The sequence below is a fragment of the Xenorhabdus griffiniae genome, from assembly GCF_001028135.1.
In the GTDB taxonomy this organism is placed as follows: Bacteria; Pseudomonadota; Gammaproteobacteria; order Enterobacterales; family Enterobacteriaceae; genus Xenorhabdus; species Xenorhabdus bakwenae.
This window is the reverse complement of the sequence record NZ_LDNM01000031.1, coordinates 57672-102486: the sequence shown is the minus strand read 5'-3', so window position 1 is coordinate 102486 and position 44815 is coordinate 57672. Positions and strand designations below refer to the sequence as shown.

Annotated in this window: 40 protein-coding genes, 1 other RNA gene, 5 pseudogenes and 1 CRISPR repeat array (1 of these 47 running past the window's edge); of the genes and pseudogenes, 32 read left to right on the top strand and 14 right to left on the bottom strand. The window is 43.8% G+C overall.

From position 1 onward, the window contains the following. Window positions 1-42: 42 nt before the first annotated feature. The gene (locus tag AAY47_RS08650; RefSeq protein WP_047768879.1) at window positions 43-432 is read right to left on the bottom strand and encodes a cysteine peptidase family C39 domain-containing protein; all 390 of its coding nucleotides are present in this window, start codon (window positions 430-432) and stop codon (window positions 43-45) included. Window positions 433-757: 325 nt separating this feature from the next. On the opposite strand from AAY47_RS08650, the pseudogene AAY47_RS20575 reads away from it, so the two are divergent. The 3 genes and pseudogenes from AAY47_RS20575 to AAY47_RS08635 all read left to right on the top strand — a co-directional run. Beyond that, window positions 758-1024: pseudogene (locus tag AAY47_RS20575) on the top strand (phenylacetic acid degradation operon negative regulatory protein PaaX); the annotation flags it as partial. 133 nt (window positions 1025-1157) lie between these two features. Continuing rightward, window positions 1158-2164 (top strand): annotated as a pseudogene (locus tag AAY47_RS08640) (IS110 family transposase). 1003 nt (window positions 2165-3167) lie between these two features. Then, window positions 3168-3518: a SymE family type I addiction module toxin gene (locus tag AAY47_RS08635; protein ID WP_047768868.1), complete on the top strand. Its 351-nt coding sequence runs from the start codon at window positions 3168-3170 to the stop codon at window positions 3516-3518. Window positions 3519-3646: 128 nt separating this feature from the next. Here the strand turns inward: AAY47_RS08635 and AAY47_RS08630 are convergent, their stop codons facing one another. Further along, complete coding sequence (locus AAY47_RS08630; protein WP_047768866.1) at window positions 3647-4393, bottom strand: SDR family oxidoreductase; 747 nt, start codon at window positions 4391-4393, stop codon at window positions 3647-3649. A 134-nt stretch (window positions 4394-4527) separates the two neighbouring features. Here AAY47_RS08630 and AAY47_RS08625 point away from each other — a divergent pair, with 134 nt between their 5' ends. From AAY47_RS08625 to AAY47_RS08600, 5 genes are all read left to right on the top strand, one after another. After that, window positions 4528-4860 (top strand): DUF3761 domain-containing protein, encoded by a 333-nt coding sequence (locus tag AAY47_RS08625; RefSeq protein WP_047768861.1) that lies wholly within the window; start codon window positions 4528-4530, stop codon window positions 4858-4860. 637 nt (window positions 4861-5497) lie between these two features. Continuing rightward, window positions 5498-6271, top strand: a complete 774-nt coding sequence (locus tag AAY47_RS08615; RefSeq protein WP_047768857.1) for a protein bax — start codon at window positions 5498-5500, stop codon at window positions 6269-6271. 263 nt (window positions 6272-6534) lie between these two features. Then, window positions 6535-7956 carry an MBOAT family O-acyltransferase gene (locus AAY47_RS08610; protein WP_047768855.1) on the top strand — a complete coding sequence of 474 codons (1422 nt, stop codon included), beginning with the start codon at window positions 6535-6537 and terminating at the stop codon, window positions 7954-7956. Further along, window positions 7943-9079, top strand: a complete 1137-nt coding sequence (locus AAY47_RS08605) for a DUF459 domain-containing protein (RefSeq protein WP_047768853.1) — start codon at window positions 7943-7945, stop codon at window positions 9077-9079. Before AAY47_RS08610 ends, AAY47_RS08605 begins: the two co-directional genes overlap by 14 nt. Next, window positions 9066-10277, top strand: a complete 1212-nt coding sequence (locus AAY47_RS08600) for an SGNH/GDSL hydrolase family protein (protein WP_047768851.1) — start codon at window positions 9066-9068, stop codon at window positions 10275-10277. The genes AAY47_RS08605 and AAY47_RS08600 overlap by 14 nt, the downstream gene beginning before the upstream one ends. 136 nt (window positions 10278-10413) lie before the next feature. Here the strand turns inward: AAY47_RS08600 and gntU are convergent, their stop codons facing one another. The 4 genes from gntU to AAY47_RS21680 form a co-directional block, all read right to left on the bottom strand. Continuing rightward, window positions 10414-11751 carry a gluconate transporter gene (gntU, locus tag AAY47_RS08595; RefSeq protein WP_047768849.1) on the bottom strand — a complete coding sequence of 446 codons (1338 nt, stop codon included), beginning with the start codon at window positions 11749-11751 and terminating at the stop codon, window positions 10414-10416. Further along, window positions 11748-12305: a gluconokinase gene (gene gntK, locus AAY47_RS08590; RefSeq protein ID WP_047768847.1), complete on the bottom strand. Its 558-nt coding sequence runs from the start codon at window positions 12303-12305 to the stop codon at window positions 11748-11750. Before gntK ends, gntU begins: the two co-directional genes overlap by 4 nt. Before the next feature lie 220 nt (window positions 12306-12525). After that, window positions 12526-13521, bottom strand: coding sequence for a gluconate operon transcriptional repressor GntR (gene gntR / locus AAY47_RS08585; RefSeq protein WP_047768845.1), 996 nt, complete (start codon window positions 13519-13521; stop codon window positions 12526-12528). Between the two features lie 452 nt (window positions 13522-13973). Continuing rightward, a CRISPR array of direct repeats spans window positions 13974-14369; the repeat unit is 29 nt; unit sequence GTGTTCCCCGTGAGTACGGGGATAAACCG. A gap of 18 nt (window positions 14370-14387) precedes the next feature. Continuing rightward, the gene (locus AAY47_RS21680) at window positions 14388-14495 is read right to left on the bottom strand and encodes a hypothetical protein (protein ID WP_152669789.1); all 108 of its coding nucleotides are present in this window, start codon (window positions 14493-14495) and stop codon (window positions 14388-14390) included. Window positions 14496-15156: 661 nt separating this feature from the next. Here AAY47_RS21680 and AAY47_RS08575 point away from each other — a divergent pair. The 13 genes and pseudogenes from AAY47_RS08575 to AAY47_RS08515 all read left to right on the top strand — a co-directional run bounded on the left by AAY47_RS08575 (window position 15157) and on the right by AAY47_RS08515 (window position 29099). Then, a complete protein-coding gene (locus AAY47_RS08575) occupies window positions 15157-15417 on the top strand; it encodes a transposase (protein ID WP_047768843.1) in 261 nt (86 codons plus the stop codon). 242 nt (window positions 15418-15659) lie between these two features. After that, a complete protein-coding gene (locus tag AAY47_RS08570) occupies window positions 15660-16058 on the top strand; it encodes a bleomycin resistance protein (RefSeq protein ID WP_047768890.1) in 399 nt (132 codons plus the stop codon). 52 nt (window positions 16059-16110) lie between these two features. After that, window positions 16111-18861: a CRISPR-associated helicase/endonuclease Cas3 gene (locus AAY47_RS08565; protein WP_047768841.1), complete on the top strand. Its 2751-nt coding sequence runs from the start codon at window positions 16111-16113 to the stop codon at window positions 18859-18861. Then, window positions 18861-20480: a type I-E CRISPR-associated protein Cse1/CasA gene (gene casA, locus AAY47_RS08560; RefSeq protein ID WP_047768839.1), complete on the top strand. Its 1620-nt coding sequence runs from the start codon at window positions 18861-18863 to the stop codon at window positions 20478-20480. Before AAY47_RS08565 ends, casA begins: the two co-directional genes overlap by 1 nt. Beyond that, window positions 20473-21024 (top strand): type I-E CRISPR-associated protein Cse2/CasB, encoded by a 552-nt coding sequence (gene casB, locus AAY47_RS08555; protein ID WP_047768837.1) that lies wholly within the window; start codon window positions 20473-20475, stop codon window positions 21022-21024. The genes casA and casB overlap by 8 nt, the downstream gene beginning before the upstream one ends. 41 nt (window positions 21025-21065) lie before the next feature. Beyond that, entirely contained in the window at window positions 21066-22103 is a 1038-nt protein-coding gene (gene cas7e / locus AAY47_RS08550) for a type I-E CRISPR-associated protein Cas7/Cse4/CasC (protein ID WP_047768835.1), read from the top strand. A gap of 11 nt (window positions 22104-22114) precedes the next feature. Next, complete coding sequence (gene cas5e / locus AAY47_RS08545; RefSeq protein ID WP_047768832.1) at window positions 22115-22888, top strand: type I-E CRISPR-associated protein Cas5/CasD; 774 nt, start codon at window positions 22115-22117, stop codon at window positions 22886-22888. After that, on the top strand, window positions 22875-23549 hold the full coding sequence (gene cas6e, locus AAY47_RS08540; RefSeq protein ID WP_047768830.1) for a type I-E CRISPR-associated protein Cas6/Cse3/CasE: 675 nt from the start codon (window positions 22875-22877) through the stop codon (window positions 23547-23549). The genes cas5e and cas6e overlap by 14 nt, the downstream gene beginning before the upstream one ends. Before the next feature lie 182 nt (window positions 23550-23731). Next, window positions 23732-23842, top strand: a pseudogene (locus AAY47_RS23275) (subtype I-E CRISPR-associated endonuclease Cas1); the annotation flags it as partial. A gap of 430 nt (window positions 23843-24272) precedes the next feature. Then, window positions 24273-25265, top strand: a complete 993-nt coding sequence (locus tag AAY47_RS08530) for a hypothetical protein (protein WP_047768826.1) — start codon at window positions 24273-24275, stop codon at window positions 25263-25265. Then, the gene (locus AAY47_RS08525) at window positions 25265-26416 is read left to right on the top strand and encodes a BamA/TamA family outer membrane protein (RefSeq protein ID WP_047768824.1); all 1152 of its coding nucleotides are present in this window, start codon (window positions 25265-25267) and stop codon (window positions 26414-26416) included. The genes AAY47_RS08530 and AAY47_RS08525 overlap by 1 nt, the downstream gene beginning before the upstream one ends. Continuing rightward, window positions 26413-27549 carry a DUF4056 domain-containing protein gene (locus tag AAY47_RS08520; RefSeq protein ID WP_053014232.1) on the top strand — a complete coding sequence of 379 codons (1137 nt, stop codon included), beginning with the start codon at window positions 26413-26415 and terminating at the stop codon, window positions 27547-27549. The genes AAY47_RS08525 and AAY47_RS08520 overlap by 4 nt, the downstream gene beginning before the upstream one ends. A 449-nt stretch (window positions 27550-27998) precedes the next feature. After that, the gene (locus AAY47_RS08515; protein ID WP_235428321.1) at window positions 27999-29099 is read left to right on the top strand and encodes an AraC family transcriptional regulator; all 1101 of its coding nucleotides are present in this window, start codon (window positions 27999-28001) and stop codon (window positions 29097-29099) included. 33 nt (window positions 29100-29132) lie between these two features. Here the strand turns inward: AAY47_RS08515 and AAY47_RS08510 are convergent, their stop codons facing one another. Next, window positions 29133-30863, bottom strand: a complete 1731-nt coding sequence (locus tag AAY47_RS08510; RefSeq protein ID WP_047768823.1) for an ABC-F family ATP-binding cassette domain-containing protein — start codon at window positions 30861-30863, stop codon at window positions 29133-29135. Between the two features lie 146 nt (window positions 30864-31009). Next, the gene (locus AAY47_RS08505) at window positions 31010-32254 is read right to left on the bottom strand and encodes a styrene monooxygenase/indole monooxygenase family protein (RefSeq protein WP_047768821.1); all 1245 of its coding nucleotides are present in this window, start codon (window positions 32252-32254) and stop codon (window positions 31010-31012) included. 230 nt (window positions 32255-32484) lie between these two features. Between AAY47_RS08505 and AAY47_RS21260 the strand changes: the two are divergent. The 6 genes and pseudogenes from AAY47_RS21260 to AAY47_RS08480 form a co-directional block, all read left to right on the top strand. Continuing rightward, window positions 32485-32621 (top strand): annotated as a pseudogene (locus AAY47_RS21260) (IS1-like element transposase); the annotation flags it as partial. A gap of 248 nt (window positions 32622-32869) precedes the next feature. Next, window positions 32870-33538: a DedA family protein gene (locus AAY47_RS08500; RefSeq protein ID WP_047768819.1), complete on the top strand. Its 669-nt coding sequence runs from the start codon at window positions 32870-32872 to the stop codon at window positions 33536-33538. 220 nt (window positions 33539-33758) lie between these two features. Further along, window positions 33759-34064, top strand: a complete 306-nt coding sequence (locus tag AAY47_RS08495; RefSeq protein WP_047768817.1) for a DUF883 family protein — start codon at window positions 33759-33761, stop codon at window positions 34062-34064. Window position 34065: 1 nt separating this feature from the next. Continuing rightward, the gene (locus AAY47_RS08490) at window positions 34066-34467 is read left to right on the top strand and encodes a phage holin family protein (protein ID WP_047768814.1); all 402 of its coding nucleotides are present in this window, start codon (window positions 34066-34068) and stop codon (window positions 34465-34467) included. Further along, entirely contained in the window at window positions 34460-34753 is a 294-nt protein-coding gene (locus AAY47_RS08485) for a YqjK-like family protein (protein ID WP_047768812.1), read from the top strand. The genes AAY47_RS08490 and AAY47_RS08485 overlap by 8 nt, the downstream gene beginning before the upstream one ends. Window positions 34754-34945: 192 nt before the next feature. Next, the gene (locus AAY47_RS08480; protein WP_047768810.1) at window positions 34946-35341 is read left to right on the top strand and encodes a DoxX family protein; all 396 of its coding nucleotides are present in this window, start codon (window positions 34946-34948) and stop codon (window positions 35339-35341) included. A 121-nt stretch (window positions 35342-35462) separates the two neighbouring features. Here the strand turns inward: AAY47_RS08480 and AAY47_RS08475 are convergent, their stop codons facing one another. After that, window positions 35463-36368 carry a LysR family transcriptional regulator gene (locus AAY47_RS08475; RefSeq protein WP_047768808.1) on the bottom strand — a complete coding sequence of 302 codons (906 nt, stop codon included), beginning with the start codon at window positions 36366-36368 and terminating at the stop codon, window positions 35463-35465. Between the two features lie 92 nt (window positions 36369-36460). Between AAY47_RS08475 and AAY47_RS22640 the strand changes: the two are divergent. After that, a pseudogene (locus AAY47_RS22640) lies at window positions 36461-36598 on the top strand (pirin family protein); the annotation flags it as partial. Window positions 36599-36721: 123 nt separating this feature from the next. Here AAY47_RS22640 and rnpB read toward each other — a convergent pair. Further along, window positions 36722-37108, bottom strand: an RNA gene (gene rnpB, locus AAY47_RS19950) — RNase P RNA component class A. 42 nt (window positions 37109-37150) lie between these two features. Then, the gene (rsmI, locus tag AAY47_RS08470) at window positions 37151-38041 is read right to left on the bottom strand and encodes a 16S rRNA (cytidine(1402)-2'-O)-methyltransferase (RefSeq protein ID WP_047768806.1); all 891 of its coding nucleotides are present in this window, start codon (window positions 38039-38041) and stop codon (window positions 37151-37153) included. Between the two features lie 63 nt (window positions 38042-38104). Between rsmI and AAY47_RS08465 the strand changes: the two genes are divergently transcribed. From AAY47_RS08465 to dolP, 4 genes are read left to right on the top strand one after another with little or no spacing between them, the layout of a single operon-like run. Next, on the top strand, window positions 38105-39841 hold the full coding sequence (locus AAY47_RS08465) for a penicillin-binding protein activator (protein ID WP_047768804.1): 1737 nt from the start codon (window positions 38105-38107) through the stop codon (window positions 39839-39841). A gap of 25 nt (window positions 39842-39866) precedes the next feature. Further along, window positions 39867-40247: a YraN family protein gene (locus AAY47_RS08460; protein WP_047768802.1), complete on the top strand. Its 381-nt coding sequence runs from the start codon at window positions 39867-39869 to the stop codon at window positions 40245-40247. Between the two features lie 54 nt (window positions 40248-40301). Beyond that, window positions 40302-40892, top strand: coding sequence for a DnaA initiator-associating protein DiaA (gene diaA, locus AAY47_RS08455; protein ID WP_047768800.1), 591 nt, complete (start codon window positions 40302-40304; stop codon window positions 40890-40892). 10 nt (window positions 40893-40902) lie between these two features. Further along, entirely contained in the window at window positions 40903-41478 is a 576-nt protein-coding gene (dolP, locus tag AAY47_RS08450; protein WP_047768798.1) for a division/outer membrane stress-associated lipid-binding lipoprotein, read from the top strand. A 21-nt stretch (window positions 41479-41499) separates the two neighbouring features. On the opposite strand, the gene mtgA is transcribed toward dolP, so the two are convergent. From mtgA to arcB, 3 genes are all read right to left on the bottom strand, one after another. After that, on the bottom strand, window positions 41500-42249 hold the full coding sequence (gene mtgA, locus AAY47_RS08445; RefSeq protein WP_047768796.1) for a monofunctional biosynthetic peptidoglycan transglycosylase: 750 nt from the start codon (window positions 42247-42249) through the stop codon (window positions 41500-41502). A gap of 4 nt (window positions 42250-42253) precedes the next feature. Next, entirely contained in the window at window positions 42254-42907 is a 654-nt protein-coding gene (gene elbB, locus AAY47_RS08440) for an isoprenoid biosynthesis glyoxalase ElbB (RefSeq protein ID WP_047768794.1), read from the bottom strand. Window positions 42908-43143: 236 nt separating this feature from the next. Beyond that, on the bottom strand, window positions 43144-44815 hold the 3' portion of the coding sequence (gene arcB / locus AAY47_RS08435; protein WP_047768793.1) for an aerobic respiration two-component sensor histidine kinase ArcB. Its footprint extends 671 nt past the window's final position; 1672 of the gene's 2343 nt are visible here — the last part of the coding sequence; its start codon lies beyond the right edge, outside the window — the gene reads right to left on this strand; the stop codon is at window positions 43144-43146.

Genomic DNA, 44815 nt, shown 5'->3' with positions numbered 1-44815 from the left:
GTGATGATTATAGGGCAAGAGTTTTCTTTGGTTGAATATTCATCAAAGCATGCTCGCGCCCTGTGATTTAGGTGAAGAGACCATAAGTAGTTCTTCCGTATAAATATTACAGAATTTTTCTTTATCAATAACTTTCGTATTTTTATTTTCTATATCGTAGATTAAAAATTTATCTTCTTCTGCCCTTAATAAAATGAAAAAAGATTTATCTTTATTTAAAATGAGGGCAGGAAGTTGAATATATTTCAATCGTTCTATTTTCTTTTTTACTACTCTTGCATAAAGGGCGTTTTTTTTAGCAGCCAGCAAACACTGAGTCACACCAACGTTGCCATTTTCATCACAAAACCTCTGTTTTATCATCTGACTATCTAAATTTACACCATGGTACCCCGCAATAAGTACTAATCCAGCAAGTAAGTTGTCTGACACTTAAAAAATCCATAATTATTAATAATATAAACACAAGTTGTAATCACTTTCAATTGTATTATTTCTTTTATTAAGCATTAAAAATGTCGGATCTTATAGAGAGCTTATGCTCTCCTATCAGAACTACAGCTCGACGATTGGCTATACAACTCCAGCAATCCAGTGCAGCCAAGTTCTGACAGAATGTGCAGTCGTCTTTTGAAAATGACAATTAGGGGCAGGTGAAATTAATGAGTACTGTCAATAAAGCGGCAACCTGAAAGATGATAGGTATATACAGTTATGTTAATGTCATGACACACTTTTGTGCAGAGTACGAAAAAATATGACACATAAACTTGACGACTTTATTCGGCATGCTCTTGATGCTCAACCTATCAGTGGAACGTCTCTGATCATCTCGCTGTATGGTGATGCTCTCAGCCACCGTGGAGGTGAAGTCTGTCTTGGCAGCCTGAATTTTCTGCTGTAGCCGATGGGATTCAATGACCATTTCTTGCGGACATCCGTATTTCGCATGCAAAAAGAGGGATGGCTTACGATAGAAAAACTGGGGCGACGCAGTTATTATCGCATCACCGAGAATGTAATGAACACATCCCAACCACTTAGCCTTTGGCATTGTGCTGGAATTGAGAGATGAGGTGTGGATCCTCACAGATTTCCGGCCTTATAGTGCCTAAAAGTGGGAGCCTGTTGCTCCCTGATGACTGGAGGATCCACCCATGAAATATACTCCTTTTGGCGTCGATATTGCAAAACATCTGATGCAAATTCATTTTGTTGATGAATACACCGGTGAAGTCATTGATAAACAGTTGCGGCGGAATGATTTCTTAACGTTCTTCAGTAACCGGCAACCTTGTCTGATTGGTATGGAGGCTTGTGGCGGTGCCCACTATTGGGCACGGGAGCTGAGGAAGCAGGGGCATGACGTGCGTTTGCTTCAGGCTAAATTTGTTAAAGCGTTCCGGATGGGAAATAAAAACGATGTTCAGGATGCCCGGGCCATTTGGCTGGCGGTTCAGCAACCCGGCAAATCGGTCGCGATTAAAAATGAAAGCAACAGGCCATTCTGTCATTACACCGAATGCGCCACCAATTAGTCAAATTCAGAACCGCACAAATCAATGCGCTGCATGGTTTGCACTGGAATTTGGTGAAACCGTGCATAAAGGCAGAGCTTCTCTGGATAAGGCCATGCCTGAGGTACTTGAACGACTCAGAAAAAAACTGGCCCCGTTCCTGCTTGCTCTGCTTGAAGAGCAATATCATCGTTTGACCGAAATCGACGAACAAATTGAACAAGTGGAAAACCAACTAACGGCGTGGGCAAAGCAGAATGCCGATTGTCAGCGGATTATGAAAATTCCCGTTATCGGCGTGTTGATTGCGACTGCTGCCATCGCCACGATGGGCGACCCCAGTGCTTTCCGGTCGGGTAGAGAATTTTCCTCCTATTTGGGATTAGTGCCGAAACAGACGGGAACGGGAGGCCGGATCAAATTATTGGGGATCAGTAAACGGGGGGATACTTATCTGAGGACCTTGTTTATCCACGGTGCAAGGGCAGCCGCCTTAGCCACGAAAGCCCCGTTGCCGTGGGTGACGGCATTGAAAAAACGACGCCCGGTCTGCGGGCATGGCCAATAAGCTGGCTCGTACTGTTTGGGCACGGGTAGCCCATGAGCGTGAGTATCAAAAAGATTACGTCAGTGTCAGGCCGTATTAAGGTATTTCACTGGTCAAGCTTAACATTTAACAACAAGGATGAATGCAGAAAGATTGCTGAGGCAATAATAATGATGACAAAGACAGATAAGACCGTGACATGTTAAACCTGAATGATTCGGTGAGCTTAAAGCTCGTCACGAGAATGAGGAGCAAGTCAGCGGATTACATCGAGGCCCGCAGCATCGGCTGCAATAAGGCCGGATATAGAGCTGCAACCTACCGTCGATGTCAGCGTGATTTTTGTCTTGCAAACGGGATGTGTTCATATAGTCGTATCATGCATCAATTCGAGGGCTTTCTTTTGATCTGCTGTCAGATGAATTTTCATGGTCACGATCATGATCTGATAAGAATGAAAAATCAAGCATCTTAAATTACGAGGGGTATATAATTCATTAGCCTGAACCTAAGCCTGAAATTGATCACTGGAAATCTGAGGTGATCATACGGATATTTCTGCCATTTTAATACGGAAAGAGGTTGGAATACGTTTCATTTTAATATTCCTGTTTAAAACTCTTTAGCATTTTCACGACATATACTCGATAAACTGCAAGTTGCAATCCGCAAGACGACGCGAGTCCTTATATTTCCCTGCGCAGGAAAATATAACACGCATCTTGAAGTTGGATTGGTATATAATGTCAATATTTATAATAGGTACAGGATAAAAAATATAACCTGTCAAAGAAACCACAGACTAAGATCCTTTTATTCACCCCTTTTATAACACAGAAAATCACATAATTATTTACAGAGTTATTTTTTGTTCTCACTTCAAAGATGCATTTCAAAATGGATAAATATCCAGTCATTTTTTGCGAGTTGCTTCGCAAAGAGCGACATTCCCGATGGCATATTAGCCAACTAACCGCTAGGGTAGATATCGATCATTAACAATGAATACTATTTAGATGAAAAACACGTATGAATTCGTGGTGCAGTGCGGGCAAAGTGCTGATAGAGTATCGCCGTATATCCATAACACAAGGAGCGTACAAATGAACCTTCATGTTTCATTTCGCTATTCTGACATTGATACCCCAGAATTAATACTGAACGGCAGTGCACTCAGCGATGCTGGATTTACCGCAAATGAATTATTTCATATCTCACAGTTTTCCAATGGCGTTATTATTTCTCTTATTGATCCTAACGCAGATTTAGCCTGTTTAATCAACGAAATGGAAAATAACCCATACCAAGGAATCGACAATATTCGTGAAAATGGTGAACTTTATATTGCCGGAGACTGGCTAACGATCAGCAATTTAGTAGAACAACCTATTAACATTGAAATACAGCCTGACAAAATTATTCTAAAACCTAAATTGATGGAAATATTGGCTTAAAATCAAGGGTCACTACAAAAATAGTTTTCCATTGATTAGCCGGAAAGAAATATTAGGCAGAATTCCGGCTTTTATATTATCTGATATTAAATACCGCCTTATTTAAACGGCATTTCGCACTCTATGGGCTATTTACCACCAGCCAAGTCAATGAAATTGCCTGTAACATACGACGATTCATCAGATAGCAGCCATGCAATGGCCTGAGCAACTTCTTCCGGCTGTCCTCCCCGTTTCATAGGCAAGGAATCTTTGATTCTTTCAACTCGTCCAGGCTCTCCACCATCGGCATGCATTTCGGTATAAATGAACCCAGGGCGAACAACATTTACCCTGATCCCCTGTGCAGCCACCTCTTGTGCCAACCCAATTGTCAGCGTATCAATAGCCCCTTTCGATGCCGCATAATCAACGTATTCATGGGGAGAACCCAGTCGAGCGGCAGCGGATGAAACATTGACGATGACGCCACCTTGCCCACCGTGACGCAAAGCCATTCTCTTAACCGCTTCACGTGCACAGAGAAAGGCGCCAGTAATATTAGTGGCAAAAATTTCATTTAACCGCTCTGCCGTCAACTGTTCAATGGTAGCTTGAGGTTTTAAGATCCCGGCATTGTTCACTAACCCAGAAATATACCCCAACTCTTTTTCCGCTTTCTGGAACAATGCTATCACTTGCTTTTCATCCGCAATATCCACCTGAACCGCAATTGCTGACTGCCCAAGGGCACGGATCATATCCACCACTTCATAAGCGCTATCTTCACGGTTACGATAGCCAATACAGATATGGTGCCCTTGTTTTGCCAAACAAATCGCCGTGGCCTTACCGATACCACGGGAACCACCAGTAATGATCGTTACTTCTTTCATAATGCCACCCCATACTTGATTTGCGTTATTTTTTTACTCTCTATGTTAAATTTGCAATCATAACATTCAAAACTATACTCCAGACTGCAAGAGTAGATTTCGAGTTTCAGTACTCTAATCAGAGGAACTATATGATGAAAAGCTTGAAGTTATCAGTTGCAGCATTACTGGTGCTGTTTTCAAGTGCAACACTTGCAGCGCCAGCAGTGTCAACCGCCGCCGAAGCCGCCTCAAAAACAGCAACGGCAGTAGAACAAAATGTTAAATCAGCAAAAAACAAAGCTCATTCATTAGAGAAAAAAGTTACCAAAAAAGTAAAAAGCCAAAAAGTAGCAAAGAAGAAAAATAGAAATAGCTCAGTCAAAAAAGGCGCTAATACGGCTCGTTGTAAAGATGGTAGCTATAGCAAGAGTAAATCCCGTAAAGGAGCCTGCTCTCGCCACGGTGGTATTGCTAAATGGCTGTAAAGTTTCGTTGATTTTTCATCATGCACAATTAGGGAGCTTCAGCTCCCTAATTCTTTGTTAATCTTTTTCATTAAATTATTCAATTGTCATGAGAGGAATAAGAGAAAATTGACTCCCCAATCAGAAATAATTTCACCATTATGGTGTTAATGGTCATATTTTCTTGAGCAAGAAAATATTGCCTTTTATATTTCATAAAATTTAACTTATCATACTGAAATTCAGATAAAAAACTTAAAATAAGCCAGAAAAACAGATAATAAAACATAAACAATAAAATAATTTACAGTAACCACAATAAAGCAAAAACTCACCCCCAACGAGAGTTAAATGAAAATTAGAAATATTTAATGAATAACATAGCGTTAAATAAAGATAATGCATTAAATCAAGTTACATAAACGAGCAATATAGCATGATAAAATATAACATCGGTAACCCTGTTTACCAGATAAAACCATACTATTTATTACATTAATTTACTATAAAAAGTAAAAAATATAGATATTTGTCAGTAGGGTGCTAATATTCGTTACAGAAACGAAACTTATGAATGACGAATATCAGTAGCCATATATTGTTTGCTCTGCTAATATTCGTCTAATTTTTATCCAGAGTAATAAAAAGAGGAGAAGCAATGCCCTCTCTAATGATGAGGACAAGTGCGGTCTTCGCTTTCTTTATCTCATTAATCTTTACCGGTCTGAGCCATGCCTCGACCAGTACCTCAAAAGTGCAAGGGTATTCTCACAATAGCATGCTGGTAAGTTTGCCTGATTTGCGACAATACCCTTCAGGTACACCTCGGAAGAAAGCGTTTTTAAATATTATTGTCCCTGTAATTGATCAACATAATCAAAAGATTATGCAAGACCGCAAATGGCTCCTGGCACACCAAAAGAATCATCACTGGTCTGTACAGGATAGTCACCGATTGAAAAAGATCTGCGTGGATTACAAAATGACCTGTAATTCGCCAAAACAGCTTAATTGGAATAAGTTATTAAGTCGGGTTGATATTATTCCCACCCATTTTGTTGCCACTCAAGCAGCGGCTGAATCGGGTTGGGGAACGTCAGAACTTGCCAAAAAAAATAATAATCTGTTTGGAATGCGTTGCAGCTCTTGCAGCAAAACGAAAGGAAAAGTCAAGGGTTATTCAGTTTACCCTACTATCAATGCATCCGTCGTTGCCTATATGAAAAACCTGAATACGCATCGTGCTTATGAGTCACTGCGCTCTTCACGTGCAAAGCAGAGAACAACACAGGAGCCGCTGAATATCAGTAAGCTGATTGATAATCTCAATGGTTATTCTGAACTGGGATCTGACTATAATCGCTATTTACATCGCGTATTTAATGGCAACAAGGAACTGATTTCACAAGCGCAAGAATTGCCCATCCAATAACACTCTTCCAACAATCCACATTGTATTAATGACAAAGTGGATTCTTTTTTTATAATCTGTCGCTGTATTATCTACTGTAAACATCGACAAGTTCCATACTATACTCGATAAACGTCAAGTTGCGATCCGCAAGACGACACGAAGCCTTATATTTCCCCGCTGCACGGGGAAATATAACACGCTTCTTGAAGTTGGATTGGTATATAATGCATTTCAGAATTACATTCTTTCTCCCAATGATAAATGGTTAACCAGAGCCTAATATGAATTTCTTCTCTTTTGAGTTCCTTGGATCGTTTGTTATTCTGCTGGTTGTCTATTGGCTTTTACAAAAAGCGCCCAGGCTACAGAATGGCGTGTTAATTTTAGCGAGTTATTTATTTGTATTCTCTTTTGCAGCCAGGTTCGCCTACATTTTATTCGCCTATACCCTGTTTATTTACTTTTTGGCGAATATTCTTAGTCGTTATTTATCCAATAAGGCCATATTTACACTACTGACATTCGGGCTTCTTAGCTGTTTCACTGTTTTCAAATATTACTCTTTCTTTCAAGAGTCGATTCAACAAACATTGGCTAATGTCGGGATCAACGTGGAACTCCCTGTCCTTGAATGGCTGATACCGTTAGGTTTGTCATTTTATGCGTTCCATTCGGTCAGCTATGTTGTATCGGTATGCAAGAAAGAGCTGCCTGCCGCGCCATTGCCGGATGTCATTTTGTATCTTTGCTTTTTTCCCAGCATTGTCGCCGGACCGATTAACCGAGCCAAAGATTTTTTGCCACAGATTCAGGTCGCATCCAGAATGATTCTGGAACCCTTAAAGGCGCTATTATTGATTGCTCTCGCTATCGTAAAACTCTTTTTGCTCAGTTCTACGCTCTCTGAGTATCTGGTGAATCCCGTTTTTGAAGACCCGATTAGCCATCATGCCGGGCAAGTCCTCGTGGCAATTTATGCTTATGCCTGGAATATCTACTTTAACTTTTCCGGCTATACCGACCTTGTCACAGGTATCGCCCTGCTATTAGGCTACAAAGTACCACGCAATTTTGATGCCCCTTATCTGGCTGAAAACTTACAGGTATTTTGGCGACGCTGGCATATCAGCCTATCAACATTCATCCGTGATTATGTCTACATTCCATTAGGTGGTAACAAAAAAGGCGTATTCCGCAAGAACCTGAATATATTCACCGCTATGGTGATTTCTGGCCTATGGCACGGGGCTGGTCTTAGTTTTATTATCTGGGGGGCTATTCATGGATTAGGATTAATTCTGCAAAATATTAAAAATGCCCTGCTCCCTGTTTCCAGGAAACAGAGGGAGCCACAAGCCAGAAACCCAATGACATTATTTTTATCCCGTGTGGTGACATTCCATTTTGTCTGCTTCGCCTGGATATTTTTCCGTAGCCCGACATTTAATGATGCGCTGGCGGTATTAAATCAACTGTTCGCTGGCGAAACATTTATATCCCTGTTATCCAGCAGTTCTCTATTAATGGTTTTCTGGGGATTCTTTATTATCTATCCTTGGCTGGTAAATTTCAGAAACAAAATTGAAAAAAATCATGGCCTGATTTCCTGGGTTTATTACCCAATTCCCTTAGCCCTGATCCTTACTTTAGTCTTTATTTTGTCACCTTCAGGAATGCCGGGATTTATCTATGCTAACTTCTGAATTTACATCTAATCTGAAAAAAGTCGGACAAGCAATTTGTACCGTGGCATTAACCAGCTTAATGTTAATTTGGCTCAATCAAGGTTCATTAGATAATTTCTGGCAACAGAAATATCACCGTAATAGTCCCTGGACATCTCTCAAAGGGGAACTGTGGTGGGATTTGGGGAATAATGTGCAGCAAGGAGCCATTGCTGCCAGTAAAACTTTTATGGCATATGCACAGGGAAAACATCAGGATAACCCGTCATCAGCCATGAATATTGATAACAGGCAGACCGTATTTCCCCCTGATTTTCAGGTTGGCTTGCGCTTTCTGGGAGGTTACGTGTATCCTATCGAAAATCTCTCTTTCTCCTTTCCTGAGCTACTGAACAAAAATATTAAACTCGTTCAGTCTTCTTTACCGCCAAAGAGTTCAGTAGAAAATCCGGTTATTGAAATTACCCAGAAAACCCATGTTAATCTGGGCATAAAAGATAAGGTGTTATTTGCCGGTGATTCAATGATGCAGGGCGTCGCCCCACATTTAAAACGTCGGTTGTTTCAGCAATATGGCATTTCCAGCATTAACTTAAGTAAACAAAGTACAGGATTGTCTTATCCCGGTTTCTTTGATTGGCCAAAAACGATTAGCGATGCGTTGAGAACCCACCCTGATATTAAGTTGGTCGTGATATTTTTAGGCCCAAATGACCCGTGGAATATGCCCTCAGGACACGGAGGGCCTTATTTGAAATTCGCCAGTGAAAACTGGGAAGACCTTTATCGCCAACGAATTGAAACTATCTTAAATGACGTGCGCCAACATCAAGCTAATGTTATTTGGGTTGGGCCACCGAATATGCGCCAGAAAAAACTTTCCAGCGGTATGTCTTACCTCAATAAATTGTATCAAACTGAGGTAGAAAAAAAGGGCGAGATCTATGTTGCGGTTAATGACATGTTCAAATATCAGTCAGATAATTATTCAGATTATATTGGCGATGGCAGCAGCACCATCAAACTCCGCAGCGGAGACGGTATTCATTTCAGTTTGAAAGGGCAACAAACCATTGCGGATTATCTATTTTCATTGATCACATTTATTCAGGAGCCAGTTAAAGAAAATGCAACCATTTAACATGTTCCGTGGATGTTATCGGATAGTAGGCACAGTGCTGGCTATCGCGCTCTCAATCAGCCTATTATCGTGCAAGGGGGAAAAATCTCAGCCGGCATCGGAACGCCAGACAACACACATACACCGTCAACAACAATTGACGAATTTTGATGATCCCAATTTCGCGCTATTAACAGATAAATTACGTCACAGCGATACCCGCCAACTCCATTTTGTACAATTAGGTGATTCACACACGGCTGCCGATTTCTTTACCGGTAAGTTGCGCAGTTTATTACAGAATCATTATGGCGACGCAGGGCCGGGTTTTATCCCCCCAATGAGCATTCCCGGCCAGCGTAACGCCTTAATACAATTTTCTGAGGATAATAAAACCGGTTGGTGGCTTTCAAGCAGCCGCAGGGAAAATCGGGCGGATTATCCACTGGGGGGATTTATCGCTATTCCCGAAAGTACCAGTAGTACGATACAACTCAAATCTTCCTCTGCTCGTGGCAAATACTGGCTGAGTGCACTCTATCAATCCCATACAGCGACTCAAATCAGAACGCCATTTACCACCATAAAGTTACCCGCAACACAAAGTGAATGGCATTTCTCGCCAGGACAGAGCATGAGCTTCCCCATCAATCTCTATCCACAGGATACACAATTGAAAATTGGCGGTTGGCTGATAAAACGTCAAAATCCCGGCGTTATATTATCTGCATTGGGGATTAACGGCGCTACCATTAATATACTGGATAAATGGCAACCGCAATGGATTGATACGTTGGCGCAGATAAACCCGGATATGGTTATTCTCGCCTATGGCACCAATGAAGCCTTTAATGATTCACTGGATTTGGTGGCTTATCAGCAAGATTTGACCGCTAAAATCCAAGAAATCCGCAAAACCATGCCGCAAACCGTTATCCTGCTGATTGGGCCGAATGATTTGCTGAAAAACAAAACCGCAGCAAGCTGTGAAAAACAGCAACCTGCCTTACTTGATCATGTGATTCAGATTCAACAAACCGTTGCCAGACAACAGCGCACCCTGTTTTGGGATTGGCGGGAATATATGGGTGGGTCATGTTCTATCAGAGGATGGGAACAGCAAAACCTCGCTCGTCCTGATTACATTCACCTCTCCGCAACCGGTTATGAACGCAGTGCCGAAGCGCTTTATAAGCAGTTTATGGGGTTGGTTGAATAATAAAAGTTCCTATATGCAAGTCGTAAAAGTCTTTAAATAACGCTTTTAAAAGTGCCAAAATGAATAAATAACAACCGTGGATAACAGCACCTTATGATGGATAAGGTGCCATTAAAAATCGCTTAAAAAGGCTTCATCACAACATAGCGAAATAGATCATGCCAACCATCGCGCCGGTTGTGCCGAGAATCGTTTCCATTATCGTCCAGGTTTTTAGGGTTTGCGCTTCTGTCGCACCAGTAAACTTTCCAAACAACCAGAAACCAGAATCGTTCACATGGCTAAGTACCAAAGAGCCACCGGCGATACATACTGACAACGCCGCCATTTGCACACCGGAATAACCCAGTTCGCCAATCACGGGCAGAACCAGCCCTACCGTGGTCAAACACGCGACCGTTGCCGAACCCTGAATCACACGCACCGCACCTGACAAAATAAAACACGCCAGCGCGATTGGCAGGCCAGCACCGACCAACGCATCGCCCAATGCCGGCCCAACACCGGAGTCCACCAGCACTTGTTTGAATACCCCCCCTGCACCTGTCACCAGCAAAATAATTCCCGCAGGTTGGATCGCCGCAGAGCAGACCTCCATGACTTTCTCTTTACTCATACCACGACGGATCGCCAACCCGTAAATCGCCACCAGACAAGCAAGCAAAATTGCAGTGAAAGGATGGCCAAGAAATTCCAGCCAATGATATAGCGCTGATTGCTGATCAACAAAACGTGCACCAATGGTTTTCAAGCCCACCAATATTAAGGGGAACAAAACCAATGCCAGGCTGAAAGCAAAGGAAGGCATCTGGCTTTTGCCAATGCTTGGTGTGCCCAGATCTTTGGGTAAATCCAGTGTCACATATTTACTGATAAAGTTACCGTATATCGGGCCAGCCAATAACATGCCCGGAACGGCGGCGCTCAGGCCAATCAGGATCATCCAACCAAAATCGGCGCCCATCTGGGAAGCCAGCATCATCGGCGTTGGTCCCGGGACCAAAAACGCCGCCGCCGCCGCAACACCTGCAAACAATGGCAGCGCCAGTTTCACAACATTGCCATTGGTACGACGCGCAACGGCGAATGCCACACCAATCAACAACACAACCGCCACATCGAAAAACAGTGGCAACGCACAGACAAGCCCGGCCACACCCAATGCATAGTTAGCCCGCTTTTCACCAAAACTCCCCAGCAATTTCACGGCAATCTGGTCAAGGGCACCCGTTTCATGCAGGATCTTGCCAAACATTGCGCCAAGGGCGACAACAACGGCAAGAAAGCCCAAAGTACCTGCCATACCGTCTTGCATTGTCTGAGTGATTTTCTCCAGTGGCATACCAGAAAAAATCCCTGCCCCCACGGAAACCAGCATCAAGGCAATAAAAGCATGTAACCTGGCTTTCATCACCAAAAACAATAATAGGAGAACAGAGCCGACGGCTGTCAGAACCAGAGTTACAGTACTCATGAACATCCCTCACTAATACGGTTAATGGCGTGGATATGGTCAATGGCTTTAATCACATTTTTGATGACTTCATCAAGATCAGGTTTGATATCAATGTGATGGACATCCTTTTCATCACTGGTCGGCTCTTCCAGTGTCTCAAATTGCGAGATGAGCATTTGCGGTTTGAAGAAATGCCCCTTGCGGGCTTTCAGGCGGCTTTCGATTAAGCCAAGATCCCCTTTCATATAAAGAAATGACAGGTTTTTGTTGCCATCACGTAACATATCCCGATAGTTTTTTTTCAAGGCAGAACACACGAGCAGGGAGATAGGGTTGGTGCGCTGCATGGCAAAAATGGCATCATTGAGTGCCATCAACCACGGCCGACGATCATCATCATTCAAGGCATGACCCTGTGCCATTTTTGTAATATTGGCTCGGGGATGAAGAAAGTCCCCATCCAGAAACGCAGCCCCTAGTTCACGGGCAACACCACTGGCAACCGCAGATTTACCGCTGCCGGATACCCCCATCAATACAAAAACGTGGTTTGGCTGTTGGGTATCACTCATATCAAACTCCTTTACACAGATCTTACCGATCAGATATCCATTTGATTTATAATAAAAAATTAGCAGTGGAATAGTAACCATCAAATGTTACCGGTAACTAATTGCCGGTAACATTAGCAGTGGAGCTGGATGATAGGCAATCAATCAGAACCATCAAAAAAGGAAAATGTGAGGCTTATCGCAATTGAAAATGGGAAAGCATCATTTTGAGCTACAAAAATTAAACACTTTCCCCCAGTGAAAGGGTAAACCCAACATCGATCAGAGTTTGTTCCAGCGTTTCCCCACTCAGACGAGCAAGCAAGGATTCTGCTGCCTTGCGTCCCATTAAGTTACGAGGAGTCAGCACGCTGGCAAGCCTGGGTGTCATTACCTGGCCGACATCATGACCATGAAAGCCCGCTATCGCAATTTCTTCCGGTATTTTGATCCCCTGTCGCTGGCACTCAAAAATCGCCCCGATAGCGATATCATCATTCGTACAAAACAGGCCATCAATTTCAGGATATTTCTGGCAGGATTCCTGCAAAAGCTGTGCGCCTAATGAATAGGAAGAGCTGACGGGTGTCATCATTTTTCTTGGTTGAAGCCCGGCGCTGAACATCGCCATTTCAAACCCTTGCAAACGGATCAGCGTTCGTTCATCCTGCCGGGCACCGAGATAAATAATGTTTTTGCAGCCGCGTTCGATCATCGCCATCGTCATCTGACGAGCCGCTGCTAAATTATCGATCCCTACTGCAATATCAAGGCAAGGCGATACACTGTCCATCAATTCAACTACGGGTATGCCTACTGTTTGCAACACCTTTAACGTTTTGGAGGTATGTGTGCGTTCCGCCAGAATCAGGCCATCAATATTATAGGCAAGCAGGGAGAGTAAACGTTCTTCTTCTTTCTGGGCAGAATAACCATAGTGGGCAAGCATAGTCTGATATCCGTTGCGATCAGTCACATGCTCAATACCGCGAATGACTTCGGCGAAGACCTGATTGGTCAATGAAGGAAGCAAAACACCTATTGCACGACTGGTCGAATTGGAAAGAATATCGGGTACACGGTTAGGGATATAACCTAGTTGCTCCACAGCTTCCGCGATTCGTTTTCCCAACGCGTCAGAAACCTGATCGGGATTACGTAAAAAACGGCTGACCGTCATTTTTGTGACGCCAACGAGGTCGGCAACATCTTGTAAAGCTGGTCGTTTTTTCTTCATTTTCAATGTAATGCAATCAGTTATTGATAGGTACAGAGGAATAACTCGCGGTTTTAACATATTTATACAGCATCACAACACGCTTTCTAGTGAAAAATGCCAATCTACTCGCATCTTATTTATCAGTAATTGCTGAAATTGTGATGGATTACACGCGCTTGAATAAATCTTCCAACATGCTGGTAACATCCCCACCGCATAACACAATAGTTTTCACACCCTGACTCTTTTTGTTGTTGCATTAAGGCCAACAGGTTATTTTGCGATTTCTGTGATGGAAATCTTATAAATTGGTAAGTAAGAATTAAAAATATGGATGAAATGTGATCTGAATTACAGATAGTAAAACAGCAGAATGAAAGCGAAAATTTGACTGACTTTATAGACTAAAAAAATGGTAGAATTTTTCCGCCCTAAAAAGATGTTATAAAACATATGGATAAAATTAGAGTGTGTTCCCCGTAAGTACGGGGATAAATTTTTCACGCAAATCAGCCAGATCGATGTTGCCGTGTGTTCCCCGTGAGTACGGGGATAAACCGCAACCGAGCAAATCCCACTTTATGACAACCAAGTGTTCCCCGTGAGTACGGGGATAAACCGCATCGCAAAATATCATCAAACTGTTGCGGGATGTGTTCCCCGTGAGTACGGGGATAAACCGGTGACTATTGCCCGGAACATGGCTTCGCTTCTCGTGTTCCCCGTGAGTACGGGGATAAACCGATTTTAACCATTATCAGGGAAGAAAAAGACTGGTGTTCCCCGTGAGTACGGGGATAAACCGGTTGGGGGCAGAAAAAAACTGGAATTGCACCAGTGTTCCCCGTGAGTACGGGGATAAACCGGAACTTGATGGATAAGAATTACCCCTGGGTCGATAATTCTTCGGGTAAGACAACTTCTAGCATCATTCCCCTCACGGTACTGGTAGTGGGAACCACAACAGCAAATCCGGTATGCTCGTTAAACATCTTTCGAGAGATCACAAACGCAGGGCGGCGTTTCTACCGTAAAATATTCTTTAGGACTTCCGGCTAACAGTGATTCCAACGTTAACTCTTCTTCGATTGGTGTAAGCACAATTTTGTTATCTTGAATGGACAAATCAAGCTTTGAACCCGTATGCAGATTGAAGGTTTTTCACAATGGCTTTCGGTATGCTAACAATATTATCTCCACCAGATTGGCGAATAACAACAGCAGTCATGCCCATCATCATAAACACAATAGAGACGTAATGATGGTGATTTGCTACACTTCAAATCACTGCTTCCGGCAAGCATAGTGAAGATAACAATCAGGAATGTATTTGTCTTAAGAAAAGATGAAAAATAGAAATGTCCACAGTTTAGTGATATGAATACTTTTCCCCGTGAATACGGGGATAAACCGTTTTTATTTTTACTTTTATTTGATCACAACTTATGTTCCCCGTAGATACGGGGATAAATATCTATCTGGATATCTAATCTACACACTAACAGGTGTGAATAAATGATAACCCAAGCAGCCTAATTTTTAGAAGTTTTTCTTCTTTCCTTTTGTTTGAAATTGAAAAAAAATTTGCCTTTCCACAAACTCACTCTACACTTTTAAAATATTCCACATAAAAATTCTCATAGGAGACAAAATTTGAAACGATATTCACCTGAAAAAAAACGAGCCATGCAAAAAAAAATGCTACCGCCCTACAACATCAGTATTTCCTCTCTGGCCAAATCAGAGGGAATCTCTAAAAGCACCCTGATTAGATGGCGCAAAGAAGCGCTGACACAAATAAAAATTCAGCACCTACAAAATGAACAAACACTGATATATAGAGATAAAACACCATCAGAAAAAAATATTCACGAAGGATTACAATTTACTATAAAAACTATCATAAAAATCTAATTCATAGCGAGATGAGATGAAATTTTCATCATTACCTTCTCATGTGATTTTAAATGTGATCAATATTCCATATAAGATAGAATGTTAGTGATAACATAATATAGGGTAAATTCTCCAAATCCGTTGTTAACAGAGTTGATTTAGCTAATTTTTTAAGCAATTCGCTATTTTAAAATAATATAATCACCCAGGAAAACACTTTGATTGCTAACAATGTAACAGAAATAACTTACTGGAATCGTATGGTGCCAGAACTTACTGTGACCAATTTTGCGGCTTCACTTGATTTCTATCAAAAAATATTGGGTTTCGAAATATTAATTCGTCGAGAAAATCCCGATTTTGTTTATTTAGGATTAGGTGAAGCACAATTAATGCTGGAAGTATTTCATGACAATGGTTGGAATACCGGAGAACTCAATAATCCATTAGGGCGCGGTATTAATTTTCAAATTGAAGTCGATGACATTATGCCAATCATGGAAAATCTGAAAATTAACGAAATAGAACTTTATCGACCACTGGAAGATAATGATTACTGCATAGGTGATACCACAATCTGTCAGAGGGAATTTCTCGTTCAAGATCCAGATGGCTATTTACTTCGATTTAGTCAATATATAGAAAACACAGAAGATTAATGACAAACCATTAATATAGGCAGGTTATAATTTTATTTACTTATGAGAGCATATGACTAACTTAATAAATAACTTTAATTACCTCACACGATATTGGGGAAAAGCTAAAAAGAATCCCTATTCTAACGAAAATTATCATCTCCTGGCTTATCACTGCTTAGATGTCGCCGCAGTAGGCCAATTATTATTGGCGCCACATAAGAAATTAACGCAAGATCTCGCAAATTTTTTGGGATTATCATCAGAATCATTACAAAACCTGTTTTCATTTTTTTTGGTACTGCATGATATCGGCAAATTTGCTTCTGCATTTCAGCAATTATATTCCCAGGAAAATACTGATCTAATTAAACCGGAGCAATACTCCCCCTATGATCCCAAATTTTTCAGGCATGATCGGTTAGGGCTATTTTTCTGGAAAAAAATTCAGGACGATGTACTGATTGCTTTAGCAGGAGATGATGGCCTTCAATTCGGTGAAGATAAACAAAAGAAACAAGCCCTGAAAACGTTAATGGTTTTGATGCAGTGTATACTTGGTCATCATGGTAAACCCATTGATGATGATCATTGGAGCGCAATTACCGATTTTACCGAGTCCCAAAATGTTATCGATGCCACAGCATTTACCCATGATCTTCTGGCGCTTTTTCAACCTCATCTGCCACTGGCAAAACTACTTTCAAAAGAGTGGCGACGCAAACTACAACAAGTGAGTTGGCAATTTGCCGGTATTGTCGTGCTGGCAGACTGGATAGGCTCTGACTGTTACCATTTTCATTATCAAACCAAAGCCCTTCCGCTGACAGAATATTGGCTGATTACCCAAAAACAAGCCCAAATCGCCTTAGATGGTATTGATATCCATAACACTCCCGTGATATCTCCTTATACTTCTATCCAGGAGTACTACCAATTTTCACCAACTCCATTACAAAAATGGGCGGAAGAAGTCTCGATTGATGACTCCCCACAGCTTTTTATTCTGGAAGATGTTACGGGCGCAGGCAAAACAGAAGCCGCCCTTGCCCTGACTCACCGCTTAATGCAAACAGGGGCTGCGGACGGTTTCTATTTTGGCCTGCCAACAATGGCGACTTCCAACGCCATGTTTGGCCGAATCGCTAAGCATTATCATCATATGTTCGATACCAAAAACGGCAAACTGCCCAGTATCGTTCTCGCGCACGGTGCACGTGAAATGAATGATAATTTCCGTGACATCATCCTGACGTCTGAACATAACGACAGTGACTACACCAGAGACGATAGCACCGCGACAGCACAGTGCCACCGATGGTTGGCTGATTCTAATAAAAAGGCCCTATTGGCCTCGGTGGGCGTAGGTACTATCGATCAGGCATTACTTGCCGTTTTACCGAGAAAATACCAGTCACTGCGGTTGATTGGGTTAAATCGCAAGGTATTGATCTTTGACGAGGTACACGCCGCCGATGAATACATGTTTGCATTGCTGGAAAGCGTATTAAGTCTGCACTTGCATCAGGGTGGTTCCGTGATATTACTGACTGCCACACTCTCCTTGAAACAGCGGCAACGGCTGGTGGATATCTGGTTATCTGCCAGCGGCATACCACCGCAGAAATTGCAAAAAACGGCCTTTCCACTGGCAACCCATGTCACGTTAAACCCAGAAACTCCACTGATTGAAACGCCCCTGCACAGTCGCCCAGACGTCAGCCGTACCGTCACGGTAAAAACCGTGAATCATCTGGATGGCGGCGTACAAATTGCCCTCAACGCCGCTCAGAATGGGCAATGCGTGGTTTGGGTTCGCAACTCAGTGGATGATGCACTCCAGGCTTTCCGGCTTATTCAATCGCAAATGGCGCAACCGGAAAATTGCCTGTTATTCCACAGCCGTTTTATTTTGCATGACCGAAAAGCGATCGAAAATCGTGTGCTGGCAATATTTGGTAAAGAAAGCAAGCAGAAGGATCGGCAAGGAAAGATCCTGATTACAACGCAAGTCTTTCAGGAAAGCCTTGATGCAGATACGGATGTCATGATCTCCGATATCTGCCCGATCGATGACTTGATTCAACGGGTTGGTCGTTTGCACCGCCATACTCGCAATGCAAATGGCGAATACAAGCAAGGCATTACCGATAGCCGATCTGCACCTGAATTATATCTCCACGCCCCAGAATGGGATGATCAACCCAAAACTGATTGGTTGAGCAAAGATTTTCGCAATACCCAATATGTATATCGTTCAGCCGGGCGTTTATGGCTTGGCTTACGCGAATTACTGCGCTTAGGTGCCATTCGTATGCCTGCTGAGGCGCGAACCTTAATCGAAGCTGTTTATGGTGAAGACGCCGATGAACACATCCCTGAAGCACTCAAACACAAGGATAATGATGAGATAGGAGAAGGGCGGAGCAAAGACGCCGCAGCACGCTCACAAGCCCTGCAATGGCAACGCTATGAATATAGCAAACGCAGTGCCCACGGCTGGTATGACGATGACTGCAATATCAGTACCCGATTTAGCGATATCGAAACGGTGAGTGTGCTGCTCGTCAAACTGACCGAAAGCGGGGAATTAATACCGTGGGTAGAGGATGAAAAATTCCCTGTCCAATTAAGTATTGTCAAAATTTCAAAAAACAAATTTGCCGATAAGCTGCAACCCGTACCAGAGTCCCTTTCTCAAGCCGTGGCGCGGCTACAGGATAAATTCAAGTCCGTCAAATACCTGCAAATCTGGCTGCCAGAGAGTGACCCCCAGTTTACTTATGATCCCAACATCGGTTTTTATCCTAAGCAGGAGGCGTAATGAACCTCGTCAAAGACGCATGGCTGACTTTTAGAATGAGAAATGGTAGTGAGAAAAAGTTACCGCTGACGGCAATCGGCGATCCTGCCGTTGTCGATTTTTCCCTGCCACGGGCTGATTTTCAGGGCGCCGCTTACCAGTTAGCCATTGGTTTGCTGCAAACGGTTTTTGCTCCTGAAGATGAAGACGAATGGTATGAATTTTATCAACAAGCCCCTACCCAAGCTGACTTACAGACTGCATTTCATCGCGCAGAACATGCTTTTAATCTGACGGGGAATGGCCCTCTGTTTATGCAGGATTTTGATTCGTTAGCGGAAAGAAAACCCTCCAACATTTCAGGATTATTGATTGAATCACCCGGTGAAAAAACATTGAAGGATAATACTGATCACTTTATTAAACGCAACCAATGTGACGTGATCTCCCCTGAAATGGCCGCCATTGCACTATTCACATTACAGATTAATGCTCCTGCCGGCGGTGTTGGACATCGTGTCGGGTTACGGGGAGGTGGCCCACTAACGACCTTGATTCAGCCACAAGAACCGGATGCTTCGCTATGGCAAAAACTTTGGCTTAATGTCATTAATCGGGAACGTTGGTCTTATCCAGATCCTGATCTCAATAGCTCAGACGTTTTTCCCTGGTTGGGTAAAACGCATATCAGCCAAACCGCAGGGACAGAAATTTACGCACATAATGTCCATGAATTGCATATGTACTGGGCCATGCCACGGCGAATCCGGCTGGAGATAGAGGATAAACCCGCCATCTGCCAATTAACGGGGCGGGCAACTCACCTATCCGTTGCCAGTTATCGTAGCCAAAACTATGGCAACAACTATTCTGGCACCTGGCAACATCCTCTAACCCCCTATCGATGGAATCCGAAAAAACCGGATGAAGAGCACCTTTCTGTCAAAGGGCAACCTAGTGGTGTTACCTACAAGATCTGGGATAGCCTGATTTTTTCCGATGATAAACAGGGTCAACAGGCAGCCCAGGTTGTCGACCATTTTCACCAGATCAATGATTATTTTGCCGATGAACAGAGTTCCACGCCACGGTTATGGGTTTTTGGCTATGATATGGACAACATGAAAGCCCGCGGTTGGTACTCCACCACCCTGCCTCTGTTTTCCATGCCGATTGAAAAGAAAGATGCTGTTTTCCGGCGCGTCAAAACACTACAAAACCTCTCTGCCAATGCATTAACTCAGTGTCGTACCCAGATCAAAAGCGCGTGGTTCCGTCGCCCGAATGAGATAAAAGGCGATATGTCATTTATTGATGCGACTTTCTATCAACGCACTCAGGCCGCCTTTTTTAAGGCTGTACGACAGATTGTCAGCAGCCAGCATAAAGCCTCTTCCCTATCCACCGAAGACGCTAAAACCTGGCTCTACCAACTCAGAAATACCTGCTTTGATCTCTTTGATGAGTTCGTGCTGTCAGAAGATACCGATCCCCAAAAACTCATCGAAAAAATCGAGGCACGACAAATTCTTACCAAGTGGTTAATGGGTTCTAAAGATATCAAGTCATTTATGACAGAGCACAATATAGAAACTAAGCCATCCAAGACCCAAAAGAAGGAAAAGATTATCAATGAATAACCTAAATGAAGGTCGTTTACTGCGCTGGTGGGAAAGCATGTTTTTATCCTCCGAAGAATTGAAGAAAAAAGATATCCCCCCTGCACCCACGCTCTTTAAAGCTGAATTAAAGCGTTGCCAGGATATTGAGGCAGTAACTTTCACCGAAGGTTTTCGCGCATTATGGTTCAGTTTGCCTGAAGATATCATCAAAGAAGCTCAGCAACAGACTGTTATGCGATGGGCGATGATTGCCGTCACGCTGGTGTATGTCAAAACCAACACCACCACTAATCTGGCAACTGCCGCTGGCACCAAAACCGAAAATGACAAGCCGATTGTCAGTACACATCGCTTTGCCCAATTGCAGGCGGCCAAAACACCTGATGAATTTATTATGCGTTTGCGGCGCATCCTGCAACAACTGAAAGGCCAGGTTTCCGTGTTATCTCTCGCCAAAGATATTGAACAATGGTTGAGAGAGTACCACCAGCCAAGAGCCTATCGAGCCAATAAACGCCTCTGTGTGCAATGGGCGATGGATTACTACAAGGCCGCTAAATAACGCCAATAATTAACCACTTTTAATCTAATAAGGAATTTTAAATGAGCCAATTTATTCAGCTACATCTGTTAACTTCCTACCCTCCAGCCAACCTGAACCGCGACGATCTCGGACGCCCTAAAACCGCCAGAATGGGCGGAGCAGAGAGATTAAGAATGAGTTCTCAAAGTTTGAAACGCCACTGGCGCATCTCTGATCTGTTTCAGGATACCCTCGCAGAGCACCTTGGTTTTCGTACCAAGCGCTTTGGATTTCAGGTTTATCAACGCTTGCTTAATGGGGGAGTCAAAGAGAAACACGCTACTGAATGGGCTTCTGCCATTGCGGAAGTTTTTGGCAAAAAGAAAAAAGATGAACCCCTGGAAATTGAACAACTGGCACATATCAGCCCGGCAGAAAAAGAGGCTACCTTTGCTTTGGCCGATAAACTTATCGACGAAAATCGCGCACCAACCAAAGAAGAGCTGAATCTGCTGAGCAGAGAAAAAACAGCCGTAGATATTGCCCTGTTTGGCCGTATGCTGGCATCCAGCCCTGCCTATAATGTGGAAGCCGCCTGTCAGGTTGCCCATGCGATCAGCGTTCACCGTGTTACCGTAGAAGATGACTATTTTACCGCTGTAGACGATCTCAATGCGGGCAAAAGTGATTCCGGTTCGGCTCATATTGGCGAAACCGGCTTTGCCGCCGCACTGTTCTACAGCTATATCTGCATTAATAAATCTTTGTTAATCGAAAATCTGTCCGGCAATGAAGCATTGGCGAACCAAGCCATCGCCGCCCTGACAGAAGCCGCGATTAAAATCGCCCCGTCCGGCAAACAAAACAGTTTCGGCTCCCGCGCCTATGCCAGCTATGTGTTGGCGGAAAAGGGAGAATATCAGCCTCGCTCCCTGTCTGTTGCGTTCTTAAAACCCATTGATAGCGAAGATCAGGCAACCGATGCCATCAAAGCGTTAGAAGATCAGAGAGAAAACTTCGATAACGTTTATGGCGCTTGTGCTGACACGCGCTATAGCATCAACGCCGTCACGGGTAACGGTTGTTTTGCTGATCTACTTCAATTCGTTACTGAATAAAAGAGGCCAATATGAAGACTTACTTGGTCTTTCGTTTATATGGAGCACTAGCCAGTTGGGGGGTGGAGGCGGTTGGTGAAAACCGGCCAACCAGCACTTACCCAACCCGTTCGGCTATTCTGGGATTATTAGGTGCAGCACTGGGCATCCGGCGCGATGATGAAACACAACTCATGGCATTGCAGCAGAGTGTCAAAATTGCCATCAAACAGATCGTTTCCGGTTTATTGATGCGGGATTACCATACCTCTCAGGTTCCTTCGCAAGAGAAAAAACAGTCTCACCCAACCCGTAAAAGTGAGTTACGTGATAAATCTAAATTAAACACCGTACTGTCTTCACGCGATTACCTTGCTGATGGCGTGTGGGTTATCGCAATTTCATTGACCGAACAGGCCAGTTTTCCCCTTTCTGCCCTGCGTGATGCGCTGCTAAAACCCGTTTTTACGCTGAGTCTTGGGCGAAAATCCTGCCCTCTTGCACTGCCGATGATGCCGCAACTGACAGAATATCCGTCATTAAAAGCAGCCCTTGATACGCCTTTTCCTCTCTTGCCTTATCAATCAGAAAAGGCCAATCACTATTATTGGCAGCGTAATCATGATGTCGTGAGTTATTTCTGGGAAGGAAATAAAGACGAGATCACGATCCCTGATACGACAATACTGACTCATCAACTTTGGGATGAGCCAGTATCACGCAGCCGCTGGCAGTTTACACAACGCACGATGCACCAACTATCGTTCCAGTTATCCGGCGTGGAGGGAACACATGTATCTGTCTAAAGTCACCTTGCACCCTTTTGCTTACCCTATACAAGCACCATCACGAAAACAGACGAAAAATGATGTCTATGCTTCCCACCAACTCTTGTGGCAATTGTTTACGGGGCAGGAAGCGCGCAATTTCCTTTTCAGGCAAGAGATGAGCTTAAGTGGCAGACCTGAATTTCTTGTGTTGTCCACGACCACACCGATAGCCAATTCCCCGCGGTTCCAGATTCAGACCAGATCTTTTGCCCCTCAATTACATAATGGACAAAAACTGGCGTTTAAACTCCGCACGAACCCCACTGTCTGCCTCACAGATAAAAATTCAGGCAAACAACTTCGCCATGATGTATTGATGCATGCCAAGCGTCAGGCAAGACATTCTGGTTGCTCAGGAGACATTGAATCAGTAATGATGCAAGCCGCCCAAACCTGGATACAAGATGAAAAACGGCTGGCTAATTGGGGTATTCGCTTTGATTTTCCCCCGGATGTTGAACGCTATACTCAACATCGCAGCTTTAAAGCCTCTGGCCAGAAAGTGGTATTTTCCAGTGTCGATTTTCAGGGTGTGCTCACTTTGTCAGATAGCGAACTTTTCCTTGAGCAATACCAGAAAGGATTTGGCAGGGCAAAATCCTTTGGTTGTGGGTTAATGCTGATAAGGGCACTGTAATGGCATTTATTCCATTAAAACCCATTCCCATCAAGGACAGGAATTCAATGATCTTTATTGGCATGGGACGTATTGATGTCAAAGATAATGCGTTTGTTGTGATTGATGAAGTCAACGGTGAACGTATGCATATTCCCGTCGGCTCCCTTGCGCGTTTAAAGTTGCTGTCACCAATAGCTGCTCCTGACAGGCAAGTCAGAATTGCTTGTCGTGAAAAATTCAGGACAGACAAAATTTTGAAACGCCTTATTCCCTTGATTGAAGAAGTCCTTGCAGTGGGCGAAATTTCCCCGCGTAGCGGGGAAATATAACACGCATCTTGAAGTTGGATTGGTATAACTACTAATTAAATAAGGTAATAGCAGATCAAAAATAAAATTATCAATTGTCTTTTAACAATGACTTATTGTAATAAGTCATATAAATAATAAATAAAATTAAAACCTTTATAAGCTATCCTCTTATTTTAGGTAACCGAAATAAAAATCAATACAGGAAATAATTTCAATATAAATTAATCATTTTTACTAATACTTTGGAGAGATAAAACTCGCTCTATTTGACGATAAAACAAACGAATATGCCAAATCGTGCGATATTCCATCTACAAGCATAAATCGTTGATGATTGCCAAAAAGAGCTATGATAATCTACGCGCCTTTCCGGCTTAATCTGTTCATTTTATACACATAAAAACACCAAGAATAGGAAGCAAATTTACTTATGAACTTAACTAACACGCGCAAATTGTTAGCAGCAACGCTATGCCTGGCGACCTCCTATGGCTATGCAGATAGTGATCGCCCACTTTTTTCATTAACGGTGTCAGAATCTGGCGCTCCACAGATGAACAGTGACGGTAGCTTATCCCGCACTACCAAGTCTGAATCTCGTATTCTGCCAATTTGGGGCGATGCAGCACGCGCCAAAGGCTACGACCTGCCTGAACCGTTTGGTGCTAGTTATGGTTATATGAATCTGCGTCAGGATGTTGTTGTGGATAGCATTAAATTTGAATTTACCAACCCACTTGTAAGTAAAAATTGGAAAGACAAAATCATTGTTAAAGCAGGTGATACAAGAGAAAAAAATGAGTCCCATCTGCTGAAATTAGATTCCTGGATTCTGCCTTTCTTAAACATTTATGGTGTATATGGAACAACCAAAGGCAAATCCACAACAAATTTAGATAATATTGCTATTTTTGATGACCATGAGTATGGTAAAAACATTCCTTTCGATTTGAATTTCAAAGGAAAAACTTTCGGGGGTGGTATAACCCTTGCGGGTGGTTACAACCAATTTTTTGCCACATTGGATACTAATTATACCCGCACTAATCTTGATATTTTGGATGGAGATATCAGTGCCTTAGTTATTACTCCACGAATTGGCTATGAATTTATTTTTGAACCATTATTTGCTGGTCAAGGAAATACAAAAGCGCAAATTTGGGTGGGTGCCATGTATCAAGATATTACTCAACGTTTTAGAGGTGATGTCAGTAACCTCAATTTACCTCCTCAACTCGAAACAGGGATGGCGCTTATTAAAAATATGACTGATATCAAATTCGACGTCAAACAACACCTTGCCCATAAATGGAACAATACCGTGGGTGCACGCTTTGAAATTACCCGTAATTTCAATATTCTGTCAGAAGTCGGTTTTGGTAACAGAAACAGCTTCTTTATCTCCGGTGAGTTCCGTTTTTAATGTTTGGCCTTGCAACACTGAAAAGGCTGGCTATTTCCAGCCTGCTTATTTTTACCCTTTCATCCGCACACGCTGATATCCTGCCTGATCGGCAAAAAATGGATGGTTGGTTAAACGAATTAGGCGGCAGCAACCATTTTGATGAGCGCAAAAAAATTGACTGGGGCGTATTGCCCGGTCCTTTCTACACCCCTGAAATGGGGATGGGGATTGGTGTGGCTGTGGTCGGTCTGTACCGTCCTGACCATTCAGACCACACCAGCCAGACTTCTTCATTGGGACTCAGTGGCTTTGGTTCGTCTACCGGCGCGTTTGGCCTGAACTTTACCAATTACAATTTTCTTGCCAGTGACCAATGGCGGTTATTTGTTTCCGGTACACTGAATAACACCCCAACTTACTATTGGGGTCAAGGTTATCGTGCTGGTAAAAATGACAGCAACAAAGAGAAGTACCGTTCTCAGGAGTTTGCGATTCATCCACGGCTTCTCTATCGCATCACTGAAGCCACCTATGTGGGATTAGGCTGGAATTTATCTTCCGTCAATGCCAGTGATCCCGATATCGGAGCAAAACGGTATTTTGCCCAGTCCGTCGGGGGTCGCTCTGTGATAAGTTCCGGTGTCAATGCCCATTTCAGTTATGATACGCGGGATTTTTTGCCCAATGCTCGGCACGGACAGGCATTTGAGATCATTTATAGCTATTTTTCCCCAGAATTAGGCAGTGATCACCGTTTCCATACCACACAGCTTCAATTCTCGACCTATTATCCGTTATCTGAAAAGACAGTCCTGGCCTTTGATAACTATGCCCGTTTCAGCGCAGGTGATGTACCGTGGAACCAGCTATCCCTGCTGGGTAACGGCCAGCGGATGCGCGGGTATTATGAAGGACGTTATCGTGACAACAATATCTTCACAACACAGTTAGAGTTACGGCATAAACTTGACTGGCGCCACGGTGTGGTCGGTTGGATAGGCACCGGCACGTTGGGAGATTCCCCTTCACGGTTGGGAACCAGGCATTGGCTTCCTTCTATTGGTGTTGGCTATCGTTTCGAGTTTAAACCACGCATGAATGTCAGATTAGATTTTGGTGTCGGTAAGGACAGTACCGGGTTCTATTTTCAGGTTGGGGAAGCGTTTTGAGATTATTCGTTACACTCTGCCTCTGCTTTTTACTGCTGGCATGCCAAAACCAACCCCAATCTGTTGATCCGGTAAAACCTGTCCTTGTCAGTGATACCTATGAACAATCACAGCAAGATTGGGATGCATTGCCCCCTATGGCTCCGCCAGAAGGTTTAAGGGCTTGCTGTGCCTTCGGCTATAATCTTAAAGCCCAACTCTGGAATATTGCCATTCCCTTCTATGACATCGACAATATCGTCGAAGCTCAAAAATTAGGTAAGCATCACTACAATGACAGTGTTATCGGTGCCAGTGCCGCTTTGCTGGGGGTAAGCGCTGAAAAAGTGGGTCTGCTCTATACCCACAAGGGAGGGTTTATTGATATCTCCCATGTCAGGGATACCGCAGATTATACGCTTTATCTGTTTAGCCAGATTTACGCTCATCTTGGTCAAGAGTGGCAATTAACCCTGAACAATGAACTTGCCGCGCGTAAAATTCACTTTTTTGCTTTTACGCCACCGCAAGATCCTGCCGAACGCTATACACTCAGTGCCTATTTGGCTGCCAGATTCGCTTTTCAGCTTGCCGCCTGGCATGAAATAGCGCAATGGTATGGCTATCAATCAGTCCCCGGTTTTTCGGAGGAAATTTCGGCTTTTTCCCCAGAAGATCTCTATTCAAACCTGTTGGGTGCAAGATTAGCATTAACACTGATTCTGACAGGTCACGCGTCTTCTGTGACACAGTTCTCAACCTCAGTGGATAAGATCTTACCGATGGCTTTGCATGAACTCGGGGATTATTCCCGGTCAGGCACAAAGGCGATATTTGATAGCGTAGATGGTTTATGGTGGAACAGTTATCGACGCATTCCTGAGAAGTTTTTAGTACTGCATCGGAATTATGATATTCAGGACAACCGCTCCCCATTAATGCCTTTCGGTAAAGAGCACCTTGCCCTGCGCCTGTCTCTGCCTGAGCATTATCAGCATTTCTCATTAGAGAAACTGGCGGAATTTCAGCTATGGTCAACCCATGAAATGAAAAACCTGCCTGTGCCAAAGCCATATTGGACAGTGAAAGATTTTAAAAGGCTGGCGGAAAATGCCCAACGGGAAGATGAGAAACAGTTGTTATTGAATAAATAATAACCTACACGTAGATTTGTGGAATTACCCGATTGTGATAGGGCTAATTATCCGTCGTTACCACGGTGCCCATTACATTCATAATTTCTTCTCCTGCCGCCCGATATCTCCCCTGTGCAGTGTTTGGATAAAGCGTGCAGCAGGTGGATAAGAGTACCCCTCATAAATATATTTATAATCATATATATTTCATTTAAACAATATATGGATACTGTTATCAGATAATCGAATAAGGTTAATACTGTTATTTTTTATATCCCGGATCATCAAAATAGGGAATATACCAATCCAACTTCAAGATGCGTGTCATATTTCCCCGCGCAGCGGGGAAATATGAGGCCTCGTGTCGTCTGGCGGATTGCAACTTGAAGTTTATCGGGAATACACACGTTATTAGCGGAATATCTCATACATCATAACAATGATATGACTGGCTAGAGGTATCTGAAATGATGAGCAATTCGTGGTCTGACAACTATTTTGGGTCTGAAAATACTGAACCAAAATACGCTGACTCTCGAAGAGCTGAATCAAGATATTCAGCTTCAGACTGTTCAGATCCTAAATATGCAGTGACCAAAATCGGGGAGCATCTCAATTCCCCAAAGCATTTACTTTTTTCATCCAACGATCTTGATGAAGTTAAATCTATGGTCGGACGGGTCATCCAGCCTCATCAGCTAACTATCGTGGACGCCCATCAAAAATTGGACGCCCAAATGCACTATATTCCACTTGGGGATATTTCCATGAGCCGATTACGTTACGGTGCCTGCGTTGAAATCACCCCAGGAGAGTTGGATTCGTTCTTTCTCATCCAGATGCCGCTGGCGGGCTGTGCGGGTATTGAAAGCGGTGATCAGTACCTTGACTCCACTCCTAATCTGGCTTCCATTCTCAGCCCAAATCAGCACACTTCCATGCGCTGGAATGCCGATAATGACCAGTTTATGGTCAGGATCTCCCGCACCTTGCTGGAAAGAACGCTGGTCGGCCAATTAGGACACTCTCTGGATCAACCACTGCTATTTGCATTGGGGTTTGAATGGCAACGCTGTCAGGCCTGGCGTTGTTTGATGCCTTATATTCTGGAATACGCCACCCAAGTACCTGATATCTTGCAACACAAACTGATGATCAACCAAATAGAACAATTGATTTCCGTTACCCTGCTATCCACCCATCAACATAATTACAGTGAAACGCCTGTCAACCGCCGATGTGCCATTCGCCCACGGCATGTACGGCGAGTGCAGGAATATTTGCAGGCTCATGCCCACGAGCCAATAACCGTAGAACAGCTCGCTCAGGTGGCAGGCGTCAGCCTGCGCAGCCTCTATTCCGGCTTCAAGGAGTTTCTGAATATCAGCCCGATGCAGTATTTACGTGACCTGCGTATGGAACATGTACGCACAGAACTATTGGCGGGAGAAGCCACCAGCGTCACAGGCGTCGCTCTGCGTTGGGGATTCGCCCATATGGGACGCTTTAGCGCAGAATATAAAGCCCGCTATGGTGAGACGCCAAGTAACAGCCTGAAACGTGGGTAGCCTGCAAAGCATCTTATTTTATTATTTCGTCATTTATCCCAGCATTTCATACAACTTCTGAATTTCATTTCTCCAGCTCTCCTGATTTTTGGGCTTCTGGTGCCTCGGTTTCCTGGCCAAATCCTGCGTCAGATTTTGCTCCAATACCACAATGCGTTGCAGGATCTCTTCCTCATCCGTTAATACTTTCAAACCATCAGAAGTGCTTTCCTGAGCCTTAACCACTGCTTTTTGATAAGGGATCACTTTTTTATTCAGGAACTGATAATATCCCTCACTGGATGTGACCTCTTCCAGTTTGCCATTTTTAATCAGCCAAAAACGATTAGCGACGTTATCGATAAACGCCCTATCATGCGAAGTGATTAATATCGTCATCCCGTTATTAATCAATTCATTCTCCAGCTCCATTTTGCCAAAAATATCCAGGTGGTTTGTTGGCTCATCGAGGATCAGGAAATTGTGCCTATTCAGTTTCAAGATCAAAAACATTAAGCGGGAACGTTCACCACCACTTAATCGCCCCACCAATTGGTTAAAATCAGCATATTTAAAGCCTGTCGCAATCAGTTGCTGTTTACAGGTGATATCATCGATATTCGGCGTGTTATTTCTGACAGCATCAAAGATCGATTCGTTTAGCGGAATTTTTTCCAATTCCTGATCGAGATACCCCATATTACACTGCGGGGAAAAGATATTTCTGGCATTATTATAGGACTCAACAAGCGTATGAATCAGGGTGGATTTCCCCACGCCATTATCACCTAATAAGGCGATTCTATCGCCCGGCCGGATATACAAGCTATTATTAATTGAAAATAACGGATTAAACTGCCCATCCTGGTGATAGCCAATCCATTCTTCCCCAATTTGCAGCATATTTTTCGATTTAACCGAGTCGGCATCCAATGATAATCGGTAGGTTTCCCCTTCGGTTATTTTGGTTTTATCCTTTTCAAGTTTTTCTGCCCGTTTCTCCATCGATTTGGCTTTTCTGGCAAACTTTTCGTTATCGTGGATTTTTCCCCACAATGCCAAACGCTTGGCACTTTCCTGTATACGCTGAATGTTCTTTTCTTCCGCTTTCAAACGTAATGCATCCGCTTTATCTTTTTCCTGCAAAGCAGTCAATGCCGGGCTGAATGGCAGGGAAAACGACGTCAATTGTTGGTCACGCAAGAAAATCGTCTGGTTGGTGACGTTATCCAGAAAGTTTCGGTCGTGGGAAACGATAATAAACGCGCTCTTTAGGCTGTTATTAAAGAAATCCTCGAAAAATTTCAGGGTATTGGCATCCAAATGGTTACTGGGTTCGTCAAATAAAATAATATCTGGCTCTGCAATCGCACTCATGGCAAACATCAATTTTGTTTTTTGTCCACCACTGAGATCAATAACTTTTGTCTTAAAATCAGTATCCTGAAAACCAAAATCATAAAGCATGGATACCGCTTTGTAATCACCATATTCATCTATTTGTTTTACTTTATGGGAAATAGATTCAAATAAGGTCATCTCAAGTAATGCGTCATCAATAAACTGAGAAACCATCTCCAATCTCAACCCATTAGCATATTCAATTACCCCATCATCCGGCTTTTCAATACCCGCCAGTAGCTTAAGTAAATGGGTTTTTCCCGTGCCGTTATAACCAACTAAAGAAATTTTGTCATTTTCTTTAATCGTTATGGAGAGATTGCTGAATAATGGCTTTGAATTAATGCTAAAGTTAACTTTATTACAATGAATCAGCGTTGACATCTTTATGTCCCCATCGCAAAACCTTTATTAATCTCATAATTTTGATTATTTTCAGTCAATATTTATATCTTCAAAGAAAAATAAGGTCAAGTTTTCATCATAATATATCGTTATATATCGTTACGCTCATGTTTATTTCCCCCCGTTTATGCCCGAATTTCTTCAATCAGTTGTGAATGGATGTATGCTTCACAAACACGGGCATCTTCCCACCACGGGAACAGTACCGGAGGATGGTTGAACGCATTAGCCATCGTGCTGGCGAGTGACGGCAAACGCTGGGCGGCGCCTAATAATTCCAGAACATGTGGCTTTGGCGGGATAAGAAGGCTGTTTGTCCACTCCACAACGTAATGACCATATTGCCAGAATTGTTCAAACGTATCGTTCATCCATTCAGCCGTGAAAGGTTTATCGCCACGGGCAAGAATGGCTTCGTAATAGACTTTGCAGGCTTTTGTTGCGTTATTTGAGCCTTGTCCAGTCAGCGGATCATTCGTGACTACAGCATCCCCCAGTCCAAAAATCTGACGACCAGAAGGCAGCGTCAGCACAGGCTTACGCACTGCTGGTGCAACGCGTTTCACCAGAATGCCATTTTCATCGGTCAGCTCTATATGCTCACAACGTTCAGACTCCCACGGCAGAAAAGTTTTAAGGATCTGCTTGCTATAGGCCAGATGTTCCTGCGGTGTTCTGGCCTCTTGCCAGCCATCCATTGCGCCACCCGGAATACCTTCAAAAACCATGATGTCGCAGGAACCATTCAGTGTCAGGGCAGGAAAAACGAAATATTCCCCTATACCCGGGATCAGGTTAAAAGAAACACGGGAATATTCAGGCGTTGGCAACATACCATTCACATAGTTCAATGCGAGTACACGCCGTGGTGTATCATATGGCGAGCGTGACGCATCGCGTTCCAGCAATTTTACAATCTCCCCTTTTCCTCCCGCCAGAATGACCAGTTCATGGCTGGCAGCCAGGCGTTCCAGTTCAGCACACCCCACATCGCTAATTTCCAGATTACCGCCACGAGAAGCAAATAACGCCAGCCAAAATGGCATCTTGATGCGTTGATCGACAGCTTGCGCATATTTGTCGAGCCGGGCACTCCATTCAATGGCCTTGTCATTGGGAATTTCAGGATGTGGCACGGTGAAACCGATACCTTCAACGGGCGGGCATTGTGTTTCCCACTGATTCAATCCCAAATCACGTTCAAACTGCAAAGAAGAATCAAACATGCACTGACTCGACAAAACCCGGCCATTGCGAACTTCATCAGGCGTGCGGCTGGTGACTACAGTGACTTGATAGCCCTTGTCAAGCAGACCAAGGGCCAGAGGTAGCCCAGCCTGACCACCTTCGACGATAGCGATACGACGCATAGTATTTTCCTCTTTTGTTTTGAATGCCGGAACTGAACCTATTCCGCCAACTGTGGAATAGCGACTTTATTATTTAAGCCCTGCATAAGGGTTCCCCTTTTGCCATATGCTCATCAGAGTGATTAATCATGAAAGGGTATCATTACGTGAAATAGGGAGATGCGAGTAGCCGCTATATGCAGAAAAGATCCATCCAGTGCAGATTTATCTCTTACCTGCTCCAAAAACACAGACTTGAATACGCCTATCGGGCGTGCCAGGCGGGCATAAAAGAACACGTTGTTGACTTGCTATGAACAACGCAGGTATCCGTGATACTGCCCGTACACTACATATCAGTATTAATGCCGTTATCCGCGTTTTAAAAAACTCCAACCGCGACGACATGTAAGGCAGTTCAACGGATTGAATGCGTGACCAAAATTGTCTGTCTCGATACTACTGATTTTGTTAAAGTGTGCCAATCGATCTTTATACCATCTGGAAGGGATTTCGAGATTATTTTATGACAACTGATATTAATTACTTTTGATTACAATGTATTTAATAGAAATTAACCATAAATGCACCATAAAAGTAAGATGTAATCCTTAATCCGTGTTTTAGGAACATTTGATGGAAATTGTAACAGACCTGATTTATGCACTTTGGCACCAAGACTACGAAACATTAGCGAATCCGTCGCTGGTATGGGCAATCTATATACTACTATTTACCATCCTGTTTCTGGAAAACGGGATATTACCGGCGGCGTTTTTACCGGGCGACAGCCTGCTCATATTAGTCGGTGTTTTAATTGCAAAAGAAACCATGAGTTTCCCTGTCACATTAGTCATTCTCACCACCGGAGCCAGCCTCGGCTGCTGGGTAGGCTATCTTCAGGGAAAATGGCTTGGCAATACAAAATTAGTTCAGGGCTGGCTGTCACATCTTCCTGCACATTATCATCAACGTGCACATAACTTATTCCATCGTCATGGCTTATCTGCCTTACTGATAGGCCGTTTTCTCGCGTTTATCAGAACATTACTGCCAACATTAGCAGGCCTTGCCGGGCTAAAAAATGGACGTTTTCAAATATTCAATTGGCTGAGTGGGTTCATATGGGTGGTTATTCTAACAACATTGGGTTATGCCCTTGGTAAAAGCCCGCTGTTCCGCCAGTATGAAGAATATCTGATGAGTTTTTTGCTGCTGTTACCTGTAGGTCTATTACTTATTGGTTTAATTGGCAGCCTGACTGTCATTTGGCGCAAAAAGCGCACTAATAAAACGCTATCGTAACACTTTATTTCCCTGTGGTATGGCCGCGTATACCACAGGGCATTGCTTTTCCCACTTTTCCTAATCTTGTCGATTAAGCTTCTCCACTTAGCCCTCTCAAACGGTATTTAAGGCTAATTCGCAATATATTGTGATAATTTTTCATCTATTCATACTTTCATCTCTTGATAAAAACGTCTATGTTTGAAATTCATCCATCGTATATTTAAGGAGACAGGCAATGCCACAAAAGAAAAGCTCTGAAGATCTACGTACTGAATTACAATCGCTTGCGGATACGCTAGAAGAAGTCCTCAACAGCTCCGGTGACCATTCAAAAGCAGAACTGGAAAAACTACGCAGCAAGGCAGAAAGAACACTGAAAAATGCACGAACTACACTCAGTGAAGCTAGTGATAGGCTGGTAGGTCAAACCAAGGAAATTGCCGGTCATGCAGACAGTTACGTTCGTGAAAATCCGTGGACCGGTGTCGGTATAGGTGCAGCCATTGGCGTTGTATTAGGCGTTCTGCTTTCAAGGCGCTGATATGACCCAATCCCCTCACCCGAAAGGCCCGGGAAAAGGGTTCTTTGATACGGTACGGCGAGTAGCAGCCATTGCTGTTCACATAGTTGAAACTCGCATCCAACTCGTTGCCGTTGAGTTGGAAGAGGGAGCAGCAACATTGGTACAACTGCTATTGCTGGTAGGATTGACACTACTCTTTGCAGGTTTTGGCCTGATGTGCCTATTGGTGCTGATATTCTGGGCTATCGATCCAGCCTACCGAATAACAGCAATAGCTATCACCGCCGGAATGTTACTGCTCCTCGCCGTATTTAGTGCAATATGGACAATAAAAAAGGCGCGAAAACTGACCTTTCTTAACGCAACTCGAACACAATTGCATGTTGACCGTAAAATGCTGGAGGATGATCCTCATGAGTAAATCGGGGGATCGTCAGCGAAAATTGCGCAAACAACAGCTATTAAAAGAGATCCAGCAACAACGACAGTTACTTGCTACTTATAGCCAGAACTGGCTTAAAATGACACAACCCTATGATAAAGGCTGGCAAACCTTCATGGCTTTTAAGCCTTATGTTGCCATTGGATCTAGCCTTGCCCTGCTTTACGGACTCCGCCACCCCAGGCAGTTTTATCGCTGGTCACGTCGTATAATCAACATCGTCGGGATCATAAAAATCGTCCGAAACACACTATACAAAAATTAATACCACCGAATTCTTTCAAAAAAACTGCATAAAATAGTTAATATTCCTTACTAGCAACCAATAATACCTCGCCGTAGAATACTTCCCATCAGATAATGATTAACAAATCGTGCTATTCATTCCATTTTTTGGACAATAAAAGCTAAACAGACAGTTTATTTATCGCGGCCTGCGGTATTTGGGGAAACAATCATGAAAAAATTTGAAGATATTGGCCTGTTGGTTGCCCGTATTTTAATATCCGTGCTTTTCATTATCGCAGGATATGGAAAACTGGGTGATGCCTATGCAGGAACGCAGGAATTTATGGAAGCCATGAAGGTGCCAGGAATTCTATTGCCACTGACTATCTTGCTTGAACTGGGGGGCGGGTTTGCTGTGATATTAGGCCTGTTGACCCGCACCACGGCTGTGTTTATGTTTATTTTCTGTATTCTGACCGCGCTCCTGTTCCATAGCGATTTTTCAAATGACCTGAACCTGACTATGTTCCTGAAAAACTTCTCAATCAGCTCAGGTTACCTGCTGCTGGCTATGATGGGACCAGGAAGATTCAGTATTGACCATCTAATGAAGAAAAATTGGTAATCGAAAAACAACGCATTTTCCTTTCTTTTTATAGCCCCTTCCTGTGTATTCGCAGCAAGGGGCTTTATGATATTTGCTGCATTCGCTTTATTATCTTGGTGTATGCATCTTAATTGTATTTTCACGCATACCTTTGTTTATCAAGCAATTTAGGAATTTCACGCAAGCACCAGGACTTGGCTTCGCCCATATTATCACGCCGCCATGCCATGATAATGTTGGTTTCATGGCTGTATTCCGAACCAATAACCCGCAAACGACCTTCGGCAATATCCTGCTCTACCATAGGGTATGGCATGGTTGCCACGCCTAATCCTGCCAAAAGTGCCCGACGTTTATCTTCCAGTGAACTCACCGTCAAGCGCGGTTGTTTATCCAATAATTTAACCGTCAACACCGGGCGCTCTCTTGCTGTATCAGCGACAGCTATTCCACGATATTTCACGCGTGTGGCATCAGACAATGGTTCGGGTTCATGATGGATAGGGTGATCCGCACTGGCAACATAGACATTGTTAATAGAATACAGTACCCGCGAATTCACTTCGGCAGAAGCCCTGAAATGCAGATCAGGCGCAATCACAATATCAGCATATCCTGTTTCCAGACGTTCCCACGCACCCGCTAAGACTTCCGTCATTAACGAAAGTTGCGTATTCGATTTAGCCGCCAATTTATCCACCAGCGGAAACAGCGAGGCCATTGGGAACAACGCTTCACACACAATCGTCAGGTGAGTTTCCCAACCACGGGCGAGCGCTTCTGCATCTGCGGTCAATTTATCCGCAGCTTCAAGCAGTAACCGCCCTCGCTCCAGTAGCATCCGGCCAACATTAGTAAATTTTGTACGATGACCAGAGCGATCAAACAACACAACGTCCAATTCCTCTTCCAGTTTCTGCATGGTATAGCTCAGTGCAGAAGGAACTCGCCCCAACTCATCCGCTGCCGCAGCAAAACTTCCCCGTCGATCTATCGCATCCATTACCCGCAGGGATTCCAAAGTAAGCGCACGTTCTTTACCCATATTTTTCTCAATCAGGAATTTTGAATATAGTCACCAGATTAACTGGCTAACATTTCAACGTCCAGATAATTAAGATCGACAGTCATAGATCTATAGTTGAAGAGAGAACAGCAAATCAATGTGGAAAAGCCAATTATGGCTGGTTACAGGCTCGCTATACGTTTTCATTTAGTCACTATTTTGACCCAAAATTTTTGAACTACAGGACGTTGCGTGTTCTTAATCAGGAAGAGCAGGAAGTGCTATTACAAGCGGAGACGCCATTTCGGGGCCTGCTGATTGATTTGGCTGACTGATCATTTCTTATTTATAAAGAAAAAGCCCTATAAAGCATCTGCTCTATAGGGCAAAATCTGTGAAGTTGACCGATAAGCCGGGTTCTGTCTTGGACAGCCATTCATCTAGGCCAGCACTTGCGCACTGGCTCAAGCAACCTACCCGGGTTCGGTACGGGCCGTACCATGCGAACCCCTATTTGGTCTTGCTCCGGGTGGAGTTTACCGTGCCACGAACTGTTGCCAGTCGCGCGGTGCGCTCTTACCGCACCCTTTCACCCTTACCTGATCCCAAAATTGCTTTTACAAACAAAGCTGGGCCATCGGCGGTTTGCTCTCTGTTGCACTAGTCGTAGGCTTTCACCTCCCAGACGTTATCTGGCACCCTGCCCTATGGAGCCCGGACTTTCCTCCCCTTTACTGCTCCCAAAAGAGCGGTAAAGCAGCGACTGTCTGCTCAACTCCGGCGCGGATTATAAGAGGTTTAATAGCCAATGTATAGGGTTTTCACGCATCTTCTTCAATTTGTCCCACGGTCGTGTTTTGATCGAGTGAATAACGATATAAGGCATTTTTCTTCACACCGTGGATCTCTGCCGCCAATGCCGCCGCCTTTTTCAATGGCAGCTCTTTTTGCAGCAATGCCAATGTCCGCAAGGCTTCCTGTGGCAAGCTATCCTCGGCGGGCTTACGATATCCTTCCACAATCAGAACCATTTCTCCGCGGCGACGGGTTTCATCTTCCTTGACCCATGCCAAAAGCTCACCAGCGGGCATTCCTTGAATCGATTCCCACGTTTTGGTTAATTCTCGTGCCAACACGATATAACGATCGGCTCCCCATACTTTCACAATATCTTCTAAACTGTCCAACAGACGATGTGTCGATTCGTAGAAAATCAGCGTACGCGGCTCTTGCCCTAATTCACGCAAAGTATCCTGGCGTCCCTTACTTTTAGCCGGCAAGAAGCCTTCATAACAAAAACGATCTGAAGGCAGGCCAGCAGCAGACAGTGCTGTAATTGCCGCACAAGGCCCAGGTAGTGGAACTACATTGATACCGGCTTCACGGCAACGACGAACCAGATGATAACCTGGATCGTTAATCAACGGCGTACCGGCATCAGATACCAATGCGATGCTCGTTCCTTGTTCAAGTTTCGTCAGCAATTGATCTGCTTTTTGCTGTTCATTATGATCATGAAGTGCGAACATGCGCGCATTAATGGCAAAATGTTGAAGCAACAAGCCCGTGTGTCGCGTATCTTCGGCTGCAATCAGATCGACATGTTTAAGAACTTCAAGAGCACGCTGAGTAATATCCCCCAGATTTCCAATAGGGGTTGGCACAACATATAGCGTGGATGTCGTAACCACTGCTCGATTGGTTTGATTCATTGTTTCATCCGAATGACCGATTTAAGATTGAGCATCTTTGAAAAAAACATCACTGGATACAGTATGCTTCCCTCAATTTTTGTGCGTTTAAAAACTGGTTTAATCTATACAGCACTGCTGTCAACTATGATTATTGCAGGGTGTACCATGCCCGAACGGCAAGGGCAACCAACTTCTAAGCCTCAGGATAAGATCAGCGCAGAGATTAACCGCTATCAAGCCATTATTGACGCAGCACACAATCAACCATCGTTGGATGTGATCCGTGCTTACATCGTATTGGGATCTTACGCAACAGATGAAGCTACCCGCCAGAAAAACCTTGATGAGACCTGGCAATTACTGACGCAACTTTCTCCACAGCAAATGAGTGAATTGGTGATTAATGCCAATGAGTATACGTTGCAGGGCTGGCTTGATTTGCTCAATACCTATCAGACCAATAAACAGGATCTCGATAAACTGCGACTCGCTATTCACGATTGGCAAATCCGTTATCCAGACAACCCCGCTGCACACAGTTTACCCACAGCCCTGCAACAAATGTTGCAGGAAACTAAAAACAGCCATGCCACAATGGGGTTATTTCTGCCATTGAGCGGCCAGGCCAAAATATTTGGGGACGCCATCCGCCAGGGTTTCCTTGATGCTCAAAAAGGGCTACCAAAGCCATCATTACCAGAATCACCATTGCCGGCAAATGCCAGCGCTGCAAATTCAGGGAATACTGATGTTGCCACAACTGAACCAGATATGGGTGTGATAAATGATGTGCCTGTTAATGATCTGACCGTAAAAATCTATGATACCAACAGCCAGCCTCTTACCGAACTGCTGGAGCAGGCTAAACAAGATGGTGTCACTCTGGTGGTTGGGCCATTACTGAAACCGAATGTGGAACAATTGGCTCAAATTGAAACGCCACTGAATATTCTGGCGCTCAATGAACTCGATATGCCACAAAGACGCCCGAATATCTGTTATTTCTCACTCTCCCCAGAAGATGAGGCAAAAAATGCGGCCATGCATCTCTGGCAGCAGCAAAAACACAGCCCTTTGGTGTTGATACCCCGCACTGAATTAGGCTCACGGGTTGCAAAAGCTTTTGCACAAGAATGGCAAAAACTGGGCGGTCATACGGTATTGCAGCAATCTTTTGGCACGCTGGATGAAATGAGGAAATCCATGAATCGTGGTATTGGCATTCGCTTGTCAGGTACACCGGTTGTGTCCACAAATTCTGCCACAGAGCCTGTCGATGCCGTTTATATTGTTGCAACCACAAGCGAACTGACCACGATCAAGCCCATGCTCGATATGGCGATCAGTTCCCGTAAAAAGCCAGCTCTTTATGCCAGCTCACGCAGTAATAAATCAGATTCAGGCCCTGATTTTCGTCTGGAAATGGATGGCATGCAGTTTAGTGACATCCCGTTGCTGACCGGCACAAACGTGCCCTTAATGCAGCAAGCAGCCAAAAAATTCACCAATGATTATTCCCTGATGCGTCTCTATGCTATGGGAATTGATGCATGGTCGCTAGCCAATCAATTTACGCAAATGCAACAAGAAATGGGGTTTCACCTGAACGGCGCTTCGGGAGAACTATCCGTGACGGATAACTGCACTATCTTGCGTCAATTGCCCTGGATGCAATTCAATAATGGTCGCATAAGCCTCGAAAATACCAATAACACCGAAAATATAAATAACACAAAAGGTCTCGATAACGCAGGAAATACCAATAATATAGAGAGCAGCAATAACACTGATTCCAATGCAGTGCATGGTTCTCTGTGATTACAGGCATCGTGGTCATTTCAGGATGAAAAAACCAACAGGCAATCACTACGCGCTGGGGCACCATTATGAACAGCAGGCTAAACTGTTTTTGCAAAAACAGGGGCTTGTCTTTGTTGCTGAGAATGTGAGAATTCGGGGCGGGGAAATCGATCTGATTATGCGTGACAGGCATACATGGATATTCGTTGAAGTCCGTTTCCGCAAAAATGCACAATATGGTGGTGCCATTGCTACAATTACTCAAAGTAAGCGTAGGAAGATATTATATACGGCTGCTGTCTGGCTGTCTCAACGCAATGAATGTCTGGAAACGGCATCCTGCCGTTTCGATGTTTGTGCAATAACAGGACAGAAATTTGAATGGCTGAAAAATGCCTTCAACCTGAATGAGAGCCCATTTTAATAGATTCTCAATTTTCTCACTAAACAAATAATTCCAATATACATAGGTCATAACGTGCTGGATAGAATTAAAGTCTGCTTTACTGAAAGTATTCAAACTCAGATCGCGGCAGCAGAAGCATTACCTGACGCAATATCGCGCGCCGCGATGATGATGGTTCAATCACTACTGAACGGCAACAAAATTCTTTGCTGTGGTAATGGTGGCTCTGCTGCAACGGCGCAGCGTTTTACCGCCAGCATGATCAATCGATTTGAAACAGATAGGCCAAGTCTGCCAGCTCTGTCACTGAATACTGACAATGTGGTGATCACTGCGATTGCCAACAGTAAACAGCCTGATGAAATCTATGCCAAACAAGTCAGGGCACTGGGACAACCAGGGGATGTCCTCTTGGCTATTTCTACACATGGAAACAGCCGGGATATTATCAAAGCGGTGGAAGCCGCTGTAACCCGTGATATGACAATCGTCGCGCTGACAGGTTACGATGGCGGTGAATTAGCGGGTTTACTAGGCCCTCAGGATGTTGAGATACGTATTCCTTCACATCACAGCGTCAGGATCCAGGAAGTTCATATGTTGACAATCAACTGCCTGTGCGACTTAATCGACAACACGTTATTCCCTCATCAGGATGAATAGGAGCCAGCTAATGCGGTTATTTTCTCTATTATTGGTCTGTTTCAGTGCAATACTATTACAAGGGTGTATTGGTGCCGCCGTCGTAGGTTCTGCGGCGATTGCCACAAAAGCAGGTTCAGATCCGCGAACTATTGGGCAGCAAGTAGACGATACCACGCTGGAAGCCCGTGTCAGCAATGCCATCAGCAAGGATCCACAAATTAAGGCACAAGCCCGTGTGTCAGTGACTGTGTATCAAGGCAAGATCCTTTTAACCGGACAAAGCCCCAATACGACTCTGGCTGAACGGGCAAAACAGATTGCGGCAAAGGTTGAAGGTACTGATGTGGTATATAACGAGATCCGTCAAGCCAGTCCCGTGACATTGGCGACGGCCTCCGCTGATGCCTGGTTGACGACCAAAGTGCGTTCCCAAATTTTAACCAGTGATGCGGTGAGATCATCCAGCATCAAAGTGGTGACAGAGGATGGTGAAGTCTTTTTGTTTGGCATTGTCACGCAACAAGAGGGAGCTGCGGCTGCAAAAATCGCCAGCGAAACTAGCGGCGTAAAACGGGTGACAACAGCATTTACCTACCTCAACTGAAAACCATCAAGGCGGCATTAATCAATGCCGCCCAGCCCCACATGTATTCAACGCCCATCCTAACTTATTTTGCTTTAAGTAATTCACGCCTCCCATTAACTGCATTTGTCGCAAGATCCATTGCTGGCGTTGTAATACATACCTGGAAGGCGTATGCACTTTATAACGATGAGGGTTTGGCAATACAGCAGCAAGCAATGCGGATTCGGTAGCTGTCAATCGGCAGGCCGGCTTGCCAAAGTAATGTTGGGCCGCTTCCTCAACGCCGAAAATACCGTTGCCGAACTCAGCAATATTGAGATAGACCGTTAAAATACGTTGCTTTGACCAGAGTAATTCAAGTACAGCAGTCATTCCCGCTTCTAATCCTTTTCTTACCCAACTGCGTCCTTCCCATAGAAATAAATTTTTGGTTGCTTGCTGGGAAATTGTCGATGCTCCCCGAATTCGTTTCTCATATTTTTTGTTATACGCCATAGCAGTTTCGATAGCCTCAAAATCAAATCCCCAATGTTTTGGGAATTTTTGATCTTCCGCTGCAATAACGGCTAACGTCATATAAGGTGAAATGTGATCCTGATCCCTCCATGAGGAACGAGAAATATAAGACAAATTAATTGATATTAAGGCGGTGACTTGTCTTTCTATCATCACCATAGAAAACGGCACTGGCAAAAATGAAAAGGCAATTACAGCAACGAACCACAAAACCGTGATCGACACGACAATTCTTTTCAGCCAGCGCCACAATATTGAAAAAGGATTTCTCATCCGATTACTCAATCATTTCCAATATTTTTCTCACCAACTTATCAATTCCTTTTTCTGCCTGCGCCAAAGATTCTGCGAGCATATAAGCGGGCGTTGTTACAATTTTGTTTTCAAAATCAATGACAATATCATCAACCGGACACTCAACATGTACCCCACCCATCTTCGCTATTTGAGCCGCAGTTTCTGGATCATTGCCGATGGTGACTTTTATCGGTTTGCCTAATATTTTAGATACCATAACCGGCGCAATGCATATAAACCCCATTGGCTTGCCTTGACGGTGCATATTTTGCACTATACTTAACAATTCTTTATTTATTTCGCAATCCGATCCTTTAAATGCGAAATCACATAAATTCTTGGCTGCGCCAAACCCACCAGGAATAATAAGCGCATCCAACTCATCAATATTAACTTTGGATAAAGGTTGTATATTTCCCCGTGTTATACGGGCCGACTCTTCCATTATGTAGCGTCTTTCTTGTTTCTCTTCCCCGTTAAGGTGGTTAATAACATGATGTTGCATCTCATCAGGCGAAAAAAAAGACATTTCGGCGCCAAGACGGCTTAAAGAGAGCATAGTGAGAACTGATTCGTGAATTTCACTTCCATCGTACACTCCACATCCACTGAATATAATGGCAACAGATTTCATATTTCTCTCCCTTTGTAGTAGATTAATGCTTAACCCCTTAGAGGGTTAAACACCAATCTTCATCACAGATTTTAATGAATCTTGTAACAAAAAATCTTATCTTTGCTATGTTGGTACTTGTGTTCTGTGTAAAAGAATCCTTTAATGACTCGCATCGAAAACAAACCTCAGATAAGCGGGTAAACAGATTTCCCTGGTGTTGGCGCAGTATTAGCGCACCCCAACTTCGGTTGGGGTTATTTTTTTGTAACGCCTGATAACCAATTTCTTAATATTTCTATATCTTGCTTCCATTCTAACTTTAACTCATCCACCCATTCCTGAACATTATCCCACCACGCCGGTAAATCCGGTGACTGAATCTGTTGAGCTAATTGCTGCAAATGGCGTAACCCGACTGAACCCGCCGCACCTTTGATTTTATGCGCCTCTTCCGTAATGCCTTTTTGATCTCTGGCGGTCATATTGGAGTCCAGCAAAGCAAGATAATTTGGCATCATGGTTTCAAAAATAACCAGATTGTCTGTGATCATTTGTGGCCCAACCAATTCGATATATTGATTAAGCATCTCCGTATCCAGCCGTCCTTCATCCTGAGTCACAAGCTCAACGTCCACTAAGGCAGTGTCAGATTCAGAACCCTTGCCCCAATATTTTTCTATCACGGCAGTCAACGCCTTGACAGATAACGGCTTATTGAGCACATCATCCATGCCCGCATCAAGGTATTCTTTTTTATCCTTTAATACATTAGCCGTCAGCGCGATCAAAGGGGGCAAGAATTGGGAGGAATAACGCTGGTGCAATTGACGGGCAATATCCAGCCCCGTCATATCCGGCAATTGGATATCCAGTAACACTAAGTCATATTCATCAGGATCAAACATGGCCAGTGCATCATAGCCATTCATAGCAACATCCACACTGTTCCCCAATTTCTCCAGAACAGAACGGGCGACAATGACGTTCAATTCAATATCTTCTACCAGTAAGATATTGAGCGCTGGCAATGGCATAGTATCCTGTTCAGCCTTCCCTTCCGGGTATTCACCAATGGCTGGCGCCACGACAGACAAGGTAAAGCAAGAACCTTTGCCTGACGTACTTTTCACCACAATGTCCCCTCCCATGCTTAGGGCAAGACGCTTCGAAACAGCAAGGCCAATCCCCGTTCCGGTTGCAGGACACCCACCAGCGCTGTCTTTAACCTGATAATACATAGCAAAAATTTTTTCCAACTCGTCAAGAGGAATACCAATGCCGGAATCCGTCACTTCAAAGAATAGGCGTTCCTCTTCTGCTTCACGCCAGATACGAACCTTAATTTCGCCTTCAGGCGTAAATTTCACGGCATTACTAATCAGGTTCCACAAAATCTGGCGCAAACGGGTTCCATCAGTCAGCACTTTTGCGGGGAGTGGCAGTTCAGGCTCCAGAACAAATTTAATGCCCTTCGGCTGCGCCAATAAAGCGGAAATATTTTCTAAATCTGTTATAAAGCCGGTGAAATCAACGGGTTGGTTATCAAGTTGGACTTTTCGACGCTCAATTTTATCTAACTCGATAATATCATTGAAAATATTACCCAATGTAATAGCGCTGACATGGATTGTTTCCAGGTACTTACATTGTTCTGGGGTTAAGTCGGTATCCATCAGAATTCGGCTCAAGCCCACAATGCCATTTAAAGGCGTACGAAGCTCATGGCTAATCGTAGAGATAAACGTCGTCTTATCCCTGCTGGCGTTCTCCAATGCATCCTGATAGCGTTTACGCTCCGTTATATCGCGCCCAAACCCCATTAACCCATGTCGCTTGCCAACGCGATCATAAAAAGGGACTTTCCTGAGTTCAAAACAGGCTTTACGTCCATCGGGGTAAACTAACCATTGCTCATAGGTCAGGGAT

Excerpts from the sequence above, each read along its gene's own strand:
- AAY47_RS08615 (WP_047768857.1), top strand. The coding sequence starts at position 5,498 with ATGCCCTCTCTAATGATGAGGACAAGTGCGGTCTTCGCTTTCTTTATC.
- casB (WP_047768837.1), top strand. The coding sequence starts at position 20,473 with ATGAATAACCTAAATGAAGGTCGTTTACTGCGCTGGTGGGAAAGCATG.
- AAY47_RS08630 (WP_047768866.1), bottom strand. The coding sequence starts at position 4,393 with ATGAAAGAAGTAACGATCATTACTGGTGGTTCCCGTGGTATCGGTAAG.
- AAY47_RS08570 (WP_047768890.1), top strand. The coding sequence starts at position 15,660 with ATGGTGCCAGAACTTACTGTGACCAATTTTGCGGCTTCACTTGATTTC.
- AAY47_RS08475 (WP_047768808.1), bottom strand. The coding sequence starts at position 36,368 with ATGGGTAAAGAACGTGCGCTTACTTTGGAATCCCTGCGGGTAATGGAT.
- AAY47_RS08480 (WP_047768810.1), top strand. The coding sequence starts at position 34,946 with ATGAAAAAATTTGAAGATATTGGCCTGTTGGTTGCCCGTATTTTAATA.
- AAY47_RS08600 (WP_047768851.1), top strand. The coding sequence starts at position 9,066 with ATGCAACCATTTAACATGTTCCGTGGATGTTATCGGATAGTAGGCACA.
- AAY47_RS08515 (WP_235428321.1), top strand. The coding sequence starts at position 27,999 with ATGATGAGCAATTCGTGGTCTGACAACTATTTTGGGTCTGAAAATACT.
- AAY47_RS08490 (WP_047768814.1), top strand. The coding sequence starts at position 34,066 with ATGACCCAATCCCCTCACCCGAAAGGCCCGGGAAAAGGGTTCTTTGAT.
- AAY47_RS08525 (WP_047768824.1), top strand. The coding sequence starts at position 25,265 with ATGTTTGGCCTTGCAACACTGAAAAGGCTGGCTATTTCCAGCCTGCTT.
- mtgA (WP_047768796.1), bottom strand. The coding sequence starts at position 42,249 with ATGAGAAATCCTTTTTCAATATTGTGGCGCTGGCTGAAAAGAATTGTC.
- AAY47_RS08510 (WP_047768823.1), bottom strand. The coding sequence starts at position 30,863 with ATGTCAACGCTGATTCATTGTAATAAAGTTAACTTTAGCATTAATTCA.
- AAY47_RS08565 (WP_047768841.1), top strand. The coding sequence starts at position 16,111 with ATGACTAACTTAATAAATAACTTTAATTACCTCACACGATATTGGGGA.
- casA (WP_047768839.1), top strand. The coding sequence starts at position 18,861 with ATGAACCTCGTCAAAGACGCATGGCTGACTTTTAGAATGAGAAATGGT.
- AAY47_RS08485 (WP_047768812.1), top strand. The coding sequence starts at position 34,460 with ATGAGTAAATCGGGGGATCGTCAGCGAAAATTGCGCAAACAACAGCTA.
- cas7e (WP_047768835.1), top strand. The coding sequence starts at position 21,066 with ATGAGCCAATTTATTCAGCTACATCTGTTAACTTCCTACCCTCCAGCC.
- elbB (WP_047768794.1), bottom strand. The coding sequence starts at position 42,907 with ATGAAATCTGTTGCCATTATATTCAGTGGATGTGGAGTGTACGATGGA.
- dolP (WP_047768798.1), top strand. The coding sequence starts at position 40,903 with ATGCGGTTATTTTCTCTATTATTGGTCTGTTTCAGTGCAATACTATTA.
- cas6e (WP_047768830.1), top strand. The coding sequence starts at position 22,875 with ATGTATCTGTCTAAAGTCACCTTGCACCCTTTTGCTTACCCTATACAA.
- AAY47_RS08465 (WP_047768804.1), top strand. The coding sequence starts at position 38,105 with ATGCTTCCCTCAATTTTTGTGCGTTTAAAAACTGGTTTAATCTATACA.
- AAY47_RS08495 (WP_047768817.1), top strand. The coding sequence starts at position 33,759 with ATGCCACAAAAGAAAAGCTCTGAAGATCTACGTACTGAATTACAATCG.
- rsmI (WP_047768806.1), bottom strand. The coding sequence starts at position 38,041 with ATGAATCAAACCAATCGAGCAGTGGTTACGACATCCACGCTATATGTT.
- AAY47_RS08605 (WP_047768853.1), top strand. The coding sequence starts at position 7,943 with ATGCTAACTTCTGAATTTACATCTAATCTGAAAAAAGTCGGACAAGCA.
- AAY47_RS08625 (WP_047768861.1), top strand. The coding sequence starts at position 4,528 with ATGAAAAGCTTGAAGTTATCAGTTGCAGCATTACTGGTGCTGTTTTCA.
- AAY47_RS08610 (WP_047768855.1), top strand. The coding sequence starts at position 6,535 with ATGAATTTCTTCTCTTTTGAGTTCCTTGGATCGTTTGTTATTCTGCTG.
- gntU (WP_047768849.1), bottom strand. The coding sequence starts at position 11,751 with ATGAGTACTGTAACTCTGGTTCTGACAGCCGTCGGCTCTGTTCTCCTA.
- AAY47_RS08460 (WP_047768802.1), top strand. The coding sequence starts at position 39,867 with ATGAAAAAACCAACAGGCAATCACTACGCGCTGGGGCACCATTATGAA.
- AAY47_RS08530 (WP_047768826.1), top strand. The coding sequence starts at position 24,273 with ATGAACTTAACTAACACGCGCAAATTGTTAGCAGCAACGCTATGCCTG.
- AAY47_RS21680 (WP_152669789.1), bottom strand. The coding sequence starts at position 14,495 with ATGTTTAACGAGCATACCGGATTTGCTGTTGTGGTTCCCACTACCAGT.
- AAY47_RS08635 (WP_047768868.1), top strand. The coding sequence starts at position 3,168 with ATGAACCTTCATGTTTCATTTCGCTATTCTGACATTGATACCCCAGAA.
- AAY47_RS08500 (WP_047768819.1), top strand. The coding sequence starts at position 32,870 with ATGGAAATTGTAACAGACCTGATTTATGCACTTTGGCACCAAGACTAC.
- cas5e (WP_047768832.1), top strand. The coding sequence starts at position 22,115 with ATGAAGACTTACTTGGTCTTTCGTTTATATGGAGCACTAGCCAGTTGG.
- AAY47_RS08505 (WP_047768821.1), bottom strand. The coding sequence starts at position 32,254 with ATGCGTCGTATCGCTATCGTCGAAGGTGGTCAGGCTGGGCTACCTCTG.
- gntR (WP_047768845.1), bottom strand. The coding sequence starts at position 13,521 with ATGAAGAAAAAACGACCAGCTTTACAAGATGTTGCCGACCTCGTTGGC.
- gntK (WP_047768847.1), bottom strand. The coding sequence starts at position 12,305 with ATGAGTGATACCCAACAGCCAAACCACGTTTTTGTATTGATGGGGGTA.